Source organism: Pseudomonas sp. PDM19, assembly GCF_014852215.1.
Lineage (GTDB): Bacteria > Pseudomonadota > Gammaproteobacteria > Pseudomonadales > Pseudomonadaceae > Pseudomonas.
In genome coordinates this window covers 782,287-839,426 of record NZ_JACVBG010000002.1, presented here as the reverse complement: position 1 = coordinate 839,426, position 57,140 = coordinate 782,287, and the positions used below count along the sequence as shown (strand labels likewise).

Here is a 57,140-nt window from a genome sequence, read left to right as displayed (position 1 = left end):
TTCGGTCAGGTCATGGCGCACGGTCACGCGGTTGTCGAACACGAAGCAGTCACCACGCCAGAGGGTCTCGGCCTCGGGTACTTCCTCCAGGTACTTGAGGATGCCGCCCTTGAGATGGAACACCTCTTCGAAACCTTCGCTGAGCATGTAGCTCGACGCCTTCTCGCAACGGATGCCTCCGGTGCAGAACATCGCGACCTTCTTGTGTTTCGCCGGGTCGTAATGCTCGCGGATGTAGTCGGGGAATTCGCGGAACGACTTGGTCTTCGGGTCGATGGCGCCCTCGAAGGTGCCGATGGCCACTTCGTAGTCGTTGCGGGTGTCGATCAGCAGCACTTCCGGGTCGGAGATCAGCGCGTTCCAGTCCTGGGGTTCGACGTAGGTGCCGACCTTGGTGTTCGGGTCCACGCCGGGCACGCCGAGGGTGACGATTTCCTTCTTCAGCTTGACCTTGGTGCGGTAGAACGGCTGCTCGTCGCAGTAGGACTCCTTGTGGTCGACATCGGCCAGGCGCGCATCGGTGCGCAGCCAGTCGAGCAGGCCGTCGATGCCGGCGCGGGTGCCGGAGACGGTTCCATTGATGCCTTCCTCGGCGAGCAGCAGGGTGCCCTTCACGCCGTTGTCCAGCAGGGTCTGCAGCAGCGGTTCGCGCAGGGCGACGTAGTCGGGCAGGGAGACGAACTTGTACAACGCCGCGACGACGATTCTTTCGGTGGTCATGCATCACTCCAGTGGTCGCCCGCGTAAAGGGCGGACCGGGCTTCTTTGGAATCTAAAGCTGATCGACAGCTGAAAATGACAGCGCCGGCCAAAGGCCGGCGCTGGGTGTCGCATTCTACACGGAGCGGGGCCAGGCCCGCACGCGCTTGGTCAGCTCGCCAATCAGTGATGATCGTGCTTGCTGCCGCCACGGCAGGTCGGCGAATCCGGTGCCGCGCCCTGCTGCGCCCACTCCTCGGGGGTGTAGGTGTGCATCGCCAGGGCGTGGAACTGGCTCATCAGCTCGCCGAGCGTGGCATAGACCTTCTGATGCCGCTTCACCGCGTTCAGCCCGGCGAACGCCGGGCTGACGATCACGGCCTTGTAGTGCGTTTCCTGTCCGCGGCTGTGCATGTGGCTCTCGTCGAGCACCTCGAGGTGCTGGGGTTCGAGGGCGCTCAGGGCAGTCTGGATACGGTCACGCATGCTCATGTCGGGTCTCGCTGGCAATCAGGCAGTCAATACGGTTGGGGCAATGATACAGGCTTTGGATCAGGGCTTCTTGGCCGGAGCGACCGGGGCCTTCACGCCCAGTTCCTTGTCCATGTCGGCCATCAGCTTGTTCACCGGCTCTACGGCGGTCTGCAGTTTGGCCTGGGTCAGCTGGGCGGATTCGGCGGTCAGGCGCGGCATCTTCTCCAGCACCTTGCGGCCCAGGGGCGAGGCGTAGAAGTCGTTCAGCTGCTTGAGCTCGGATTCGCTGAAGTTGCTGGTGTAGAGCTTGACCAGTTCGGGCTTGAGCTTGTCCCAACCCACCGCGCGGTCCAGTTCGGCGTTGGCCTTGGCCTGGTAGCGGTCGAGCACCGCCTTCTTGCTGTCCGGCGCCTTGGCCTGGGCGAAGCGCTGGGCGAGCATCTGCTGGACTTGCGCGTAGACCGGCACGGTCAGCTTGTCGGCATGGACCTGCTTGAGAAACTTCTCCGCCTCGGCGTTGGCGTCAGCCAGTGCCACGGAACTGAAGCCAACCAGAAGTGCTGCGGTGCAGAGGGAACGAAGAACGGTCATGGGGCAGTCCTGTGAGTCTGAAGGGTGTCCGGGTGGGACCCGCCATTCTGCGCCTAAGTTCGGAATGTGCTCAAGAGAGTGCCAAATGCCCTGGAAGTGACCGGCTTCTCTTGTCGTACAGTTCCCGAAACGGCATGCTGCGGCGCGTTGCCACATGGATGTGACCGATGAACACCCTCACCCACCCGCCGACGCTCGTCGCCGCGCCGCCCCTGTGCGATGCGCGCGGCCGCCTGAACAGCGCGGCCGTGGGCTGGTCGTCGCGGCCACAGACGCTCTGCCAGCTGTCCGGCAACGCCGGCCGGCGCAAGCGCTGGAACCACTGGTGCATCAACGCGCCGGGCTGGATGCTCTCGATCACCATCGCCGACCTCGACTACCTGGGCTACGGCGCCGTGTACTTCCTCGACCTGGAAACCGGACAGTCGGTGCACCGCACCCAGTTCAGCCCCTTCGGCCTGGGCTGCCACCTGCCGGACACGCCCAACCAGAGCCATCGCTTCGAGCACGGCCAACTGTGCCTGGGCTTCGACGAACAGCCCGGCCAGCTGCGCATCACCGCCTGCGCGCCGAACCTGGGCGGCCAGCCCCTGAACCTCTCGCTGGAAGTGCAGCGCCCGGCGCACCTGGAGTCGGTCAACCTGGTGGTGCCCATGGGCGGCAAGTGCTTCCATGCCTGCAGCCGGCAGATGGGCCTGCCGATCAGCGGCAGCCTCACCCTCGGCCACAAGACCTATCGCTGCACTGACGGCCAGAGCTTCGCTGCGCTGGATTTCGGCCGGGGCGTCTGGCCGTTCAATACCCAATGGACCCGCGCCGCCTTCGCCGCGCCCGGCGGCATCGCCGGCAACTTCGGCGCCGGCTGGACAGAAAACAGCCACCTGAGCGAGAACGCCCTGTGGTTCGGCGGCGAGCTACAGGCGCTGGACGGCCCTGTGGATATCCGCCAGGTGCCGCACGACCCGTTGTCGCCCTGGCAGCTGCGCGGCAGCGATGAACGTGTCGACCTCACCTTCACCCCGCGCAAGCTGCACCGCGCCTGCCCGCGCCTGGGCCCGCTGTTCGCCGAGACCTGCCAGTGGTTCGGCCGCTTCGACGGCTCGCTGCGCAGCGACGAGGGCGACCTGGTGCCGGTCAATGGCGCGCTGGGCTGGGTCGGCTCCACGCACGCCCGTTGGTGACTGCCCGCTGGCGCCTGCCTGTCGCCGAGTCTCGCACGCCAGCCAAACCGCTCTATCACGGCCATTGAGCCGGAGTGGAACCCGGAAGCCCCACAGCGGCCTAAACTGGCCGAGACCCTTTTCCGGAGAAGCACCATGAGCCGCACCGAAACCGACAGCCTCGGTCCCATCGAGGTCCCCGACGATGCCTACTGGGGTGCGCAGACCCAGCGCTCGCTGCAGAACTTCGCCATCGGCGGGCAGCGCATGCCGCTGGCCGTGGTGCACGCCCTGGCGCTGATCAAGAAGGCCGCCGCCCGCGTGAATGCGCAACTGGGCGAATTGCCGGAGAACATCACCAGCCTGATCGAGGAAGCCGCCGACGAAGTGCTGGCGGGCGAGCACGATGACCAGTTCCCCCTCGTCGTCTGGCAGACCGGTAGCGGCACCCAGAGCAACATGAACGTCAACGAGGTCATCGCCGGGCGTGCCAACGAGATCGCCGGCAACGGCCGCGGCGGCAAGAAGCCGGTGCACCCCAACGACCACGTGAACCGCGCACAGAGCTCCAACGACAGCTTCCCCACCGCCATGCACATCGCCGCCGCGCAAGCGGTGCAGAACGACCTGCTGCCGGCCATCGCCGAACTCAGTGGCGGCCTCGCCCAACAGGCCGCGCGCCACGCCAACCTGGTGAAGACCGGGCGCACCCACCTGATGGACGCAACACCAGTCACCTTCGGCCAGGAGCTTTCCGCCTTCGTCGCCCAGCTGGACTACGCCGAACGCGCCCTGCGCGCGGCACTGCCGGCGGTCTACGAACTGGCCCAGGGCGGCACCGCCGTCGGCACCGGGCTGAATGCCCCCAAGGAATTCGCCGACGCCATTGCCGCCGAGCTGGCCGACCTCTCCGGCCTGCCCTTCGTCTCCGCGCCGAACAAGTTCGCCGCCCTCGCCGGCCACGAACCGCTGGTGACCCTGGCCGGCGCCATGAAGACCCTCGCCGTGGCGCTGATGAAGATCGCCAACGACCTGCGTCTGCTCGGCTCCGGCCCCCGCGCGGGCTTTGCCGAAGTGAAGCTGCCGGCCAACGAACCGGGCTCCTCGATCATGCCCGGCAAGGTCAACCCGACCCAGTGCGAGGCGCTGTCGATGCTCGCCTGCCAGGTGTTCGGCAACGACGCGGCGATCACCTTCGCCGCCAGCCAGGGCCACCTGCAGCTCAACGTCTACAAGCCGGTGATCATCCACAACCTGCTCGAATCCGCGCGCCTGCTGGCCGACGGCTGCCGCAACTTCAACACCCACTGCGTCGCCGGCATGGAGCCGGACGCGGCGAAGATGCGCGAGCACCTGGACCGCGGCCTGATGCTGGTGACCGCGCTGAACCCGCACATCGGCTACGACAAGGCCGCCGAGATCGCCAAGAAGGCCTACGCCGAAGGCAAGACCCTGCGCGAAGCCGCACTGGAACTGGGCTACCTGACCGACGCCGAGTTCGACCAGTGGGTGCGCCCGGAGACCATGCTGGAGGCCGGGCAGAATGGTTGAACCGACCCGCTCCGGCGCCACCCCGATCGAGGGCGACGGCAAGCGCGTGCTGCTGGTGCTGGGTTCGCCCAAGCCCGGCGGCTTCTGCCACGCGGTGGCCGACGCCTACGCCCACGGCGCCCGCGCCAAGGGCCACGTGGTGCACACGCTCAGGCTCGGCGAGCTGAACTTCGACCCGGTGCTGCGCGGCGGCTACGAACAGAGCCAGAACCTGGAGCCGGACGTGCTCGAAGCCCAGCGGCAGATTCACTGGGCGCAGCACATCGCCTTCGTCTACCCGATCTGGTGGGGCGGCCTGCCGGCGCTCCTGCAGGGCTTCTTCGACCGCGTGCTGCAGCCGGGCTTCGCCTTCCGCTACCGCTCGCTGGAATCCCGCGAGTTCGAGCCGCTGCTGGGCGGGCGCAGCGCCGACCTGCTGGTCAGCCACGACCAGACCCATTGGCACTACCGCCTGCGCCAGGGCGCCCCGGCCCACCGGCAGATGACCCGCTGCATCCTCGCACCCTGTGGCATCGCCCTGCACCACCTGGAGGAGTTCAGCCCGGTGCGCGGCTCCGGCGAGGAGCAGCGGCAAGGCTGGCTGCGCCGGGCGGAACAGCTGGGCACGCAGGTCTGAACGGCCGGCGGAGGGCGGATGGCGCGCTATCCGCCCTCCGCTGCCCCCTTCAGAAGGTATTCCCTACACCTTGGGAAATCCCCTACACCGCGCCAACCTCCCATTTCCCTAGCATGCGCAAGCCCGAATTCCGGGCTTCTCTTTGCCTCTGGAGGCAGCATGCTTCGCAAACTTTCCGCCGAAATGATCGGCACTTTCTGGCTGGTGTTCGGTGGTTGCGGCAGCGCCATCTTCGCGGCCCACGCCATTGGCGTGCTGGGTGTTGCCCTGGCCTTCGGCCTGACGGTCGTGACCATGGCCTATGCCATCGGCCCGATCTCCGGCTGCCACCTCAACCCTGCCGTCACCCTCGGCCTGTGGGCCGGCGGCCGCGTCCGTACCCTGGACGTCGTGCCGTACATCGTCGCCCAGGTCATTGGCGGCGTGCTCGCCGGTGCCGTGCTGTTCTACATCGCTTCCGGCAAGCCGGGCTTCGACGCACTGGCGGGCTTTGCCGCCAACGGCTTCGGTGAAGGCTCGCCCACCGGCTACAGCATGCAGTCCGCGCTGGCCATCGAAGTGCTGCTGACCGCGTTCTTCCTGTTCGTGATCATGGGCGCCACCGACAGCAAGCTGGCCCCGGCCGGTTTCGCGCCGATCGCCATCGGCCTGACGCTGACCCTGATCCACCTGATCAGCATCCCGATCGACAACACTTCGGTGAACCCGGCGCGCAGCCTGGGCGTGGCGCTGTTCGCCGACCCGCTGTTCATGAAGCAACTGTGGTTGTTCTGGGTCGGCCCGCTGGTGGGCGGTGTGATCGGTGCACTGGTCTATCGCGTGGTGCGTCCGACCTCCGCCTGATTCACCCTGCATTGCCGTTACGAAACGGGCGCCTTCGGGCGCCCGTTTTCGTTGGTATGCAGGTAGGGCGCATAACGCCCCCCAGCGTTATCCGCCATCGTCGCAGCCGGTGTAGAAAGCGTTCCGTTTTATGCGCCCTACAGGTGTCCCGCGAGGGAGACTTCAGAAGTACTGGGTGAGGCTGAACTTGGCGTTGCGGCCCTGGCTGTACACGCTATCGCCGGCCAGCGCGGGGTGGTAATCGCGGTTGAACAGGTTGTCCACGGTGAAGTTCAGCTCGGTGTTCTCCAGGCCCAGACTGCGCGGCTTCCAACTGGCGAACACGCGGTGGGTGTCGTAACTGTCATTCACTGTCTGGTCCCAGAAGATGTCGCCGACGCTGGTGCCCATTCCGCCGGAATACTTGTCGCTGGGCAGACGGTCGGTCTTGCGGACGAACTCGCCCTGCCAGCCGACCTGCGCATCCCACGCCGGGATCTTGGTGCCCAGGGTGGCGACCCACTTGGCCGGCGGCACGTCGCGCGCCCACACATTGGGGCCCCAGGGGTTGCTGTAGGCGCCGTCGTGCTTGCCGGTCACCCACGAATACGACAGCCCGCCGAACAGCCAGGGGCTGTCGTAGAAGCTCTCGACCTCGAAGCCCTTGTAGGTCACGCCCGGCAGGTTGCGGTAGTTGGACAGCGGCAGGTAGTCGCCGCAGCTGCCGGAGATGGTGCCGTTGTCGATGGCCTGCTGCTCGCAGCCGACGCTGCGGGTGCGGAAGATCTCGTCCTTGATCTTGTTCTGGAACAGCGTGGTGCGCACCTGCAGGTTGTCGCCGTTGATGAACAGGTCCGGCAGGTTGACCAGCGAACCGAAGCGCAGCGCGTGGATGCGCTCGGGGTCCAGGTCACGGCTGGTGGCGCTGACCGTGCTGCTGTTCTGCACCTCGTACATTTCGTCGATCACCGGCGCGCGCCAGGTGCGGCTGTAGTCGGCGAAGAAGCCCAGGCGCTCGGTGGCGGTCCAGAACAGCGACAGGCGCGGCGACCAGCCGCTGTAGGTCTGCGAGCTGTAGTCATGGCCCTGCGCGGCGTTGTTGTAGAGCGGCGCGTCGTTGTCCTTGCCCTGGTTGCGCACGTGGTCGAAGCGCAGCGACGGGGTGATGGTCACGCTGCCCAGGGTCAGCGCGTCCTGGATGTAGGCGCTGTTGGTGTTCTGCTTGCCGCTGGGCATGAAGGTCGGCTGGAAGTGGCCGTAGTTGTAGCGCGCGGTATCGTAGGTGGAGCCGGGGATGTACATGTCGGTGGTGCGGGTGTGGCGGTGGAACTGCGTGCCGATGGTGAACGCGTGCTGCACCGGGCCGGTGGCGAACAGGCTGCTGTTGCGCAGCTCCAGCACCTTGTCCTTGTAGTCGGTGTCCATCTTGCGGCCACCGGTGGAGACCTGGAAGAAGGCGTCCGGATTACGCTCGTCGGTCTGGTCGATGTGCGACTCGGAGTACTGCACCATCAGGTCGATCAGCGGGTTGTCGATGGGGTGGTATTCGTACTTGCCGGACCAGGTGGTGTCGGTGGTGTCGCGGTGCGCCAGCAGACGCTTGAGCGCATCTTCGTAGCCGTAGCGGTCGATGCTCGACTGGGTCGGCGGTGTCGGATAGGACGCCGAGGAGAACGGCGTCCAGCGGGTGCTGTGCGAGCGGCTGTAGGCGAGGCTGATGTCGTTGTCGAGGTTGGGGTGCAGGTTCAGCTTGAACAACCCAGCATCGAGGTCCTGGGCGCTGTTGGGCAGGCGGCTGGGGTTGATCGGGTAGTTGTTGTTCGGGTCGGGGATGTGCCCGGCGAGCTTGATGTCGCGGCCGTCACGGGCGGTCAGGTAGGCCAGGGCATCGACCTTGCGGTCCTCGGTTCGGCCGTAGACGGCGCCGCTGTAGATCTTCTGCTGGTCGTTGGAGTGGTAGCCGTACTTGAGCATGGCGCCGACGTTCTGGTCGTCACGCAGCATGTCCGGCGCGTCCTTGGTCTCCATGTGTACGGTGCCGCCGAAGCCGCCGTTGCCGTTGTAGACCGAGTGCGGGCCCTTCTCCACCTCGATGCGCTTGATCAGTTCCGGTTCGATGAACACGGTGCCTTGCTGGTAGCGCTCGAAGCCGCTCTTGGTCGCGCCGTCGAGGGTGAAGGGCACGTCCTCGGCATCGCCCAGGCCCCAGATATTGACGGTCTGCCCGCCCGGCTTGGGCGAGCCGCCCATGGTCACGCCGGGCAGGGTCTGCAGCAGGGTGGGAATGTTGTCGGCCTGGATGCGCTCGATGTCCTTGCGGGTCAGGGTCGAGCGACCGACGCTGCTGGAGTCCACCGACAGGCCGCTGCCGACGATGGTCTGCGAGTCCAGTTCGATGGCGTTGTCGCTGAACTTGTCGACCTTACCCGCGCGGCGCACGACGAAGCCGTCGCCGGCCTCCACCAGTTCCAGCGACGAGCCCTTGAGCAACTGCTCGAGCGCCTCGCGCATGCTGTAGCGACCACTTACCGCCGGCGCCTTGAGGCCGTCCAGCTGGGAGGCGTCGTAGAGCACCTGGACGCCGGCCTGCTGCGACAGGCTGCCGATGGATTCGCTCAGCGCCTGTGCCGGCAGGTCGACCTGCCAGTCGGCGGCGCGGCTGTACTCGGCCATCATCAGGCTGCCGAGCAGCACGGCGCAGCCCAGCGGGCGCGCGAACGGGAAGTTGAAACGAGACTGCATGCAAGGCCCTCCCCAGGGTCGAAAAGCGCTGCGCGTTTCGCAGCGAATGACGGGGAAGACCCTCATTCGAGAAAAACCCACACCTGCAAATAAAAATATTTCTCAAAAAAGAATCGAATCTGGGTCGTTGCTGTTTTTGCAGGAGCGGACTCCGTCCGCGATGTGCAACCGGCCAGCTCGGAGCCGCCGGAAATCGATCGCGGACGCAGTCCGCTCCTACGTAATGGGCCAGCGCTGTAGGGCGATTAACCTGGAACAGGTTATCCGCCGGCTCCGTTGCGGCGGATAACGCTGGCGCGTTATGCGCCCTACCTTCAGGCCGGGCGCGGGAGCGGGGCAATCAGCGCGGCAGGATGACCGCGCTGCCGTCGGCCTTGCGCTGTACGCGCACATCCAGCAGCGCCGGCAAGGCCGCGAGGAAATCGTCCGGACGGGCCAGGCGCACGTTGCCGGAAATGGGCTTGTCCGCCAGGCGCTGGTCACCCAGACGGATTGGCGCGGCACGGTATTGCGACAGCTCATCCACCAGCACACCCAGCGGCTGGTTGCGGAAGGCGAGCATGCCGTCGCGCCACGCAGCGATGGCGGCAATCGGCACGCGGTCGACCTGCGCCTCCCCTGCTCCACTCGACAACCGGGCACGATCACCCGCGGTCAGCGTCTGCTCGCCCGGCGCAGCGAGCTGCGCCTGCAACGCCACTTTGCCGTGACGCACGGCGACGGTCAGGCCATCGCCCTCGCGGTGGACATCGAAGCCGGTGCCGAGCACCCGCACCCGGCTTTCGCCGGCGGTCACGCGGAAGGGCCGGTCGGCGTCATGGGTCACTTCGAAATAGGCTTCGCCGCGCAGCAATCGCACATCGCGCCAGCCCTCGGAGTAGTCCACCCGCAGTGTGGAATCCGCCGCCAGGAACACCCGCGTGCCATCGACCAGCGTGACCTCGCGCTGCTCGCCCGGCGCGGTGGACTGCACCCGCTGCGGATCGGCCAGGCGGCCGCCACTGAAGTCGTTGGCCAGCAGCAACGCCGCGCAGAACACGCTGGCAGCGGCCAGCCAGCGCCAGGGCAGGCTGGAGCCGCGACGCGGCGCGATGGCGGGCCGGCGAAGCTGGTCGAGATCACTCCACAGCTGCTCGATCTCGCGGTAGGCCGATGCATGGGCCGGGTCTTCCGCCAGCCAGTCGGCGAAGGCCTGGCGCTCGCAGGCATCACAGGCGCCCGAGCGCTGGTGGCTGAACCACTTGGCGGCCAGTTCGTCGATCACCTGCTGGCGCTCCTCTTGCGGCGTCATGCTTCGCCCTCTCCCTGAACGTGCCGCTTGCAGTGCAACAGCGCACTGGCGACGTGCTTCTCCACCATGCTCAGCGAGATCCCCATGCGCCGCGCCACCTCGGGCTGCGACAGGCCGTCGAACTTGTGCAGGATGAAGGCCTCGCGGCGGCGTGGCGGCAAGCTGTCCAGCGCCTGGGAAAGCTGCCGCAGGTATCGTTGTCGCTCGAACTGCACCACGGGTTCGCCCCCTTCGGCGGCCGGTTGCTGGTCAGTATCCGTGGCCTCTTCCGGCTCGCTGGCGAAGCGCCGGGAGCGCTGCCAGTGATCGCGCAGCAGATTGCGCGCGACCTGGAACAGGAAGGCGCGCGGCTGCTCCACCTGATGCCGCGAGGAAGACTTGAGCCATTGGGCAAAGGCGTCCTGGGCAAGGTCGGCGGCGTCCGCCGAGCTGCCCAGCTGCTTGCGCAGGAAGCGCAGCAACTCGCCGTGGAAGGAGCGATAGGCCTGGGACACCGAACGGGAGAAACGCTCATCCATCGACGCACGCCTCCCGGCGTCGCCGTCCTGCCCCACAATTGCCCGCTACCACGTCGCCCCCAGAACCGGGGCGCTTGGCCACCGGCAACTATCGAATTACACAAATGATAATACATATCATTTGCAGAATTGAAGCCAGACGAGAACGATCGGGCGAAAACGATGGAAAGCAAAAGGCCGCCTCACGGCGGCCCTTCGGGAACTCAGACGTTGGCGATGCGCGCCTTTCGCGCCCGGTAGCTGCGCAGCAGCGAAGGCGCCAGCGCGGTGAGCGCCGAGCCACTGACCACCAGCAGCGCACCGACATAGGCCAGGCCGTTGAGGTCCTCGGGCCGCACGAACTCCGGCCACAGCGAAGCAGCCAGCGCCACCGAGGCGAAGGTCACCAGCGGCGTGATCGCCAGGGTCGCGCTGACCCGCGAGGCTTCCCAGTGCGCCAGCGCCTCGGCGAAGGCGCCGTAGGCCACCAGGGTGTTCAGGCAGCAGGCCAGCAGCAGCCAGCCCTGCAGCGGGGACAGGTCCAGGGCCTCCAGCGGATGCGCCCAGGGCGTGAGCAGCGCGCCGCAGCCCAGGTAGATCACCATCATCACCTGAACCGAGGTCCACTGGGTCAGCAGCTGTTTCTGCGCGAGGCCATAGAAGGTCCAGATGAAGGCGGCGAAGACCACGATCAGCACGCCGGTGGTGTACTCGCCGAGCGAACCGAACAGCTCGGCCAGGCGCTGGTTGAAGAACAGCCCGAAGCCGAAGATCAGCACTGCCAGACCGAGCGCCTGGCCGACGCTGAAGCTCTCCTTGAAGACGAACAGGCTGCCCAGCAGCAGGAGGATCGGCGCGATCTGGATCACCAGCTGCGTGGTCCCCGGCGTGAGCAGGCGCAGGCCGATCAGGTAACAGACGTAGTTGCCGGTCAGGCCGAGGATGGCGATCAGCACCAGCCCCTTGCCGCGCTTGCCCAGCGGCGAGAAGCGCGGCAACTGGCGGGTGAAGCCCAGGTAGATGAGCAGCAGGCCACCGGACACCACCAGGCGAAACCAGGTGACGGTGATCGGGTCCATGACCTTCAGGACTTCCTTGAGCTTGATCGGCAGGATGCCCCAGAGGACGGCGGTGACCAGGGCCAGGAACAGGCCGAACTGCCAGCGGCCGGATGAAACGTGCATGAGTGCCTCGACGCGTATGCGGTCCGCCATGCTAAGTCATGGCGGTATCGCCCCATAGGAACAGTTGCGTGGTGCAACTGTTCCGGTCGCCGGTCAGATCAGGGTCGAGAGGCGCAGCAGCCACCAGATGAGGATGATCAGCTGGACGAGGAAAGCGGCAAAGCGCACCCATACCGCCAGCGCCGAGGTGCTGAGCAGATGCACCACCGACTGGACGATGCGCGCCACCAGCAGGGCCGGCGCCAGCGGATCGGTGACCACTGTCTGCTGGGTGACCATGGCGTAGAGCAGCACGGCGCAGAACAGCGGCACGTTTTCCACGCAGTTGGCGTGTGCGCGCACCAGGCGCTGGCCGAAGGTGCCGGGGGTGTTGCTGCCGTCGGCGGCGAAGACGTTGACCTTCATGCGGCCGGACATCACCAGCAGGCCGCGCTGGTTGACCAGCAGCAGGACCAGCAGCACGGTCCAGGCAACCAGGCCGAGCAACGCGAAGGCAGAGGGACTCAGGGACATGCGGGACTCCTTTCTCTTGTTGGTTTGAGCGGAGTCTAAGGGAAGTAGAGTAATTGCTCTAGCCTGCACATAGGTGGGGTATTGGAAGAAGCAACTGTCTTCCTCTGAAAGTTCGTGCTTGGGATTTCCCTAACCCTCTCCCTCGGGAGAGGGCTGGGGTGAGGGCAAACCACCGCACAGGGTTTTCCATTGGGGGCACCACGCGCCAGCGCAAAAGAAAACGGGCAGCCCGTCGCCGGACTGCCCGCCTCTTCCAGCGCCGCACTCACAGCTTGGCGATGGAGACCTCGGTGGATTTCACGAAGGCGATCACTTCGCTGCCGATGGCCAGTTCCAGCTCCTTCACGGAACGCGTGGTGATCACCGAAGTGACGATGCCGGCAGCGGTCTGCACGTCGATTTCCGACAGCACATCGCCTTCGACGATTTCCTTGATGGTGCCCTTGAACTGGTTGCGGACGTTGATGGCTTTGATGGTCATGGCGTAGCTCCTTGGGAGAATAGGGATTTCACTGTGGGTTCAAAGCGCCCAGCGCAGTTGCGTGGGCAGTGGGGAAACGGGTTCCGGTTCGGGCGGCTGGGCCGGCAGCGACAGCACGCGTTCGAGCACTTCGGCTTCCAGCGCGGCGAGCCTCGCCGAGCCACGGGCACGCGGCCGGTGCAGCTCGACGTTGAGGTCCAGGCCAATCTCGCCGTCCTCGATGAGGATCACCCGGTCGGCGATGGCCACGGCCTCGCTGACGTCGTGGGTGACCAGCAGCACGGTGAAGCCATGCTGCTGCCAGAGGTTCTCGATCAGCTGCTGCATCTCGATGCGGGTCAGGGCATCCAGCGCACCCAGCGGCTCATCGAGCAGCAGCAGGCGCGGCTGGTGAATCAGCGCGCGGGCCAGGGCCACGCGCTGCTTCTGGCCGCCGGACAAGCCCGCCGGCCACTCGTTGGCGCGGTCGGACAGTCCCACCGCCGCCAGCGCATCCAGCGCCTTCGGACGCCAGTCGCCCTTCAGGCCCAGGCCGACGTTGTCGATCACCCGCTTCCAGGGCAGCAGGCGCGAGTCCTGGAACATCAGGCGAGTCTCTTCGCGGGCGCTTTCCAGCGGCGCGGAGCCGGCCAGCAACTGGCCGTCACTGGCCTCATCGAGCCCGGCCAGCAGGCGCAGCAGGGTACTCTTGCCGCAGCCGCTGCGGCCGACGATGGCGACGAACTGGCCAGCCGGAATCCGCAGGTCGATGCCCTTGAGCACCTCGCGGTCGCCGAAGCGCTTGCGCACGTTCTCCAGCGCCAGCGGGATGCCTTTCTTGAGTTGCTGCGGCAGCTGCTTTTGAGGCAGCTGCTTTTGAGACAAAGGGTTGACTGCGTTCATGCCGCACCTCCCTTGACCTGATAGGCCGGGTGCCAGCGCAGCCAGACGCGTTCCAGGCCGCGGGCGGCGAGGTCGGCGAGCTTGCCGAGCACGGCATAGAGCAGGATCGCCAACACCACCACGTCGGTCTGCAGGAACTCCCGGGCGTTCATCGCCAGGTAGCCGATACCGGAGTTGGCGGAGATGGTCTCGGCGACGATCAGGGTCAGCCACATGAAACCCAGGGCGAAGCGCACGCCCACCAGGATCGAGGGCAGCGCTCCCGGCAGGATCACCTGGCGGAACAGCGCGAAGCCGGACAGCCCGTAGCTGCGCGACATTTCCAGCAGCCCCGGATCGATGTTGCGGATGCCGTGGTAGGTGTTGAGGTAGATCGGGAACAGCGTGCCCAGGGCGACCAGGAAGATCTTCGCCGACTCGTCGATGCCGAACCACAGGATCACCAGCGGGATCAGAGCCAGGTGCGGCACGTTGCGGATCATCTGCACCGAGCTGTCGAGGAAGCGCTCGCCCCATTGCGACAGGCCGGTGATCAGCCCCAGCACCAGACCGATGCTGCCGCCGATGACGAAGCCGACGGCGGCGCGCCAGGTGCTGATCGCCAGGTGCTGCCAGAGCTCGCCGCTGACCACCAGGTGGTAGCCGGCCTCGGCCACGGCGCTGGGCGCGGGGAGGATGCGGCTGGACAGCCAGCCGAATTCCACCGCCAGCTGCCAGATGACCACCAGGCCCACCGGCAGGGCCCAGGGCGCGAGGCGCTGGGCAAGGTTGTTGGTAACGCTCATCTCATCTCTCCGGATTCTTCGATCGTAGGGCGCATGAAGCGGAACGCTTCATCCGCCGTTCGGGATCGACGGCGGATAACGCTGTGCGTTATTCGCCCTACGTTTGCTCAGCTCGCTGCAGCCGCCTTGGGCAGCTTTCTAGGAGGTAGAGAATCGTTTGCCACCATCTCGCCGAACGGGCTGACGTAGCCACGCGCCTGCGGTGCCTGTGCCTGAGCCAGTTCCAGATGCGGGAAGAGCAGTTCGGCGACCCGGTAGGACTCTTCCAGGTGCGGGTAGCCGGAGAAGATGAAGGTGTCGATGCCCAGCTCCGCGTATTCCTTCACGCGCGCCGCGACCGTCGGGCCGTCGCCGACCAGCGCGGTGCCGGCGCCGCCACGCACCAGGCCGACACCGGCCCAGAGGTTGGGGCTGACTTCCAGGTTGTCCCTGTTGCCGCCGTGCAGGGCAGCCATGCGCTGCTGGCCGACGGAATCGAAGCGCGCCAGCGAGGCCTGAGCGCGGGCGATGGTCTCGTCGTCCAGGTGGGAGATCAGGCGATCGGCGGCCTGCCAGGCTTCCTCGTTGGTCTCGCGGACGATCACGTGCAGGCGGATGCCGAAGCGCACGCTGCGGCCCTGCCTGGCGGCCTTCTCGCGCACCTGGGCGATCTTCTCGGCGACGGCGGCGGGCGGCTCACCCCAGGTCAGGTACAGCTCGACCTGCTCAGCGGCGAGGTCCTGGGCGGCATCGGAAGAGCCACCGAAATACAGCGGCGGACGCGGCTGCTGGATCGGCGGATAGAGCAGCTTGGCGCCCTTCACCTGCAGGTGCTTGCCGTCGTAGTCGACGGTCTCGCCTTCCAGCACGCGGCGCCAGATGCGGGTGAATTCGACCGAGGCTTCGTAGCGTTCGGCGTGGCTCAGGTGCAGGCCGTCACCGGCCAGTTCGTCCGGGTCGCCACCGGTCACCAGGTTGAACAGCGCGCGCCCACCGGAGAGCCGGTCGAGGGTTGCGGCCTGGCGGGCGGCCACGGTCGGGGAAATGATGCCCGGGCGCAGGGCGACCAGGAATTTCAGGCGCTGGGTCACCGGGATCAGCGAGGCGGCAACCAGCCAGGAGTCCTCGCAAGAGCGACCGGTGGGGATCAGCACGCCGCCGAAACCGAGGCGGTCGGCGGCCTGGGCGACCTGTTGCAGATAACCATGGTCCACGGCGCGGGCCCCTTCGGCGGTGCCCAGGTAGTGGCCGTCGCCGTGGGTCGGCAGGAACCAGAAGATGTTGAGACTCATCGCAGTAACTCCAGATAAGCGCGCCGGCGTGGCGTAGCCGCGCGATGATGGGATTGGGGTATTTCGTGTTGCTTTGTGCAGGAGCGGGCCATGCCCGCAAACCGCGTCGCGCCTGGCGTCAGGCCGGTCGCGGGCATGGCCCGCTCCTACAGGTGTGTCACTGGGCGGCGGCCACCTTGGCCGGCGCCGTCCAGACCACGCCCTTGATGCTCAGCGCCTTCGGGATCAGCTTCAGCTGGGTGAAGGTGTCGGCGATCTTCTGTTGCGCGGCGGTGACTTCCGGGGTGATCGGCTGGGCGCCGTAGCCCTGGCGTTTCACCGCGGTGAAGGTGATGTCCGCCGGCAGGCCGAGCAGCGGCGCGACCTGGTCGGTGACCTGCTGCGGGTTCTGCTGCGACCACTCGCCGACCGAACGCACTTCGTCGATCAGGGTGGTGATGACCTGCGGGTGGTTGTTCGCGTAGGGGCGGGTCGCCAGGTAGAACTGGTGGTTATCCACAAGGCCGGTGCCGTCCACCAGGGTGCGGGCGGAGAGCTGCTTCTCGGCGGCGGCCTGGTACGGGTCCCAGATCACCCAGGCATCCACGCTGCCGCGCTCGAAGGCGGCGCGTGCGTCTGCCGGCGGCAGGTACACGGGCTGGATGTCGCTGTACTTCAGGCCGGCCTTTTCCAGGGCGCGCACCAGCAGGTAGTGCACGTTGGAACCCTTGTTCAGGGCGACCTTCTTGCCCTTGAGTTCGGCGACGGATTTGATCGGCGAATCCTTGGGCAGCAGGATCGCTTCGCTGGTCGGCGCCTGCGGCTCATGGGCGACGTAGACGAGATCGGCGCCAGCGGCCTGGGCGAACACCGGCGGGGTTTCGCCGGTGACGCCGAAGTCGATACTGCCGACGTTCAGCCCTTCCAGCAGCTGCGGGCCGCCGGGGAATTCGGTCCATTGCACCTTGACGCCCTGCTCGGCCAGGCGCTTCTCCAGCGTGCCACGGGCCTTGAGCAGCACCAGGGTGCCGTACTTCTGGTAACCGATACGCACGGTACCGGGTTGTTCGTCTGCCTGGGCGTTGTAGGACAGGGCTGCGATCAGCAGGGCCGCCAGTCCACTACGCAAAGTGAGGGTCCGCATGGGAGTGCTCCTTTATCGAGTGTGCTTGCCGGACCTGCGGTCCCGTTGTCGGGACGGTGAGGGCCTTTTCTTATTTGACGCGGAGACGCTTGCCGGTTTGGGGCTGGGCGTTCGCCTGCGTTGAATGGGTCGGTCAGATGCTCCAGCGGGCGTTGATCAGCCGTTCGTTGAGCAGGTTCGGGTCGATGGGTTTCGGCCGGCGCGCCAGGGCGCCGTGGAACTGTTCCAGGGATTCCAGCAGTCGATGTTCCAGGGTCGATTCCAGGCGCGCCGGGGTATTGCCCTCGGGGTATTGCACCTGGCTCTCCTCGGCGAACACGCCGTGCAGGGTTTCCTGGGCCTTCAATGCGGCGAGGACCGGCTTGAGCGCGTAGTCCACCGCCAGCATGTGGGCATTGCTGCCGCCAGTAGCCAGGGGCAGCACCACCTTGTGTGCCAGCGCCCGCTCCGGCAGCAGGTCGAGAATCACCTTCAGCGCACCGGCGATGGACGCCTTGTACACCGGGGTGGAAATGACCAGGCCGTCGGCGCGCAGCACCTGTTCGATCAGCTCGACCACCCGTGGGCTGTCGAAGCGCGCATGCAGCAGGTCCTCGGCTGGGAAGTCGCGCACGCTGTAGGAGCGCACCTCGGCGCCGTGGGCATGCAGCCAGTTCCGCGCGATGTCCAGGAGGACACCGGATCGGGAACGCTGGCTGGGGCTGCCGGCAAGGGTGACTACATACATCTGCACACTTCCTTATAACGATCAGAGCGGTACAAATGCCGCCCTGCTAACCAATGTGCATAGACCTTAACAGTCCTTCTCATATTCCAATAAATGGTATTTATTCATTTAGTTATGCGATTTCGATTTATACGCAGGAGCAATTGTCTTCTCCTGGATAATTCCGCGCCTGCATTTCCCCCTCACCCCAACCCTCTCCCTTAGGGAGAGGGGGCAGGCCGTGCCGGCTGATGCTGTGGTTTCATCCTGCACCGAACGGTCCCCTCTCCCTCCGGGAGAGGGCTAGGGTGAGGGCCGATCCGAGCACAGCAGCATCCCGTAGGGGCGGAACGTCAGATGACGTGGGACAGGTGCAGCTCGGTCAGCGCTTCGCCGCGCAGGAAGGCCAGTTCCACGGCGCGACGATCGCGCGGACGCGGCAACGGCACGGGGAATTCGCGGCGCAGGCGACTGGGCGTACCGCCCAGCAGCAGGACGCGGTCACTGAGGTAGAAGGCCTCATCGAGGTCGTGGGTGACCAGCAGGATGCTGATGTCGTACTCCAGCGCCAACTGCTGGATCAGGTCCTGCAGACGGATGCGGGTGAAGGCGTCCACCGCGCTGAAAGGCTCGTCCAGCAGCAGCACTTGCGGCCGCCCATAGAGACCACGGGCGATGGCCGCGCGCTGCGCCATGCCGCCGGAGAGCTGCTTGGGCAACAGCTCGCCCTTGCCTTCCAGCCCCACATCGCGCAGCAGATGCCCGATGCGCTGATCGTCGGCCAGCCAGCCGTCGGCGAAGCCGATGTTCTGCGCCACCGTGAGCCAGGGCAGTAGACGCGGCTCCTGGAACACCACACCGACGCCGCCACCGCCACGGCCGCTACCGCCATCCGGGCCGAAGCCCAGCAGCGGGTTGCGCACCAGCGAGCCGGCGAACTCGTCATCCAGCCCGGCGGCGATGCGCAGCAGCGTACTTTTTCCACAACCGCTGGGGCCGAGCAGGCTGACCACTTCGCCCGGAGCCAGGCTCAGGCTGACATCGTCCAGCACCCGCACGCCGGAGAAGCTCTTGCGGATGTCCCGCAGTTCCAGCAGCGCGCTCATCCGCTCACTCCATTGCCAAGGAAGGTATCGCGCCAGGCCAGCGCACGCTGTTCCAGCGCCTTGAGCAGGCTGTCGCTGAGCTTGCCGAGCACCGCCAGCACCAGAATGGCGGCGATGACGATGTCCGGCCGCGAGGTTTCCCGGCCGTCGCTGAGCAGGTAGCCCAGGCCGCGGGTGGCGGCAATCAGTTCGGCGGCGACGAGGAACATCCAGCTCAGGCTCAGCGCGCCACGCAGTCCGGTGAACAGGCTCGGCAGCGCCGCCGGCAGGAGAATGCGCCGCACCAGGGCGAAGGGCGACAGGTGATAAAGCCGGCCCAGCTCCACCCACTTGCGGTCGACGTTGCGCACGCCGGCCACCAGCGAGAGATAGACGGGGAAGAAGGCGCCGAGGGCGATCAGCACGATCTTCGGGGTTTCATCGATACCCAGCCAGAGCAGCAGCAAGGGCACCCAGGCCAAGCTGGGGATGGCCCGCAACGCCTGGAAGGTCGGCTCCAGGTAGGCCTCGGCGCGCTGGCTGAGCCCTACCCAGGTACCGATCAGCACGGCCGCCGCCGCGCCGATGAAGAAACCGGCCGCGACCCGCGCCAGGCTGGCCGCGACATGCTTCCAGAGTTCGCCCTGGGCCAGTTGCCAGAGCGTCAGCGCAACGCTGCTGGGCGCCGGCATCTGGTGCTCGGCCAACCAGCCGACGCGCACCGACAGCTCCAGCGCCGCACACAGCAGCAGTGGCACCAGCCAGGCGCGCCAGCTCAGCCGCGGCCAACGCAGTTTCAGTGCGCGACGCTGGCGGGCCAGGCGCAGGCTCTGGGACGGCATGGCTTACTGCTCCGCCCTGGCGACGGCGGGCTTGCCGATCACCTCACCGGCCAGTTGCGGCGCGATCAGCTGATCGACCACGGCAGTGACGTCGGTCCCCGGACGCACCAGTTGCTCGTCCAGCAGGATCGGTGCGGCGGCCTTCAGCGCGGCCACCTGTTCGGCACCCGGCAGCGGCTTGCTGAAATCGGTGCGAGAGAGTTGCAGCTTCGCCACTTCCAGCGGCAGCTTGGCTTCCTCGGCGAGCAGCTTCGCGGTCTCTTCCGGGTGCGCCACGGCCCACTGACGCGCTTCTTCATAGGCGGCGATGACCTGCTTGATCAGCTCCGGCTGCTCCTTCTCGAATTTCTCGGTGACGTTGAGCACGCCGTAGCTGTTGAAGTCGACGTTGCGGTACAGCAGTCGTGACCCGGCCTGCAGCTCGCTGGCGGCCATGTGCGGATCGAGGCCGGCCCAGGCGTCCACCCTGCCCTGCTCCAGCGCGGCGCGGCCGTCCGGGTGCTGCAGGTGGACGATCTCCACGTCGCTCTTGTCCAGCCCTGCCTGCTGCAGGCTGCGCAACAGGAACAGGTAGGGGTCGGTGCCCTTGGTGGCGGCGATCTTCTTGCCCCGGAGATCGGCCACCGACTTGAGCGGCGAATTCTTGGGCACCACCAGTGCGGTCCACTCCGGACGGCTGGCAATGTAGACGGTCTTCAGCGGGCTGCCGTTGGCGCGGCTGAGGACGGCAGCCAACCCCGCCGTGGAGGCGAAGTCGGTGCTGCCGGCGTTGAGGTACTCCAGCGAACGGTTGCTGCCCTGGCTGAACACCCAGCGCACCTCGGTGCCTTGCGGCTTGAGGGATTTCTCCAGCCAGCCGAAGTGCTTGAGCACCAGGCTGGTGGGCGCGTAGTAGGCGTAGTCCAGGCGCACCTCTTTCGGGGCGTCGGCGGCTTGGGCGGGGCTGTTGTAGGCGCCGATCGGCAGGCTCGCGAGAAGAGCGACGGCCAGGCTGCGGCGCCAGGTGGAATGACCCATGGTCTTCTCCTTGGCGTGGCTTGCGTCTTCTTCCCGTTTGGCGGGCAAGTCAGATCGAATAGATCGAACAGAAAGCAGAGCTTGAATAAAAAAGCGCGGCGTGGTCCGCGCATGAAGGACAAAAAATGGGCCGGCGAACCGGCCCGATTTCCGCTCGAGGTTGAGACTTCGGCCTCCGGAGCGCGCGAGCCAGAGCCAGGCAAGGCACCAGCGGCAGTGAGAGCGGAGTGTGCCAGAGCACATGAGCATCTCGCTGTCGCTGGCGACGCAGGCTGGCCGACGCGCAGCCGCTTGGGATCACTTGTTCGGTTGCGGCGTCAGGCGCAGGTACGGCTTGATGGCGCGGTAGCCCTTGGGGAAGCGCTGCTTGATCTCTTCCTCGTCCTTGAGCGAGGGCACGATCACCACGTCGTCGCCGTCCTGCCAGTTGCCGGGCGTTGCAACCTTGTGGTTGTCGGTGAGCTGCAGCGAGTCGATGACGCGCAGGATCTCGTTGAAGTTGCGCCCGGTGCTCGCCGGGTAGGTGATGGTCAGGCGCACCTTCTTGTTCGGGTCGATGACGAACAGCGAACGCACGGTGAGGGTGTCGTTGGCGTTCGGGTGGATCAGGTCGTACAGCTCGGAGACCTTGCGGTCGGCGTCGGCGATGATCGGGAAGTTGACCACGGTGTTCTGGGTCTCGTTGATGTCTTCGATCCACTTCACGTGGGAGTCCACCGGGTCGACGGACAGGGCGATCACCTTAACGCCCTTGGCGGCAAACTGGTCCTTGAGCTTGGCGGTCAGACCCAGCTCGGTGGTGCATACCGGGGTGAAGTCGGCCGGGTGGGAGAACAGCACGCCCCAGCTGTTGCCGAGCCATTCATGGAAACGGATGCGGCCTTCGCTGGATTCCTGTTCGAAGTCGGGGGCGATGTCGCCGAGTCGCAAGCTCATGGGTCTCTCCTTGTTCGTGTTGGTCACCACTATGCACAAGGTCTTTACGCATTAAAAAGAATATATTTTGATTTTCTTATAACCAAAACAATCTACTTTTCTCGACCCTGCCCGACGACGACCGTCGCCGGACACTGAGCATAGTCAAGGGAACGTGAAGCCCATGCCGATGGGTGTTTCATCGCTGAAACGATTGCCTGCCGTTCGTCGCCATTCCTGCGTAGCCCAGGCACGGCGGGGCTTTGCGACATACACTCGATTCAATTAATCCTTTAGTTCGGGAGGTCAGCTCATGTTGGGACAACGCGTCGGCGACGGCCAGGCGGCCACCCATTACCGCAGCGACCGCATCAGCGCGGTCAACGGTCAGTACTTTTTCTCCACCCGCGAGGGAACGCTGGAAGGCCCTTACTTCACGCGCTTCGATGCTGAGCGCGAGGTGATGCTGTACATCACCCGCATGCAGCAGGCCTCCGACCTGTTCGCCCGCGTCGGACGCTGATCTCCTTCAGCTCCTGGCCACACGAACCCCGGCATGCCAGCCGGGGTTTTCTTTTGCCTGCAGATACCCCCGGCTCCAACACTGGGCAAAGAAAAAGCCCCGGCATCGCTGCCGGGGCTTTTTGCGTTCGGCTCTCCTGCGTGGAAAGAGCCGGGTGCCTCAGCGAACGGCCTCGAACAGGCCGGTGGCGCCCATGCCGCCGCCTACGCACATGGTGACGATGCCGTAGCGCAGGTTGCGGCGCTGCAGTTCGCGCACCAGGTGGCCGACCTGGCGCGAGCCGGTCATGCCGAAGGGGTGACCGATGGAGATGGAGCCGCCGTTGACGTTGTACTTCTCGTTGTCGATGCCCAGGTGATCGCGGGCATACAGGCATTGCGAGGCGAAGGCTTCGTTGAGCTCCCAGAGGTCGATGTCGGCGATCTGCAGGCCCTTGGCCTTGAGCAGCTTGGGCACCGAGAACACCGGGCCGATGCCCATCTCGTCCGGCTCGCAGCCGGCGACGGTGAAGCCGCGGAAGAAGGCCTTGGGCTTGAGACCCAGTTCCAGGGCTTTCTCCAGGCTCATGATCAGGGTCATCGAGGCGCCGTCGGAGAGCTGCGAGGCGTTGCCGGCGGTGACCGAGCCGTCCTCGGCGAACACCGGCTTGAGGGAGTTCAGGCCTTCGAGGGTGGTTTCCGGGCGGTTGCAGTCGTCACGGTCGACCACGCCGTCGAGCACTTTCTTCTCGCCGGTGGCCTTGTCTTCCACCAGGTACTTCACACTCATCGGTACGATTTCATCGTCGAACAGGCCTTCGGCCTGCGCGCGGGCGGTGCGCTGCTGGCTCTGCAGGGAGTAAAGGTCCTGCTGCTCGCGGGTGACGTTGTAGCGGCGGGCGACGATCTCGGCGGTCTGCCCCATGGGGTAGTAAATGCCGGGGAACTCGTCCTTCAGGCGCGGGTTCACGAAGTTGTCGAGGTTCTGCTTGCCCATGGTCAGGGTGATGGACTCGACGCCGCCGGCCACGAGGATGTCGCTGCAGCCCGAGGCTACCTGGTTGGCAGCAATGGCGATGGCCTGCAGACCCGAGGAGCAGTAGCGGTTCAGGGTCATGCCGGCGACATGGGTGCCCAGGCGCGACAGTACGGCGGCGTTGCGGCCGATATTGTGGCCCTGGGCGCCTTCGTTGGAGCCCGCGCCGACCACGCAGTCGTCCACCAGCAGCGGGTCGAGGTTGTTGCGCGCCAGCAGCGCGTCGATGCAATGGGCGACCATGTCGTCCGGACGGGTCATGTTGAATTTGCCACGGAAGGACTTGGCCAGGCCGGTACGGACGCTGTCGACGATCACCACTTCGCGCATGGGAAACCTCGTTGCTTGTTGTTCGTTGGGGAGGATGGTGTGGCCCCGAGCATAGGCGCCAGTGAGGACACAGGGCGACGATCATTCACCAGGCGTATAAGCCTGCCCCCACCCTCGTTGAGCGGGGTGGAAAACAAACCGCCGCCCGGAGGCGGCGGTTTCGAGGGGTTTCACACAGGGTCAGACGGTGTCGGTCTTGATCGCGTGATCGCCCAGCAGGCCGTTGAGCACGGTCTGGGTATCCCCCGCCGAGAGCACGCCGTTGCCGGCATGGCCCGCGTACTTGGCGGCGAGGTCGACGTTGGCCAGGTCGACGGTCTGGGTGACGGTGCCATTGCTGATCGGGCTGACGCCAATGGTGGTGGTGCCGGCGTTGACCGAGAAGGTCAGGTAATGCGCCAGCGACGAAGCCGTGGCGGCCTCCCCTTGCAGCAGGTCGGCGAAGTTCAGCACGTCGTGCTCGGCGATGTTGAAGTCCTTGATCACATCGTGGCCGGTATCGCCGGACTTCCAGATGAACTCATCCGCGCCGGTGCCGCCGTACATGATGTCGTCGCCGGGCCCGCCGATCAGCTTGTCGTTGCCGCCCTGGCCGAACATCAGGTCATTGCCGGCGCCGCCTTCGAGGGTGTCGTCGCCACCGCGCATGTCACCGGCGACGTTGAGCTGATCCGCGTGCTGGATGATGTAGTTGCTGATCGTGGCCGCCGTCGGCGCGGTGCCATTGGTGGCGGTCAGGTAGTCCACCAGTCCCTGGAAGCCCTGGCCGTTGTGCGTGCCGGCGGCATGCCCGGCCCAGGCCAGCTGGTCGGTGTTGATGACATCGCCGAACAGGATGTCATTACCCGCGCCGCCGACCAGGTGGTCGTTGCCCACGCTCACCGGTGTGCTGGTGCTGAAGCCTTCCTGCAGCGCCGCCTGCAACTGCTCGGCGGTGTTGATGATCTGCGGCTGGCCGACCGTGTTGGAGAGGTTGGTGCCGTCGACATTGGTCACCACGGTGCCGGTGGTGTTGGTGTTGTCGAAGTAGCGCAGGTAGTCGCTGTTGATGCCGTTGCCGATACCGATGGCATTGACCGCCACCGAGTTGTCGCCGACGAGGGTGCCGGCATGGTGCAGCATGTCGTTGCCCGAGGTGATCGCGACGTTCATGTCGTTGTAGCTGGTGCTGTTCCCACTGCCGGAGTTGCCGTTGTAGACGGTCGGGTTGCCGTCGGTGAGGAAGAACGCCAGGTTGACGTAGCCGTGGGCCGCATCGGCGTGGTTGGTGCCGACCTGGGTGTTGAACCATGCCGAAGCCTTCTGCATGGCATCGTCATAGTTGGTCGCACCATTGGCGCTGAGCGCGTTGATCGCGGAGATCAGCAAGGCCACGTTGGCCGCCGTCAGGCCGTTGTAGCTGACGCGGGTGGCGCTGTCGCCGAACGACACCAGGCTGACGTTGATGACCCCGTCGTGGCCCTTGATGGCGTTGACCAGGTTCACCAGCGCGTTCTTCGCCAGGTCCATGCGCGACAGGCTGCCGGTACCGGAGGGGTCCTTCATGCTGCCGGAGGTGTCGACGATCAGCGAGATGTTGTAGTTCTTGCCCGGCTGGGTATAGACCGACACCCCACCCGGATCGCCCACCAGCACATCGTTGCCAGCACCGCCACTGATGGTCCCGGACTTGTCCACATCCTGCGGGTTGGGCAGGGTGTGCTGGGTGCTGGACCCGTCGAGGTCGCTGCTGTTGCTGCCCACCACCAGGACCGACTGCGGGGAGCTCAGGTCCAGGCACAGGTTCAACCCGGTGCTGTCGCCGTCGCCATCGGTAAGGCCGACGTGGAAGTTGAGGTCCAGGTTCTCCGGCAGGACCGACTGCCCGGCAGACACGGTGACCAGACGATAGTCGCCGCTGCTGCTGCTCAGCACCACCGAGTTGAAGCCGCCTTCGGACAGCTGGAAGGCCGAACCGCTGGTGAAGTGGCCATCGGTCAGCAGGTTGAAGGAGACCGAGCTGTTCTCACCATTGCCGGCCGGCGGCGAGTAGGTGCCGGTCGCCAGCACCACACCACCTTCGCCAAGCACCTTCCAGCTGAGCACATCGCTGGTGGAGAGTTTCTGCACGTCGAAGCTGACGTCGTAGATCTTCTCGCTGAAGGCGATGTTGAGGTTCTCGCCGGGGGTGATGAGGTTGTTGCCGCCCACACCCATGCCGTTGTCGGAGGGGTTCACGTTGCCGTTGGGGCTGGTGAAGACCACCGAAAGGCCATCGGCGGACAGGGTGACGGAAGGCCGCGGGCCACCAGCGGAGACCTGGGTCAGGTCATATTCCACGGTCGAGATCGGCCGCGAGTTGAGCACTTCGAAGCTGTAGGTGCCGTCGGCATTGACCTTGAGAACGAAGAACGCCTCGTTGGAGCCGTCATAGGCCGTCAGTTGCGAGCCGCCACCCGGCAGTTGGGTGACCACGTAAGTCAGCCCATCCGGCGCGGTATTGCCGCTGAGGTCGAAGGCACCCCGGCCGTCGCCGCCGAAGCTCACATCGAGCGTGCCGTTGAGCACGAAGCCGGGGGTTTCGGAAACGTCCTGGCACGGCGGTTCGCTGTGCACCACCGGCAGGTCGTCCTGCACGTTGATCACCAGCGAACCGCTGCCCAGGCTGACCGGATCGCCGTCACCGTCGGTGGCCTTGATCAGGCCGCCGAGGTTGAGCGCCAGCTGCTCCGCATCACTGCCATTGTGCAGCGGATGATCCAGCGGACCGACGAGCTTGAACTCGTAGTTGCCCGCCGTATCCACCGACAGGGTGAAGATTGTCTTGGCGCCGGCCATGGCGGTCAGCAGGTTGCCGACCACGCTGTAGACCAGTGCCACGCCGCCGGAGGTCAGGTGCTGCGAGGTCAGCGAGGAGTAGTCGCCGGTCAGCGAGAAGGCGCCGGGGCCGTCCGCACCGAAGTTCACCAGGCTGGTGAGCGAGCCCTTGGCAGTCGTGGTGTCGCTGGCGCCATCGGGGTTGCCGCCGGGCAGCGCATCTTCCATGACCTGGCCGGTCACGTTGCCACCGGCGATGAGCGCGGGGCCGTCGTCCTTGAACACCAGCTTGCCGCCCAGGTCGATGCTGGCGGACTTATGGTCGCCGTCGCCATCGGTGATGGTCGCCACCAGGGATATCTTGTTGCCCGACAGGCTCACCGGGTCATCGGGGTTGGTGGTGTCGGCATGCTTGAGCGCCATTTGCTGGTCGAGCTTGAGTTCGCCGGTAGCGCTGTCGAGAGTCAGGCTGAAGGCGACCGCGCCGCCACTGTTGCCCACGCGCCCCTCGACCACGGTGTCGCTGACTTTGACCAGCACGATGCTCTGCCCGCCGGTGGTCTGCAGCCCACTGACAGTGCCGGTGGTGGCGGAGAGCTTGTAGCTGACGCTGCCGCCGTCGGCGCCTGTACTGGAGGTGAAGGCACCGCTGAAGTTGCCGGTGACGTCGGTGGCCAGCGCCGTTTCATCCACCGTCAGCGTCGGCGCTTTGCCGACATTGGCGCTGATGCTCGGGGCATCGTCGTGGAATACCAGTTTGCTGCCCAGGTCGATGGAGGCGCTCTGGCTGTCACCGTCCTTGTCGGTGATGGTGCCGGTCAGGCTGATCTTGCCGCTGGCGATGCTCAGCGTTTCATCGTCGTTGCTGCTGTCAGGATGGACGAACGCCATGCGCTGATCGAGGGTCAGCGCCCCCCCATCGGGACGAACCACGAAGGCGATGGCGCCGCTGCCTTCGACCTTGCCGACCACGCCATTGCCGTCGTTGAACAGCAGGATGCGCGCGCCGCTGGCGGTTTCGCGCAGGCCGCTGTCGGTACCGTCCACGGTGGTTACCTTATAGGTGATCGAGCCGGCCCCGTCAGCGCCGAAGTCCGCGGTGAACAGGTTGGCCACCAGGGGCGCTTCGACGCGCGCGTCGCTGGTGAGGTTGGACTCGTCCACTTCCAGGCGGATATCGGCGTCGGTGCACGGCTCGATGTGCGGGCCGTCGTCGAGGAAGGTCAGCTTGCTGCCCAGGTCCACACTGGCCGACTCGTGGTCGCCGTCGCCATCGGTGATGGTCGCGGTGAGGGCGATCTTGCCGGTACCGATACCCAGCGGATCATTGGCATCGCTGGTCACCGGATGCACCAGCGCGCGTTGCTGATCGAGGGTGATTGCGCCGTTGTTGACGGTCACGCTGAACGCCACCTGACCGCTGCCGTCCACGCGGCCTTCGACGCCGTTGGCGGTGTTGAAGAGGAAGATCTTGTTACCGGTAGCAGTGTCCTTCAGGCCGCTGTCGGTGCCGTCGGTGGTGGTGATCTTGTAGGTGATCGCGCCGGCACCGTCATTGCCGAAGTGGCTGGTGAACAGCGCCGCGACGTCGTTCGCCGAAGCCTTGTCGTCGACCGCCAGTTTCGTCTCATCCACCGTCAGGCGGATATCCGCGTCGGTGCACGGTTCGATGTGCGGGCCATCGTCGTAGAACACCATCTTGCTACCCAGGTCGACCTGAGCCGAGGCCTTGTCGCCGTCGCCATCGACGATCGTGGCGGTGAGGGTGATCTTGCCGCTGTCCAGGCGCAACGGATCATCGGAGTCGCTGGTGTCGGGGTGCTTGAGCGCCAGGCGCTGATCGAGCATGAGCGCGCCGTTGTCCTCGCTGACCACGAAGGCGACCGCACCACTGCCCTGTACGCGGCCTTCCACGGTGCCGTTGACGTTGTAAAGCAGAATGGCATCGCCCTGAGTGGTCTTCAGGCCACTGTCAGTTCCATCCACAGTGCTGACCTTGTAGGTGATGCCACCAGCGCCGTCGGCGCCGAAGTGCGACTCGAACAGCAGCGAAACCAGGCTGGACTCGACGCGTGCGTCGTTGTCGAGGTTGGACTCGTCCACTTCCAGGCTGATGTCGTAGATGCTCGACGGAGCGATGCTGGGGCCGTCGTCGAGGAAGGTCAGGCTGCTGCCCAGATCGATATGGGCGCTGGCGCTATCGCCATCCTTGTCGGTAATGGTGGCGGTGAGGGTGACCTGGCCGCTCAGGCTCAGTGCATCATCGGCATCGCTGGTATCCGGATGCACCATCGCGCGCAGCTGTTCCAGGGTGACCTTGCCGTCGCCATCCACGGATACGCGGAAGGCCACGGTATCGGTGCCCTGCAGGCGGCCTTCGATGCCGTTGGCGGTGTTGTACAGATAGACCTTCTGCCCGGTCTCGGTGTCCTTGAACCCGCTGTCGCTATTGTCGGCCCCGGCCAGCTTGTAGGTAATGGTACCGGCGCCATCGGCACCGAAGTGGGTGGTGAACAGGTCGGCCACCGAAGCGCTGCTGGTGTCGGGCACGCCGAGGTGGGTCTCGTCCACGGTCAGCTTGATGTCCGCATCGTTGCAGGGCTCGATGCTCGGGCCATCGTCGAGGAAGGTCAGCTTGCCACTCAGGTCGATGTGGGCCTGGGCGCTGTCGCCGTCCTTGTCGGTGATGGTCGCGGTGAGGGTCACGCTGCCCGTGGCGAGGCTGACGCCTTCGTTATTGTCGCCAGGAGTCGGGTGCACGACAGCGCGCACCTGGTCGAGGGTGATCTTGCCGTCCTGCCCCAGGGTCACGCGGAAGGCGACGCTGCCGTCTTCCCCACCCACGCGACCTTCCACACCGTTGGCGGTGTTGAACAGGAATATCTTGCTGCCGGTCGCCGTGTCCTTCAGGCCGCTGTCGGTGTTGTCGTTGGTCGCGACCTTGTAGCTGATCGCGCCCGCGCCGTCGTTGCCGAAGTGCGCGGTGAACAGGTCGGACACCGTGGCGGAACTGGTGGCATCGACGTTCAGGTGGGTCTCATCCACCGTCAGCTTGATGTCCACGTCCTCGCACGGCGCGATGCTCGGACCGTCGTCGAGGAAGGTCAGCTTGCTGCCCAGGTCGATTTTCGCCGAGGAGCTGTCGCCGTCCTTGTCGGTGATGGTGGCGGTCAGGGTCAGGGTGTTCGCATCGAGGCTGACCCCTTCGTTGTTGTCACCCGGAGTCGGATGCACGACGGCGCGCACCTGGTCGAGGGTGATCTTGCCGTCCGAGCCCAGGGTCACGCGGAAGGCGACCGTGCCGTTCTCGCCACCGACCCGGCCTTCTACACCGCTGGCGGTGTTGAACAGGAAGATCTGGTCACCGCTGGCCGTGTCCTTCAGGCCGCTATCGGTGTTGTCCTCGGTCTCGATCTTGTAGGTGATCTGCCCCGGACCATCGGCACCGAAGTGCGCGGTGAACAGGTCGGAAACACTGGCGGTGCTGGTGGCATCCAGGTTCAGGGTGGATTCATCCACGCTCAGCTGGAGGTCATGAGCAGTGTTCGGCGTGATGCTCGGACCATCGTCGAGGAAGGTCAGCTTACCGCCCAGGTCGATCGAGGTGGTCGCGCTGTCGCCGTCCTTGTCGGTGATGATCGCGCTGAGGGCTATCTTGCCGGCCAGGTTCAGCGAATCATTGGGATCACTGGTGTCGGAATGCACCAGCGCGCGCAGTTGCTCCAGGGTGATCTTGCCGTCCGGGCCGAGGGTCACGCGGAAGGCGGTTTCGCCGCTGGTTTCCAGGCGCCCTTCCACTCCATTGGCGGTGTTGAAGAGGATTACCCGCTGGCCACTGGCGGTATCGGTCAGGCCGCTGTCAGTGTTGTTGGCGGCTTCGATCTTGTAGGTGATCGACCCTTCGCCATCGGCGCCGAACTGGCCGTTGAACAGCTCGGCCACCGAACCGGTGCTGGTCGCCGGTTGGCCCAGGGTGGTTTCGTCCACGCTCAGGTGCAGGTCACCGCCTTCGATGGGCGCGATGCGCGGGCCGTCGTCGAGGAAGGTCAGCTTGCTGCCCAGGTCGAGCCCGGCGCTCTGATGGTCGCCATCGGCGTCGGTCACGGTGGCGGTCAGGCTGATCTTGCCGGCACCGATGCTGAGCGGGTCGTTGGAGTCGGTGTTGTCCGGGTGCACCAGCGCACGGACCTGGTCGAGGGTGATCTTGCCGTCCTGCCCGAGGGTCACGCGGAAGGCGACTTCGCCATTCACGCCACCCACGCGGCCTTCGACACCGGTGGCGGTGTTGAACAGGAAGATCTGGCTGCCAGTGGCGGTGTCTTTCAGGCCGCTGTCGGTGTTGTCCTGGGTCTCGACCTTGTAGGTGACCGAGCCGGCGCCGTCCGCGCCGAACTGGGCGTTGAACAGATCGGCCACCGAACCGGTGCTGGTGGCGTTCTGACCGAGGTCGGACTCGTCCACCGTCAGGTGCAGGCCTTCGGTGCTACCCACGGAAATGCTCGGGCCGTCGTCGAGGAAGGTCAGCTTGCTGCCCAGGTCGAGCCCGGCGCTCTGATGGTCGCCATCGGCGTCGGTCACGGTGGCGGTCAGGCTGATCTTGCCGGCACCGATGCTGAGCGGGTCGTTGGAGTCGGTGTTGTCCGGATGCACCAGCGCACGGACCTGGTCGAGGGTGATCTTGCCGTCCTGCCCGAGGGTCACACGGAACGCAACTTCACCGTTCACGCCGCCCACGCGGCCTTCCACGCCGCTGGCGGTGTTGAACAGGAAGATCTGGCTGCCGGTGGCGGTGTCTTTCAGGCCGCTGTCGGTGTTGTCCTGGGTCTCGACCTTGTAGGTGATCGAGCCGGCGCCGTCCGCGCCGAACTGCGCATTGAACAGGTCGCCTGCCGCCACGCTGCTGGTGGCGTCGGTCCCCAGGGCGGACTCGTCCACCGTCAGGTGCAGGCCTTCGGTGTTGCCCACGGCAATGCTCGGGCCGTCGTCGGTGAAGCTGACACGACCGCCGAGGTCCAGCGAGCTACTGGAGGAAACGCTGTCGCCATCACGGTCGGTTACCGTCAGGTTGCCCTGCAGTTGCACCAGGCCGGAATCGAGCACGGAATTCTGGCTGGCGTAGTTGCCGTCGCTGCCCGGCAGCCCGTGGTCCACGGCGCTGAACTGGGTCAGGGTGACCACACCGGTATCGCCGTTCACCGACAGGCTGAAGATGGTGTTCTCGCCGGTGATGCCAGCGGCGCTGGCGGAGGTGGAAGCGACGATGGCGCCGCCCACGCTGTACAGGTAGATGGTCGCGCCGCCGCTGGTCAGGCCCGAGTCGCTGCCGTTGCCGCTCACCAGGTTCAGGTTGTAGCTGAGCTGGGTGGTGCCGGCGCCGTCGCCGCCGTAGTTGGCGGTCACCTGGAAGGCCGAGCTGTAATCAGCGGTGGAGGTGTCGAAGGCAGCGCCAGCGGTGTTGGCGTCATGGGTCTGCAGCAGGACGTCCACGCCAATGTCGGCGGACAGGCTGGCCTGCGGCGCATCGTCGACGATGCCCACGGTCAGCGTGCCGTTGGCCGGGGTGCCGTTGCCGTCGGTGATGGTGTAGGGGATATCGAAGTTCAGGGTGTCTTCGGAACCCTTGACCGGGTGATCCACCGGCTGCAGCAGGGTGACCTCGAAGGCACCGGTGTTGATATCGGTGAGGGTCACGGTGAAGACCGGCGTGCCATTGGCGCTGCCGGTAAGCACATGACCATCGGGGCTGACGCTATAGGTGATGGCGACGCCACCGGAGGTCAGGCTGGGCAGCCCTGCGGTGCCCCAGGAGAAGCTGCCAACGCCATCTGGCCCGAAGCTGTAGCCCAGGGTGCCGGAGTGGGTCGCCCCCTCCCCCACACCATCGGGAATACCGCCGGGCAGGCCGGCCTCGAACACATTGGCGCCACCAGGGCCACTGGGGCCGGCGCTCGGCACGCCATCCGGCGGGATTACGGGCGGTTCGGCCTCGAGGCGTACATCCGGGGTGCCGTCGAACTCACGCAGGGGCAGGGGCCCGGAGCCGATGGGCCCGGTCGGGAAGCCGATGGTCGGGTCGATATGCCCGCCCACTTCGGTCAGCAGCACGAAGGAGTGCCCGCCGCCGGGTTTGCCGTTGGCGGCGCCCGCGGCGCTCGGGCCGGCGGCGGTGGCTTCGGCAGCCTGGGTCGGGTCCACGCCCGCGGCGATTGCGGCCTGCAGGGCCTTGACGTCGGTGACGTCCTGCTGGGTCGGCGTCGCCGGCTGCTGCTGGGCAACCGCCTGGTCACCCTGCTCTGACTGGTGCGCGGCGGAGAGCATCTGCGAGGTCAGCGGCAGGGCGCTGTCGCGGCCCAACGTGATCTCGCCGCCGCCGGCGACCTTCAGCGCAACTGCGCCATTGGCGCCGGTGACCAGCTGCTCACCGACAAAAACCTTGTCTCCCTGTTCCAAAGGACGACGCGATCCATCGGCGGCTACCGCAAACACTTCGCCGATTACCTTGCTGACGACACCCATCAAAGTAGCCATGAGTCCTTCCTCCGCTGCACATCCCGTGGCCGGTTCCACCGACGCACGATTGACCGAAACAGGCCATGGCACGCTTGTATCCGGATGCTGCGAAGAAAGTTGCGAAGGGTGCGAAAAGGACTGCTAGCGCTTTTGCATCAAAAAGCCAGCGACAATTTTTTGTCATGCTGGCCACGCGTTTTCTTGTCCTTCTGCGGTGGTCCCCGCCCTAACTGCTACAAACCGTACCTGGCTTCTTTTGCAAGCGCCTGCTCCAGCCCATACCCAGGAAACACGAGGGCTTGCACGTTCAAACAATGTGCGGTTTTTCACATGACTCATAAGATTTTTTCCGAATAACCCTTGTGAAAAATTCTTCTGAGGTTTTCGAAAAGTTGTTCTTAGCTCTGATGTTACAGGCGTGAAACGCTTGATAAGAGAAAAAAGCCAATAAATTGGCGACCAAAGAGCATCGAAGTACAAGAACACCAGGAGCAAAGCCATGCGCAGTCGTAACGCGGCACTATGGAGCGGTGTATTTTTGGCGGTGTCGGGGACTCATGGGCAAGCCATGACGCTGACCGAAGCTATACAAAGCACGCTGCAATACCACCCGGAAATCAGCCAGAGCGTAAACAGCCGCCTCACCGCGGATGAAGAGCTCAAATTCGCCAGGGGCGGCTACCTGCCAACCGTCGATCTTGTCGCGGGCTATGGCCGCGAGAACACCGACAGCCCCAGCACCCGCGCAGCGGGTAACCACAACGACGAGACCCTGACCCGCGGCGATGCGGAAATCCGTCTGCGGCAGATGTTGTTCGACGGCTTCGGCACCCCCAACGAGGTCAAGCGCAACGAGTCCAACGTCAACGCCAAGGCCTTCCGTATCCTCGGCACCTCGGAAACCGCCGCCCTGCGCACCGTCGAGGTCTACCTCGATGTGCTCAAGCGCCGCGAGATGGTGACGCTGGCCAAGAACAACCTGCAGGCCCACGAACGCATCGGCGACCAGATCCGCCTGCGCAGCGAGCGTGGTGTCGGCAGTACCGCCGACAACGACCAGGCCATCGCCCGTCTGGCCCTGGCGCAGAACAACCTCTACACCGAAGAGGTGAACCTGGCCGATGCCGAGGCCAGCTTCTATAGCGCCACCGGCCGCATGCCGGACCAGCTCGAAGCCCCCTCCACCGTGAAGGCGGAAGTCCCGGCGGACCTGCTCGCCGCGCGCCAGGGCATGCTCAATGAAAACCCGCTGCTGAAATCGGCCCAGGCCGACGTCAACGCCGCCGAAGCCCAGTACGAGGCCGCCAAGGCGCCCTTCTACCCGCGCTTCGACGCCGAGCTGGCCAAGGCCGCCAACAACAACGTCGACGGCGACGAAGGCCACTACAACAGCTGGGAAGCCCAGGTGGTGATGCGCTACAACCTGTTCAACGGGATGCGCGACAAGGCCCACCTGAACGCCACCTCGCACCAGATCAACGAGGCCCAGGACATCCGCAACAACGCGCTGCGGCTGCTCAACGAAAACCTCTCGCTGGCCTGGGACGCGATGGAGAACTCCAAGAAGCAGACCCAGCCCGCCCGCGAATACGCCGACTACACCCGCAAGGTGCGCGAGGCGTACCAGCAGCAGTTCACCCTTGGCCAGCGCACCCTGCTCGACCTGCTGGACAGCGAGAACGAACTGTTCACCGCCAACCGCCGCTACACCGAGGTCCGCTACACCGAGGAATACTCGATGTATCGCGTGCTCGGCAGCATGGGCGCCCTGCTGCGCTCGCAGCATGTCGTCGCGCCGCACGAGGCCGTGGCCCTGTCGGATGTGAAGAACGAGGCACGCCTGCCTGATCTGAAATAAGAAAATCGCACGCGCTCGTCACTCTGCCCCGCGCCGCCCGGCGTCGGGGCGACGGCCGTGAAGCGATACGAAGGGGCACGGAAAACCCGGCGACCGGCCACACCCGGCGAACACCTGCAAGTGTTCGCCGGGTGCCGCTGGCGCGGGTCGTCCCGGCCCGGGAGGAAGTAGCGTGACCATGATCATCCAGGAGCGCGGCACACCCGCACCGGGCGATCCGCGCCTGAGCCATGACGATCCCCTGCTCGACGGACTGCTGATCCTCTGCCGCCTGCATGGCTGCGCAGTGAGCCGCAACAGCCTGTCCGCCGGCCTGCCGCTGCGCGACCAGCGGCTCTCCGCCGCCCTGCTGCCGCGGGCCGCAGCCCGTGCCGGCCTGCAGGGCCGCTTGCTGCGCCGCGAACTGCGCAGCATCTCCAACCTGAACCTGCCGGTCCTGCTGCTGCTCAACGACGGCCGCAGCGCCGTGCTGCGTCAGTGGCGCGAAGACGGCCAGGCGCTGATCCTGCCCTGTGAGACCGAAGGCGGCGAACAGGCCGTCGGCGCCGACGAGCTGGCCGCCCAGTACAGCGGCCAGGCCCTCTTCGCCCGCCCGCGTCACGAACTGGAAGCGGCGCGCAAACCGCTGGTACCGCGCGTCGAAGCCTGGTTCCGCGACACCCTGCGGCTGTCGCGCTGGCTCTATACGGACGCCCTGGTCGCCAGCCTGCTGATCAACCTGCTGGGCATGCTGGTGCCGCTGTTCGTCATGCAGACCTACGACCGCGTGGTGCCCAATCAGGCACTGTCGACCCTCTGGGTGCTCGCCGCCGGCCTGCTGATCGGCACGCTGTTCGAACTGTTGCTGCGGGTGCTGCGCTCCAACCTGCTGGACATGGCCGGCAAGAAGACCGACGTGGTCCTCTCCGCCACCCTGTTCGAACGCATCACCGGCATGTCGCTCAAGGCCAAGCCCGAGACCGTCGGCGGCTTCGCGCAGAGCATCCATGACTTCCAGGGCCTGCGCGAATTCCTCACCGCGCTGACCCTGACCAGCCTGATCGACCTGCCCTTCTCACTCCTGATGATCCTGGTCATCGGCCTGCTCGGCGGCTGGCTGGTGGCCGTGCCGCTGCTGGCCTTCCCGATCACCATCGTGTTCGCCCTGATCATCCAGAGCCGCCTGCGCGATACCGTGCAGAAGAGCCTGACCCTGGGCGCCGAACGCCAGGCCCTGCTGATCGAGACCCTCGGCGGCCTGGAAACCCTCAAGGCCTGCGGCGCCGAAAGCGAGCGGCAGTACCGCTGGGAGTCCACCCACGGCGCCCTGGCGCGGCTGGACAATCACGCGCGCTTCCTCAGCGCGCTGGCCACCAACGGCACCCTGTTCCTCCAGCAGTTCGCCGGCCTTGCGATGATCTGCGCCGGGGTCTACAGCATCCTCGATGGCAACCTCAGCGTCGGCGCACTGGTCGCCAGCTACATGCTCAACAGCCGCGTACTCGCCCCGCTGGGACAGATCGCCGGGCTGATCACCCGCTACCAGCAGGCGCGCCTGACCATGAAGAGCACCGACGCGCTGATGGAGCTGCCGCAGGAGCGTCAGGCCCGCCAGCGTCCGCTGGAGCGCACCCAGCTGCACGGCGCGCTGGAAGTCCGCCAGCTGAGCTTCAGCTACCCGGAGCAGACCACCCCGGCGCTGAACCACGTCAGCCTGCGCATGGCCCCCGGCGAGAAGATCGGCATCATCGGCAAGAGCGGTTCGGGCAAGAGCACCTTCGGCCGTCTGCTGATGGGCTTCTATCACCCGGACGAAGGGCAGATCCTGCTCGACGGCCTGGACCTGCGCCAGCTCGATGTCTCCGACCTGCGCCAGCAGATCGGCTACGTGGCCCATGACCTGCCGCTGCTGGCCGGCAGCCTGCGCGACAACCTGACCCTCGGCGCGCGCTACGTCAGCGATGCGCGGATGCTCGAAGTGGCCGAACTGACCGGCGTCAGCGAACTGGCCCGGCAACACCCGGCCGGCTTCGACCGCCCGGTGGGCGAGCGCGGCCAGCTGCTCTCCGGCGGCCAGCGCCAGGCCGTGCTGATGGCCCGCGCGATGCTGCTCGACCCGCCGATCCTGCTGCTCGACGAACCCACCAGCGCCATGGACAACAGCAGCGAGGAAATCCTGCGCAAGCGCCTGCACGAGGCCTGCCGCGACAAGACCCTGCTGCTGGTCACCCACCGCACCTCGATGCTCAGCCTGGTCGACCGCCTGCTGGTGCTCGACAGCGGCCGCATCGTCGCCGACGGCCCGAAAGACGCGGTCATCGAAGCATTGCGCAAGGGCCACGTCGGCCCGGCAGCGGGGTAATGGCCATGCACTTTTCGCAATCGATCCGCGGTTACCTGGGCGGCAACGGCGCCCGCGACACCGAATTCATGCCCGAGGTCCAGGGCACCCTGCTGGAAGACTCGCCCAACGCCACCCGCATCACCCTCTGGGCGGCGCTCGGGCTGCTGGTGGCAGCCATCACCTGGGCCTACTTCGCCGATATCGAGGAAGTGACCAAGGGCGAAGGCAAGGCCATCCCCTCCTCCAAGGTGCAGACCATCCAGAACCTGGAGGGCGGCATCGTCTCGGAAATCTTCGTCCGCGAGGGGCAGGTGGTGAACAAGGGCCAGCCGCTGCTGCGCCTGGACGACACCCGTTTCTCCTCCAACAAGGGCGAGACCGAGGCCGACCGCAACTCCCTCGAAGCCCGCGTCGAACGCCTGAGCGCGGAAGCCGAAGGGCGCGAACCGGCCTTCACCGACGCTCTGAAGAAAGATGCGCCGCAAGTGGTGGAAGACCAGCTGGCGCTTTACCAGACGCGCATGCAGCGGCAGAACAGCGAGCTGAACATCCTCCAGGAACAGCTGCGGCAAAAGGCTCAGGAACTGCAGGAATTCCGCGCCAAGACCCAGCAGTACCGCTCGAGCCTCGGGCTGGTGCAGCAGGAGATCAACATGTCCGAGCCACTGGTGAAGGCCGGCGCGGTGTCCCCGGTGGAACTGCTGCGCCTGCGTCGCAGTGCGGTGGAAATCAGCGGCGACCTGAACGCTACCAACCTCGCCATCCCCCGCGCCGAGGCGGCGGTGAACGAGATCCAGCGCAAGGTGGAAGAGTCGAAACTGGGCTTTCGCAGCGACGCGCTGAAGGAGCTCAACGACGTCCGCACCGACCTCAACAAGCTGACCGCTACCAGCCGCGCCATCGACGACAAGGTCAACCGCACCCTGGTGGTCGCCCCCCTGCGCGGCATCGTCAAGCAGCTCAAGGTCAACACCATCGGCGGTGTGGTGCAGCCGGGCAACGACATGGTGGAGATCGTCCCGCTGGAGGACAACCTGCTGGTGGAAGCGAGGGTGCGCCCGCAGGACATCGCCTTCCTCCATCCCGGCCAACCGGCCACGGTGAAGTTCACCGCCTACGACTACACCATCTACGGCGGACTCAAGGCCAAGCTGGAAGTGATCAGCGCCGACACCATCACCGACGACAAGGGCAACAGCTTCTACATGATCCAGGTGCGCACCGACAAGAACCACCTGGGCACCGATGCCAAGCCCCTGCTGATCATTCCCGGCATGGTGGCGACGGTGGATATCATCACCGGCGAGAAGAGCGTGCTGGACTACATCTTGAAGCCAGTGCTCAAGGCGCGCTGGGAGGCTTTGCGGGAGCGGTGAGTTTTTCGGCGGGCTTCGGAGCTGAGGATTACCACCCTCTCCCCAGCTCTCAGCCCCCCCTCATTCACTCCAGCTCCCCCTGCCAATGCGCCCCCGGCCCCTCCTCCGCCAACCGGTCCCCCGGATTGCGCAGCGGACAGGCCTCCATCGACAGGCAGCCGCAACCGATGCAGCCATCGAGCTGATCGCGCAGCAGCAGCAACTTCTCGATCCGCTCGTTCAGGTCATCCCGCCAGCGTGCCGACAATCGCGCCCAGTCCGCCGCCGTCGGGTTGTGCCCGCTCGGTAGCGAACCCAGCGCCTCGGCGATCTCCCCCAGGGGAATGCCCACCCGTTGCGCGACCTTGATCACCGCCACCCGGCGCAGCGTGTCGCGTGAATAGCGGCGCTGGTTGCCGGCATTGCGCGAACTGCTGATCAGGCCCCTGGCCTCGTAGAAGTGCAGTGCGGAAACGGCCACGCCGGCGCGTTTGGCCAGCTCGCCGACACTCAGCTCGCGGTGCTTGGAGCAGGAAGAAGTATTTTTCATGGGCTATTGACCTCAACTTAAGTTGAGGTTTTACCCTCGCCAGGCATTCGGTTCAAGCCAGGGAGCCCAGGAACATGACGCAACCCGCCCCGATCACCGCCCATGCCTGCGTGGACAATCCGCATTTCATCCTGCAGATCGAGATCGACGTAACACCCCAGCAACGCCCGCACATCGCCGCGCGCCTGTGCGATTACCTGTCGCACCTGCAGGAGCTGTTCTACCTGCGCCCCGGCTATCTCGCCAGCGAACTGCACGCCGAAGGCGAACCGCAGCGCCTGGTCGGCCGCCTGCACTGGCGCCGCCAGGAAGACTGGGAAGCCGCCTGGGATTGCCGCCAGACCGCCAGCGACCTGTTCGCCGACAGCCTGCTCAAGCTCGGCGCGCGGAGCATTCGCTTCGGCAGCGGCGAGACGGCGTAAGCCGCGCAACCGTCTGAGGCTGTACGGCGACATTGCGAGGCTCTTTCCAGGCAGCCAGTAAGCAGGCAGTAGGATGGGTGGAGCTTGCGATACCCATCAGCTTTGCTTGACAGCCTTGTGATGGGTATCGCTTCGCTCCACGCCATCCTACAAAAGCGGGTCGTTTACGCCCCGGCAGGCAAGCTCATGTGCAGCAACGGGAAGGGCCGGCCTTCGCCATCAAGGGGCGAGCGCCCGGTCTGGACGAAGCCATAGTGCAGGTAGAACCCGACTGCCTGAGGATTCTGTTCATTGACATCGACACTCAGCGTGCCGCGCAACTCGCGGGTGAAATCGAGCAGTGCGCGGCCGATGCCCTGGCCACGTCGTTCCGGGTCGATGAAGAGCATTTCCACATGGCTGTCGTTGAGCCCGATGAAACCCAGCGGACGGTCATCGTCGTCCACCGCCACCCAGACCTCGACGGCGGGCAGGTAGAGGTCACGGACCTGGGGCAGCAGTGCGTCGATGTCCGACGCCTGGAGGAAGTGGTGGGTCGCACGCACGGCGCCCAGCCAGATATCGAGCAGCCGCGGATTATCCGCAGCGATGCGTTGGCGAATGAGCATGAATGCATCCTGATTCAGCAGATCACAAAGGGATAGCGCGCCACGCAAGGTGACGGCCGTTGGAGCGTCGGCAGCATGAATGCCCGCTTCGCGAATCAACGCCTGGGCGGAACACGGCAGAGGCAGCCGGAAAGAGAGGGAGGTCGATCCTACCCAGCTCTTCCCGGCCGGTAAAGCCTCAGCCGACCAACCAGCGCCAACCGTCCTCCGCACATTCCAGGCGCGCCTCCAGCTCCAGCCGGGCAAGCAATGCCTCGTCGTGCGACACCACCAGCAGCGCGCCGCGGTATTGCCGCAGCAGGTTTTCCAGCGCTTCGCGCGATGGCAGGTCGAGGTGGTTGTCCGGCTCATCCAGGAGCAGCAGCTGCGCCGGATGCTCGGCATAGAGCTCGCAGGCCAGCGCCGCCTTCAGCCGCTCACCGCCGCTGAGCAGGCCACTGGGCAGCTCGACCCGTGCCGCCGGCAATCCCAGTTGCGCCAGCCGGGTGCGCAACACCGAAGGGTCCGCCACGCGATTGCGCTCCTGCAGCAGGTCCAGTACCGAGCGCTCGGGCGAGAGCGCGGCCAGATGCTGATCCAGATAGGCACTGCGCACCCTCACTTCGCACGAGCCCGCCGCAGGGTCGAGCACGCCCGCGAGCACCTTGAGCAGGGTCGACTTGCCGCTGCCGTTGCGCCCGCTGACCGCTACGCGGCGCGGGCCGCTCAACTGCAAGTCCAGTGGCGCGGCATTGCCGAACGGCAGGCGCAGTGCCTCCAGCAGCAACACGCCACGGGACTCGGGCAGCTCGCAGTCCGGTGCGTTCAGGACCACCATGGCGTCTTCGCGCAACTGCCCGAAAGCCTCGTGAACGTCCCGCGCCAGCCGCTCCCGACGCTCTTCCTGTTGTGTGGCCAGACGCGCAATGCTGGTCTGGCTGCGCTCCTTCTGCCGGTCGACGAGGATCTTCGCCTGGTTGGCTTGCTTCGCCTCCTTGCGCCCCTTCGCCTGCCGGTGTTCCTGGCGCTCGCGCTGTTCCTGCATGGCGTGGTGCTGGCGATCGCGCTCCAGCTTGCGCCGCTGCAACTCGCGCTGGGCGCTGTCCTGCTCCTGCTGGCGTACCTCGCGGTAGAAGGCATGGCCGCCGGAATAACTGCGCAGGCCCGAGGGCGACAACTCGACGATGCGCTGCATGTCGTCCAGCAGCAGAGGATCATGGCTGATCAGGATCAGGCCGCCGCGCCAGCGTTGCAGTTGCTCACGCAGGGCCTCGCGGCCGGCGCGGTCGAGGTGATTGCTCGGCTCGTCGAGGAGCAGCCAGTCCGCCCCGCTGAGCCACGCGCCAAGCAGCGCCACCCGCGTGCATTCGCCGCCGCTGAGACGCGAGGCGGGCGTGTCCGGCAGCAGATGGGCGAGCCCGGCAGCAGCCAGCTCGGCCTCCAGGCGCGCGCGGACATCCCAGTGGCCGTCGAGACGTTCGAAGTCAGCGGGATCGACTCCACCGGCCTCGACTCGCGTCAGCGCATCCAGCAGGGGTTGCACACCGGCCAGCTCGGCAACGCTGCGGAACGCCTGCGGCTCGATACGCTGCGGCAGGTAATGCACCGGCCCGGACGCCTGGCAGCGGCCAGCGCTGGCAGGCAGCTCGCCGGCCATGATCCGCGCCAGCACGGACTTGCCCACGCCATTGCGCCCGACCAGCGCGGTGCGGCGCTCGTCGAAGGTTTCATTGAGGTCGCTCAGCAGCGGCTCGCCGCTGGGCAATTGGAAAGAGACGCCTTGCAGCGCCAGGGTGAACGGGCTCGTCATGCGCAATACCAGATTGATGCCGGAAATCCCCCGGGAACGGGCCAGGGAAGGAAACGGGCCGTGAAACCACGGCGGCATCAATTGCGCATCGGACGAACACCTCGCGAAGGGGAATGAGGGGCGCAGTATAACGGCGGTGCTGGCACGGGGATGCCCGTCGGGCAGAAATCGATGCGCGGACGACCTTTCCAGACTCCCTCGAGAGCGGTGACACTGCACTCCCCGCCCACGCGGCCCCCAGCAACACTCCACAAGGAAGTCCCCCATGTCCCGTCTCACCTCAGTGGCCGACCTCTTCCACGAAGAGCCCATCCAGTGGGGCCTGCGCGGCGACCCGTACCTGTGGCGGGAAATGGCCGAGCACCTCGCCGCCACGCCCTGGCCGGCCAGCGAGACGGAGCTGACGCAGCTGCTCACGCGGCTTTTCGAGCAACTGGCCGGCATCGGCCTGAATCATCCCAGCCACGTGCACCTGCCGCGACATGCGCACGGCGGCATGTCCAGCGGGATGATCAGCAGCGCCTTCTGGCGCGAGCGAGCCATTCCCCTGCTGGTGGAGCGCTACCGCACCTTGTCCCCGCAAGCGTAGATATCCACAGGACAATCACGACGTAGGATGGTGTGGAGCGCAGCGATACCCATCGATTCCGCGCGCGGACCGCAGGGCATCCACCGGCCCGGCCAGCGGATCGCGTGCATGGCGGACAAGGTCCGCCATCCGCTATGAGCTACGCGGCCCGTGGTTGCGCAAGAAGGTTTCCTCCCCCATCGCCGCGATCTGCCCTTCGATCAGTGCATCGAACGGACGCAGCAGGTCCGCGTGGGACTGCGGCGCATCCAGCGCATCGAGTGCATGAACTACCGCCTCGATGGTCGACAGCGCACCCTCGGCCGGCGCCTTGCGCAGGCGGTAACGCGAGGTCAGCCCTTCCGGCAGCACGACTCTCGGCAGCGCCGCGAGATTCGGGTTGAGGTGCAGCAGCTTGCGCGCCTTGCGCCAGGTGCCGTCGGGCACCACCAGCAGGCGTGGTTTATCCACAGGCTGCGCGGCCAACTCGGCCAGCGCCACGGCGGACTCACCGGGGAACAGCAGCCAGGCATCCCAGGCGGACAGGTCGAGGCCACTGAAATCCTCGCCGACCCGCAGCTCTGCATTGGCCAGGCCAAGCGCCGCCAGGCGCGCGGTGTTCAACGCATGCCCAACCTCGCTCGGGTGCTGCAGCAGCAGCACGCGGGTGCGGTTGTCCAGGTGCGGGATCAGCGCGCACAGGCAGTGGTTCAGTGGGCGCTCGCAGCGCGGGCAGCGGGCGCGGCTCATGACTGGCTCGGCTGGGTGCGCAGCAGGTCGCGGAAGTTCTGGATCAGTGGCTCGCGGGAGCGGCCACGGCGCAGGATCAGCGAGAACGGCGCCTGGTAGCCAAAGGTCGCCGGCAGCAGCGCGCGCAGGCGCCCCTGCTCCACCCAAGGGTGTGCGTAGTGCTCGGGCAGGTAGCCGATGTAGCCGCCGGAGAGGATCAGGATCAGCTGCGCCTCCATACTCTCCACAGTGCCGGCACTGTGCTTGAAGCCATGCCGCGCCAGCTCCGCCTGGCTCCAGTAGCCACGGCCGACCATGCGCTGCTGGGTGATCAGCTCGGCGGGGATGCGCCGACCGTCGAACAGCGGGTGGCGGTCGCTGCAATACAACCAGTGCTGCTCTCTATATAAAGGCTGGTAGACCAGGCCGTTCATCCGGCTGAAGAACGAGCCGATGGCCAGGTCGAGACGGTTGTCCAGTACCGCCAGTTGCAGCTCGTACGGGCTCTGTACCTGCAGATGCAGGTGCACCGCCGGGTGCAGGCTGCTGAAGGAGCCGATCACATCGGCCAGCGGCAGCGCCGGGTCGCTCACGGTGGAATCCAGCACGCCGAGGTTCAGGGTGCCGCGCAGCTCGCCCTTGAGCGTCGCCGCGTAGCGCTCGAAGCCTTCCAGCTCGCCGAGGATGCGCAGGGTTTCCTGGTGGAACAGCTCGCCCTTGCTGGTCAGCCCGAAGCCGCCCCGGCCACGGTGGCAGAGCACGATGCCCAGCTGGTTCTCCAGCTGGCTCATGTAGGTGCTGATTGCCGAGGTCGACAGGTTCAGCTCCTGCTGGGCGGCGGCGAAGCCCTGGCTGCGCACCACGCAGGCGAAAATCCGCAGCAGTTTGACGTCGGGCAGTGCGCTCGCGCTCATGAAGACTCCGCAAAACCGCGGCCGGGCCGCTCTAGTTCAGTACTTTCTGTACCTGAAAAACAGATGATAGCAAGCCAGCTATCTATTCAGGAACCGCAGGCCACAAGCCCGGCGGGCCGTCTACTGCGGCAAGGTGGCGCAGTCTAGCGACCGCCATTAGTTTAGAAAACTCTGAAGTGATTATTTGTAGCCAGCGATTTTTTTTACTACCGCCCGTGACCAGAATCGGCCCTGACGTATTCAACAAGCCTGTTTCCACGAAGACAGCGATCAGCCTGAGGCCCTCCCCATGGACAAGAAACTTCACCAGCCCCTGGGCGGTAACGAAATGCCGCGTTTCGGCGGCATCGCCACCATGATGCGCCTGCCGCATATCCAGTCCCCCGAAGAGCTCAACGAGCTTGACGCCGCCTTCGTCGGCGTACCCCTGGACATCGGCACCTCCCTGCGCTCCGGCACTCGTTTCGGGCCGCGCGAAATCCGCGCCGAGTCGGTGATGATCCGTCCGTACAACATGGCCACCGGCGCCGCGCCGTTCGACTCGCTGAACATCGCCGACATCGGTGACGTGGCGATCAACACCTTCAACCTGATGGAAGCGGTGCGCATCATCGAGGAGTCCTACGACAAGATCCTCGACCACGGCATCCTGCCCCTGACCCTGGGCGGCGACCACACCATCACCCTGCCGATCCTGCGTGCCATCCACAAGAAGCACGGCAAGGTCGGCCTGGTTCACATCGACGCCCACGCCGATGTGAACGACCACATGTTCGGCGAGAAGATCGCCCACGGCACCACCTTCCGCCGCGCGGTGGAAGAAGGCCTGCTGGACTGCGACCGCGTGGTGCAGATCGGCCTGCGTGCGCAGGGCTACACCGCCGAAGACTTCAACTGGAGCCGCAAGCAGGGCTTCCGCGTGGTGCAGGCCGAAGAGTGCTGGCACAAGTCGCTGGAACCGCTGATGGCCGAAGTCCGCGAGAAAGTCGGCGGCGGCCCGGTCTACCTGTCCTTCGACATCGACGGCATCGACCCGGCCTGGGCGCCCGGTACCGGCACCCCGGAAATCGGCGGCCTGACCACCATCCAGGCGATCGAGATCGTCCGTGGCTGCCAGGGCCTGGACATCATCGGCTGCGACCTGGTCGAGGTCTCCCCGCCCTACGACACCACCGGCAACACCTCGTTGCTCGGCGCCAATCTGCTGTACGAAATGCTCTGCATCCTCCCGGGCGTAGAGCGCCGCTGAGCGCACGAGCACACACATGAATAACGACGCCTGCGTAGCACAGGTGCTGGAGGCTGCCCGCGTTCTCGTGGCAGCCTTCGCGCGCACCGACACCGAAGCCTACTTCGCCGCCTTCAGCGAAGACGCCAGTTTCATCTTCCACACCTGGCCGCAGCCGCTGCTCTCGCGCGCGGCTTACCGCGAGGTGTGGGAAAGCTGGCTGCGTGACGATGGTTTCGAGGTCCTTGACTGCCTTTCGAGCAACACCTTTGTGAGCCTGCAGGGCGAAGACGTGGCCGTGTTCTGCCACGACGTCGCCACGCGGCTGCGCATCCAGGGAGAGGAAAGCCTGAACCACGAACGGGAGACCATCGTCTTCCGCCGTGATCCGAAACAGGGCCGCTGGCTGGCCACACACGAGCACCTGTCACCGTCTCCGACGCCATAAAGACAGGGCTCCCCGGGAGGAAGTCATGGATAACAAGAACAAAGCACACGCAATCACAACGATCGAGACATTCGGGGTCGAACAGATCCCGGATAGCGAACGCAACGCCACGCCCACCGACCTGTTCCGCATGATCTTCGGTGGCGCCAACACCTTCGCCACCGCCGTGCTCGGCAGCTTCCCGGTGCTCTTCGGGCTGTCGTTCCAGGCCGGCGTCTGGGCCATCGTCCTCGGCGTGCTGGTCGGTTCGATCATCCTCGCGCCCATGGGCCTGTTCGGCCCGCTCAACGGCACCAACAACGCGGTCTCCTCGGGCGCCCACTTCGGCGTACACGGGCGGATCGTCGGCTCGTTCCTGTCGCTGCTCACCGCCGTGGCCTTCTTCTCCCTCTCCGTATGGAGCTCGGGCGATGCGCTGATCGGCGGCGCCAAGCGCCTGTTCGACCTGCCGGAAACCGACCTGACCCTGGGCCTGGCCTACGGCCTGTTCGCCGTGCTGGTGCTGATCGTCTGCATCTACGGCTTCCGCTTCATGCTGATGGTCAACAAGATCGCCGTGTGGGCCGCGAGCCTGCTGTTCCTGCTCGGCCTGTTCGCCTTCGCAGGTCCCTTCGACGCTGGCTACGCCGGCACCGTGCAGATGGGCAGCGAAGGTTTCTGGGCCGCCTTCATCGGCGCCGCCCTGCTGGCCATGAGCAACCCGGTATCCTTCGGCGCGTTCCTCGGTGACTGGGCCCGTTACATCCCGCGCCAGACCTCGCAGAAGCGCATCATGCTGGCGGTGATCTGCGCCCAGCTGGCGACCCTGATCCCGTTCCTGTTCGGCCTGGCCACCGCCACCATCGTTGCGGTCAACGCGCCGGACTACATCGCGCAGAACAACTACGTCGGCGGCCTGCTGGCCGTTTCGCCGAGCTGGTTCTTCCTGCCGGTGTGCCTGATCGCGGTGATCGGCGGCATGTCCACCGGCACCACCTCGCTGTATGGCACCGGCCTGGACATGTCCAGCGTGTTCCCGCGCCTGCTCAACCGCGTGCAGGCCACTCTGCTGATCGGCCTGCTGTCCATCGCCTTCATCTTCATCGGTCGCTTCGCCGCGAACCTGGTGCAGAGCGTGTCCACCTTCGCCGTGCTGATCATCACCTGCACCAGCCCCTGGATGGTGATCATGATCCTCGGCCTGGTGATCCGCCGTGGCTTCTACCACGCCGATGACCTGCAGGTGTTCACCCGTGGCCAGGAAGGCGGCGCCTACTGGTTCCACAACGGCTGGAACTGGCGTGGCATGGGTGCGTGGATCCCGAGCGCGGTCATGGGCCTGTGCTTCGTCAACCTGCCGGGCCAGTTCGTCGGCCCGCTGGGCAACCTGGCCGGCGGTATCGACATCAGCCTGCCGGTGACCCTCGGCATGGCCGCCCTGCTCTACGTCGCCCTGCTGCGCACCTTCCCCGAACCCGCTGGCGTCTATGGCCCAAAGGGCCCGCGCTGGGTCGGCAGCCATGACCGCCCGGTCCGCAGCATCAGCGAGCCGACGGCCTGATCCAGGCTTCGTGGCCTGACGCGAAACGCTCTACCTGAAAGCCCCCATCGGACCGGTTGCCGCCGGTCCGATGCCCTACCGCACGCCACAAGCGCGCGGCAACAATGACAATGCAAGTGTGAGGAGCCGACCATGGCGTTAGATCTGATCGTCGTACTGATATATGCCGCTGGCATGTTGTGGCTGGGCTGGTACGGCATGCGCCGCGCCAAGACCCACGAAGACTACCTCGTGGCCGGCCGCAACCTCGGCCCGGCGTTCTACATGGGCACCATGGCCGCTACCGTACTGGGCGGCGCCTCCACCGTGGGCACCGTGCGCCTGGGCTACGTCCATGGCATCTCCGGCTTCTGGCTGTGCGCCGCCCTGGGCGCCGGCATCATCGCGCTGAACCTGTTCCTCGCCAAACCGCTGCTCAAGCTGCGCATCTTCACCGTCACCCAGGTCCTGGAGCGTCGCTACAACCCGATGGCTCGCCAGGCGTCGGCGGTGATCATGTTCGCCTACGCACTGATGATCGGCGTGGTCTCCACCCTGGCCATCGGCACCGTGATGCAGGTCCTGTTCGGCCTGCCGTTCTGGGTGTCCGTGCTGCTCGGCGGCGGCGTCGTGGTGATCTACTCCACCATCGGCGGCATGTGGTCGCTGACCCTCACCGACATCGTGCAGTTCATCATCAAGACCGTCGGCCTGATGTTCATCCTGCTGCCGATCTGCCTGTACCGCGTGGGCGGTTGGGACGAGCTGGTGGCCAAGCTGCCGGCGACCGCCTTCAGCTTCCACACCATCGGCTACGACACGATCATCACCTACTTCCTGATCTACTTCTTCGGCATCCTGATCGGCCAGGACATCTGGCAGCGCGTGTTCACCGCCCGCGACGACAAGGTCACCAAGTACGCCGGCACCGCCGCTGGCGTGTACTGCGTGATCTACGGCCTGGTCGGCGCGCTGATCGGCATGTGCGCCAAGGTCCTGCTGCCTGACCTGGACAACGTCAACAACGCCTTCGCCGCCATCGTCAGCGCCGCCCTGCCGGACGGCATCCGCGGCCTGGTGATCGCCGCAGCCCTGGCCGCGATGATGTCCACCGCCAGCGCCGGCCTGCTCGCCGCATCCACCACCATCACCGAAGACCTGCTGCCGATCTTCACCGGCCAGCGTTCCACCCGCCTGAGCCTGAACCGCATCTGCACCCTGCTCACCGGTATCGTGGTACTGGGCATCGCCCTGGTGGTGAACGACGTGCTCAACGCCCTGACCCTGGCGTACAACCTGCTGGTGGGCGGCATGCTGATCCCGCTGATCGGTGCGATCTACTGGAAGCGCGCCACCACCGCCGGCGCCATCACCAGCATGGCCCTGGGCTTCATCACCGCCCTGGTGTTCATGTTCAAGGATGGCCTCGACGCCAACACCCCGATCTACTACAGCCTGGCCATCGGCCTGGTCAGCTTCATCGTCGTCAGCCTGCTGTCGCCGCGCCCGGCGCCGGTAGCCGACGCGGCCTGATAAGCACTTGCGCTAGGCAAGAGGGCGCGGCGAGCTGATCTCCGCGCCCTTTTGCATGATGACCTCACCCACGAATAGTAAGGAACTGCCATGACCACCTGCGGCGAATTCCTCGTCAAGCAACTCGAAGCCTGGGGCGTCGATACCGTCTTCGGTATCCCCGGCGTCCACACCGTCGAGCTGTACCGCGGCCTGCCCCATAGCGGCATCCGCCACATCACCCCGCGCCACGAACAGGGCGCCGGCTTCATGGCCGACGGCTACGCACGCGTCACCGGCAAGCCGGGCACCTGCTTCATCATCACCGGCCCGGGCATGACCAACATCCTCACCGCCATGGGCCAGGCCTACGCCGACTCCATCCCCATGCTGGTGATCTCGAGCGTCAACGAGCGCTCGCGCCTGGCCCACGGCAACGGCTACCTGCACGAGCTGCCGAACCAGCGCGCCATGGTTGCCGGCGTCAGCGCCTTCAGCCACACCCTGATGAGCGTCGACGAGCTGCCCGCCGTGCTGGCCCGCGCCTTCGCCGTATTCGACAGCGAGCGCCCGCGCCCGGTACACATCGAGCTGCCGCTGGACATCATCACCGCCCCGGCCGACCACATGCAGGTGCTGCCGCGTGTGCAACTGGCGCGCCCCGCTCCGGCACGCTCGCCGCTGCACGAAGCTGCCGCCAAACTGGCCAAGGCGCAGAAGCCGCTGCTGCTGCTCGGTGGCGGCTGCGTCGCCGCCCAGGCCGAAGCCCGCGCGCTGGCTATAGCCCTGGACGCGCCGACAGCGCAGACCATCAACGCCAAGGGCCTGCTGCAGCCGGACCACCCGCTGCTGATCGGCAGCAACCAGTCGCTGATTCCGGTCCGTGAACTGGCGCTGGAGGCCGACGTGGTGCTGGCCATCGGCACCGAGCTGGGCGAGACCGACTACGACGTGGTGTTCGACGGCAACTTCAAGATCGGCGGCGAGCTGATCCGCATCGACATCGACCCACAGCAGCTGATGCGCAATTTCGCGCCGCAGATCGCCATCCAGGCCGACGCCCGCACCGCCATGCGCGCCCTGCTGGAACTGCTGCCGGCCCGCGAGGCCGACACCGCCAGCCCCGGCGCCCAGCGCGCGGCCAAGGTGCGCGCGCAACTGGCCGAGGACTTCAGCGGCTGGGCACACTACCGCACCCTGTTCGACAAGATCCTCGAAGTGCTGCCCGACGCGCGCTTCGTCGGCGACTCGACCCAGACCGTCTACAGCGGCAACCACCTGGTGGAACTGGACGGCGGCCGCCGCTGGTTCAACGCCTCCACCGGCTACGGCACCCTGGGCTACGGCCTGCCGGCCGCCATCGGCGCCAAGCTCGGCGAGCCGGGCCGCCCGGTGATCAGCCTGATGGGCGACGGTGGCCTGCAGTTCACCATGACCGAACTGGCCAGCGCCGTGGAAGCGAAGGTGGGCATCGTTGTGCTGCTGTGGAACAACCACGGCTACGGCGAGATCAAGCGCTACATGGAACGCCGCGACATCACCCCGCTGGGCGTGGACATCTACACCCCGGACTTCCTCGCCATCGCCAGGGGCTTCGGCTGCGCCGCCGAGCGCGCCCGCGACCACGACCACCTGCAGGAGCTGCTGCGCACCGCGCCGAGCGATCGCCCGCTGATCGTGGAAGTGATGGAAGCGGCGCCCTTCGCGCCCTGAGCGTAAGTCCACGCAGGCGGGGCGGGTTATCCACAACCCGCCCCGCCGCCCTGCCCTCTCCCAGAGGGAGCGGGAAACGCGCGGAGCCGGGTGTCTGGCGCAGCTACCGGCGCCGGCCACTCCCCCCCCAGGTTCCGAACGGTTCCCTCTCCCTCTGGGAGAGGTTAGGGTGAATGCACAGTCACCCGCGATCCGCGCGCTGGACGCGTCGCGCATCCCACCCGGAATCCGACTCATGAAGATCGTCACCCGTGACCGCTGGTTCGAGGTCCGTCACTGCTACGACGGCGTCAGCCTGATCCACGAGCCTTACGTCCGCCCTTTCTATCGCTGCAACATGTGGCACATCCAGGGACGCGAGCGCGACGTGCTGGTGGACAGTGGCTCCGGCCTGGTCAGCCTGCGCGAACAACTGCCCTGGCTCACCGACCGCCCGCTGCTGGCCGTGGCCAGCCACACCCACTTCGACCACATCGCCGGCCACCACGAGTTCGACGAGCGCCTGGTGCACCCGGCCGAAGCGGACATCCTGGCCAGCCCCGACGGCGAACGCACCCTGGCCACCGCCTTCGTCGACGACGAGATGTTCGACGCGCACCCGGACTGCCCGCTGTGCTACGCCGAATACCGCGTCAAGGCCGCACCGGCGACCCGCACCATCGATGAAGGCGACGTGCTCGACCTTGGTGACCGTACCCTGCAGGTGCTGCACACCCCCGGGCACTCGCCGGGCGGCATCAGCCTATGGGAAGAGAAAACGCAGACGCTGTTCTCCGGCGACATCATCTACGACGGCCCGCTCATCGAGGACGCCTACCACTCCAACCTCGACGACTACGCCGCGAGCCTGGCGCGCCTGCGCGAGCTGCCGGTGCGTACCGTGCATGGCGGGCACTTCGACAGCTTCTCCGGGGAGCGGCTGAAGGTGATGATCGACGACTGGTTCAACGCCCACGAATAACGGGCCATCCGAGAAGAGCCAAAACAAAAAACCCGCCAGCTGGCGGGTTTTCCTTTTGCGATGGGCGGGGCGCGATCAGTAGCGCCGGCGCTGCTCCATCAGGCGACGTTGCTCGTCGCGGCGGACAGGGATGGGTTGCAGACGTGGAGGCTCGATCAGGCCGAGCGCGACACCGAGTTTCCACGCAATGCTTTGCAGCCAGACTTTCATGGAATGCCTCCTTGTACGAATTCAGGTCGGGCGGCCCGTTACCACCATGGGCCGCCCTAGGAAGAATAGCCCGGCGTCCCACTCTCCGCCCGTGCCACTCACTCCTTGCAACAAAGACTATCGTCTTCCCCCGCCGCAGCGCCTGACCTGAATCAAGAGCACGACATTTCCCAACTCAGCGGCGAAGCATCCGGCGAATCCATTGCTCGCTGCTTACCAGCGTGATGCCCGCCAGTACCAGCACAGCGCCCGCGATGAAATTCAGGGTCAGCGGCTCGCCAAGAATCAGCACGCCGAAAGCGATGCCGAACATCGGCGTCATGAAGGAAAACACCGCCAGGTTCGACGCCAGGTAGCGGCGCAGCAGCCAGAACCAGGTGAAGTAGCTGAAGAACGAAACCACCAGCCCCTGGAACAGCACACTACCCACGCCGATGGCGGTGAAGCTGACGTCATGGGTCTTGCCCAGCGCCAGTGCGGCGAAGGGCAGCAGCAGTGCGGCTATCAGCAACTGGTAGAACAGCGTCAGGATCGGTTTGGCCTCGGACAGCCGCGTGGTGCGCACCGCCACCGTGGTCATGCCCCAGGCGAACCCGGCAAGTACGCCGAAGGCATCGCCCAGCAGCATGCGGCTGTCCAGGTTGGCGAAGTCGAAGCCACCGCCGAAGCACATCGCGATGCCGCCGAAGCACACGCCGATCCCCAGCCACTGCAGCGGCCGCAGACGCTCGCTGGGCAGCAGGAAATGCAGCGCCAGCGCCGAGAAGATCGGCGCCGTGTAGATGAACACCGCCATGTGCGAGGCCGACGTATAGACCAGCCCCTGGGCGATGAAGAAGAACTCGGCGGCGAACAGCACCCCGGCCAGCAGCCCACCCTTGAGCGTGCCCTGGCGCAGGAAGCCGTCCCAGCCGCCGCGCCAGCACATGATCAGGCCCACCGCCACGGCAGCCACCAGGTTGCGCCCGAAGGCCTGCATGATCGGCGCGATGTCCGGCGCGGCCAGTTTCACCATCACTGCCTGGATACCCCAGATCACGCACAGGCCAGTCATGACCTGGATGGCGAAGGCGTCGGCGCCCTTGCGTTCGACGATATTGGCTTGGGAGTTCATGGCAAGGCTCGGCAGCAAGAGGCACGGCAATTGAAGAAAAGCGGGAAGCCAAAAGGACGATCGGCGGACTTCCTCGAAGAAAGTCCGCCGATCATGCCAGTTCGCGCCAGCCGGCCGCCAACGGAAATCCGCTGTTCAGGAAGCTGAAGACGACATTATTTCCCGGATTTCACCTGGGTCCAGGTGCGGGTGCGGATGCGCTCCAGTTTCGGCGGCAGCATTTCCACCGAGAACAGCTTGGCCTGCACGTCCGCCGGCGGGTAGACGTTGGGGTTGTCGTGCAGCTCCCTGGAGATCAGTCCGTCCGCCGCCTGGTTGGGGTTGGCGTAGGCCACGTAGTCGGAGATCGGCGCGACCACTTCCGGGCGCAGCAGGTAGTTGAGGAAGGCATGGGCCTGCTCGACGTTCTTCGAATCCTTCGGAATCGCCAGCACGTCGAACCAGGCGGCGGCGCCTTCCTTGGGAATGCGGTACTCGATGTGGATGCCGTTGCCGGCTTCCTTGGCGCGATTGGCCGCCTGCATCGCGCCGCCGGACCAGGCCAGGGCCACGCAGACGTCGCCGTTGGCGAGGTCAGTGACGAACTTCGAGGAACTGAAGTAGGTGATGTTCGGGCGCAGCTTCGCCAGCAGTGCCTCGGCCTTCTTGTAGTCGTCCGGGTTGTGGCTGTTGGGCGACAGGCCCAGGTAATGCAGGACCTGCGGGATCACCTCGGTGGGCGAGTCGAGGAAGGCCACGCCACAGGATTTCAGCTTGGCGAGGTTTTCCGGCTTGAACACCAGGTCCCAGGAGTCCAGCGGTGCGTTGTCGCCGAGCACGGCCTTGACCTTGTCGACGTTGTAGGCGATGCCGTTGGTGCCCCACATGTAGGGCATCACGTACTGGTTGCCCGGGTCCTTGCTCTCCAGCACCTTGAGCAGTGCGGGATTGAGGTTCTTCCAGTTCGGCAGCTTGCTCTTGTCCAGCGGCTGGAACACGCCGGCCTTGAGGTAGTTGGGGAGGAAGCTGTCGCTGGGCACGACCACGTCATAGCCCGAGTGCCCGGAAAGCAGCTTGGCTTCCAGCACTTCGTTGCTGTCGTAGACGTCATATTGCGGCTTGATGCCGGTCTCGCCCTGGAAGCCTTTGAGGGTGTCCGGGCCGATGTAGTCGAACCAGTTGTAGATGCGCACTTCCGGCGCAGCGCTGGCGGCGCTGGCCGTGACGAGGGTGGCGGCGGCGAGCAGGCCGCGCAGCGCGGTATTCTTGTTCATGTCCTTCCCCAGCTGGATGCGCTCGCGCAAAAGGTTGCGAGCAATGAAAAGCAAACGGGCGGATTCTCATCCGCCCGATTCGTCTTATCAGCGTGCAGCGCCTTCGTAGCCCTGCAGCACGTTCACCGCGTTGACGCCGATGGCCTCCACCGCGTAACCGCCTTCCATGATGAACAGGGTCGGAATACCCAGTGCGGCGATTCGCTCGCCCATCTTCAGGTAGTCCGGGCTGTCCAGCTTGAACTCGGAAATCGGGTCGTCCTTATACGTATCCACGCCCAGCGATACAACCACCGCGTCAGGCGCGTAGTCCGCGATCTTCCGGCAAGCGTCTTCCAGCGCGGCGAACCAGCCGTCCCAGCCGGTGCCATGGGGCAGCGGGTAGTTGTGGTTGTAGCCCTCGCCGGCGCCTTCGCCGTGCTCGTTGGCGTGACCGAGGAAGTACGGGTACTCCACCAGCGGGTCGCCGTGGATCGAGGCGAACAGCACGTCGTTGCGGCGGTAGAAGATGTCCTGGGTGCCGTTGCCGTGGTGGTAGTCCACGTCGAGGATGGCCACGCGCTTGGCGCCCTGGTCGAGGAACGCCTGGCTGACGATGGCGGCGTTGTTCAGGAAGCAGTAGCCGCCCATGAAGTCGCTGCCGGCGTGGTGGCCCGGCGGACGGCACAGGGCGAAGGCGGTGCTGGCGCCCTGGCGCATGTGGTCCTGGGCGGTCAGCGCGACCTGGGCCGAGCTGTACACGGCCTGCCAGGTGCCGGCGGTGATCGGTGCCTCGGTGTCGAAGCTGTAGTGGCCCACTTCGCCCATCAGCGCAGTCGGGATCGGACCGTCGCGCAGCAGGCGGCGCCCCGGGAAGGTGGTGGAGACCAGGTCGCCGGTGTGGCCTTCGGCCGCCCAGCGGGCCCAGGCGCCCTTGAGGAATTCGACGTAGCGGGTGTTGTGCGCGCGCAGGATCGGCTCCATGCCGAAGTCCTTGGGCTCGATGATTTCGCCCAGGTTCTGCGACTTCACGCGGGCCAGCACGGTGTCCGCGCGGCTGGGCATCTCGAAGCAGGGCTGGAGTTTGCCGTCGACCAGTTCGGACTGGCCGAAATGCAGGCGGTGATCATCGCTGTACACGGTAAGCATGGGAGTACCCTCTGAAGGATTCTTGTTGTCCGGTGACGGAATTCTGCCCAGCGACCGTCTCGCGCAGAACAGCGGAAGCGGCCAAAAGGGGATCGATGTGGCCAGAATTTATGACCCTTAACCATCTGCATGCGTTGATTATCCGCTTGGGCCCGGCAAAGACCCACCGCAGCGGCGCTATGCTCAGGGAATTGTCCGGGGGCTGAACCGGTCGAACATCATCAAGCGTTTTGACCACAGGATGGGGGAAGATGCGGGAAACCTTCGTACGCGCCTGCAGCCGTGCGCTGCTGATGCTGACCTTGTTGCTGGCGGGCGTTGGCGCCGTGCTGGCAGACGAGCCGACCGATGTCCAGGCCGGCGATTCCATCCAGCTGCCGGAGCTGCCCGAGGATGCTGGCGTCGAGCAGTTGGGCGCTCGCCTCGAACTGATCCGCCAGCGCGTCTCCGCCGACAGCGACGATGGCCTGCTGTCGAACCTGCGGCAGTCCGCTCTGGCCGTTCAGGCCCGCGCGGAGCAGAACGCCACCGATATCGGCACCGCGCTGTCGCGCACCGAAGACCAGCTCAAGGTGCTCGGCCCGGTCACGCCCAACGAGGCCGAAAGCCTGACCCGGCAGCGCAACGACCTGACGGATGCCCAGAAGGACCTGCAGAAACAGCTGGAGCGCGCCAACCAGCTGGACAAGAACGCCCAGGACCTCGCCGCGCAGATCGTCAACCTGCGCCGCAGCCAGTTCAACTCGCAGATCGCCACGCGCTACCCGCCGCCGCTGAGCCCCAGCTTCTGGTCGAACCTGATCCGCCCCACCGACGACGACCTGACGCGCCTGCAATCCATGCGCGCGCAGATCGGCGACGCCTTCGCCACGGTCTGGCGGCCCGAGCACCGCTCGCCCTTCATCGCCAGCCTGCTCGTCGCCCTGCTGTTGTGGATTCCCGGCCGGCGCCTGCTGGAGCAGTTGCTGACCAAGGCGATGATCCGCTGGATTCCGGTGGGCCGCCTGCGCCGCAGCGCCCTGGCGGTGGCGGTCGGCCTGGCCACCATCCTCACCCTCGGTGGCGGCGCCACGGTGATCCACGAAGGCATGAACTGGCACGGCCAGCTCAGCGGCAACATGGACAACCTCGGCAACCAGATGCTCTCGCTGGTGATCTTCTGCACCTTCACCGCCGGCCTGGGCCGCGCCCTGCTGGCCGTGCAGAGGCCGTCCTGGCGACTGCCCGACCTGCCCGACGCAGTGGCCACCGCCCTTTCGCCCTTCCCCTGGCTGATGGCCTGGATGCTGCTGGTGCTGGGCACGCTGGATCGCATCAACAGCTCCAGCGGCGCCAGCCTCGCGTTGACCGTGGCGGTCAACGGCCTCACCGCCCTGGCGACGGCCCTGCTCTACGGCATCGCGCTGTATCGCTATCGCGTTGCGCGCCGCGAAGCCGAAGGCCACGAAACCTCGCCGCTGGCCGGCATCCTGGTGTTCGCAATGCTGGTCACGGTGCTGCTGATCGTGCTGGCACTGGCCACCGGCTATCTGTCACTGGCGTACTTTTTTGCAGGCAAGCTGCTCTGGGCCAGCGTGGTGTGCGCCACCGGCTACCTGCTGACGAGCCTGTTCGTCGACCTTTGCGAAGTGCTGCTGTCGCCGCGCCAGCCGATCGGCGAGCGGCTGGCGGAAAACCTCGGCGTCGATCCGCGCCACCAGGCGCAATTCGCCACCCTGCTGACCGGCGCGGGGCGCACGTTGCTGGTGCTGTCCACTCTGCTGATCGCCTTCTCCACCTCCGGCACCAGCCCCGGCGAACTGCTCCAGGGCCTGGTGCAACTGGTGGAAAGCGGCCAGTCGCTGGGGCGCCTGAACATCGTCCCGCAGGACATCCTGCTGGCCCTCGGCACTCTGGCCGCCGGCCTGTTCGGCCTGCGCCTGCTCAAGCGCTGGCTGGCCGACGAGCTGCTGCCGGAAACGCGCATGGACGCAGGCATGCGCGCCTCGCTGGTGACACTGGTGGGCTACATCGGCATGGTCATCCTGGTGTTGCTGGTGCTCTCGGCGCTGCGCATCAACCTCACCAGCCTGACCTGGGTGGTCAGCGCCCTGTCGGTGGGTATCGGTTTCGGCCTGCAGGCCATCGTGCAGAACTTCATCTCCGGCCTGATCCTGCTCACCGAGCGCCCGGTGAAGGTCGGCGACTGGGTCAGCCTGACCGGTGGCGTGGAGGGCGACATCCGGCGAATCAACGTGCGCGCCACGGAAATCCAGATGTCCGACCAGTCCACGGTGATCGTGCCGAATTCCCAGTTCATCTCGCAGAACGTGCGCAACGTGACCATGGGCAGCGCGCTGGGCGTGGTCGGCATCAACCTCACCCTGCCGCTGGATACCGACGTGCAGAAGGTCCGCGAACTGATGCTCAAGGCCTACAGCGAACACGAGAACATCGTCGAGACGCCGGCCCCTTCGGTGACTTTCAAGGACCTGAGCGCCACCGGCCTGACCCTGGCTGCTTCGGGCAACGTCAGCAG

The 57,140-nt window shown here is 65.9% G+C and carries 46 protein-coding genes and 1 pseudogene (2 of these 47 only partly in view); 17 read left to right on the top strand and 30 right to left on the bottom strand.

Annotated elements, in window-relative coordinates:
• The 3 genes and pseudogenes from IB273_RS12260 to IB273_RS12250 all read right to left on the bottom strand — a co-directional run.
• Positions 1–720 carry the 5' portion of a rhodanese-related sulfurtransferase gene (locus tag IB273_RS12260; RefSeq protein WP_192224170.1) on the bottom strand. Its footprint begins 216 nt before the window's first position, so the window shows 720 of its 936 coding nt (coding positions 1–720); its start codon is at positions 718–720; its stop codon lies beyond the left edge, outside the window.
• 162 nt (positions 721–882) lie between these two features.
• The gene (locus IB273_RS12255) at positions 883–1,191 is read right to left on the bottom strand and encodes a BolA family protein (RefSeq protein WP_081519214.1); all 309 of its coding nucleotides are present in this window, start codon (positions 1,189–1,191) and stop codon (positions 883–885) included.
• A gap of 60 nt (positions 1,192–1,251) precedes the next feature.
• A pseudogene (locus IB273_RS12250) lies at positions 1,252–1,810 on the bottom strand (DUF2059 domain-containing protein).
• Between the two features lie 121 nt (positions 1,811–1,931).
• Here IB273_RS12250 and IB273_RS12245 point away from each other — a divergent pair.
• The 4 genes from IB273_RS12245 to aqpZ all read left to right on the top strand — a co-directional run bounded on the left by IB273_RS12245 (position 1,932) and on the right by aqpZ (position 5,934).
• Positions 1,932–2,945, top strand: coding sequence for a DUF2804 domain-containing protein (locus IB273_RS12245; RefSeq protein ID WP_081519213.1), 1,014 nt, complete (start codon positions 1,932–1,934; stop codon positions 2,943–2,945).
• Between the two features lie 135 nt (positions 2,946–3,080).
• Positions 3,081–4,475 (top strand): class II fumarate hydratase, encoded by a 1,395-nt coding sequence (locus IB273_RS12240; RefSeq protein WP_081519212.1) that lies wholly within the window; start codon positions 3,081–3,083, stop codon positions 4,473–4,475.
• Positions 4,468–5,091, top strand: a complete 624-nt coding sequence (locus IB273_RS12235) for an NAD(P)H-dependent oxidoreductase (RefSeq protein ID WP_192224168.1) — start codon at positions 4,468–4,470, stop codon at positions 5,089–5,091. Before IB273_RS12240 ends, IB273_RS12235 begins: the two co-directional genes overlap by 8 nt.
• A gap of 159 nt (positions 5,092–5,250) precedes the next feature.
• Positions 5,251–5,934 carry an aquaporin Z gene (gene aqpZ / locus IB273_RS12230; RefSeq protein ID WP_081519210.1) on the top strand — a complete coding sequence of 228 codons (684 nt, stop codon included), beginning with the start codon at positions 5,251–5,253 and terminating at the stop codon, positions 5,932–5,934.
• A 162-nt stretch (positions 5,935–6,096) separates the two neighbouring features.
• Here aqpZ and IB273_RS12225 read toward each other — a convergent pair whose 3' ends face one another.
• From IB273_RS12225 to IB273_RS12155, 15 genes are all read right to left on the bottom strand, one after another.
• Positions 6,097–8,655: a TonB-dependent receptor gene (locus IB273_RS12225; RefSeq protein ID WP_192224167.1), complete on the bottom strand. Its 2,559-nt coding sequence runs from the start codon at positions 8,653–8,655 to the stop codon at positions 6,097–6,099.
• Between the two features lie 340 nt (positions 8,656–8,995).
• The gene (locus IB273_RS12220) at positions 8,996–9,946 is read right to left on the bottom strand and encodes a FecR family protein (protein WP_192224166.1); all 951 of its coding nucleotides are present in this window, start codon (positions 9,944–9,946) and stop codon (positions 8,996–8,998) included.
• Positions 9,943–10,464: a sigma-70 family RNA polymerase sigma factor gene (locus IB273_RS12215; protein ID WP_192224165.1), complete on the bottom strand. Its 522-nt coding sequence runs from the start codon at positions 10,462–10,464 to the stop codon at positions 9,943–9,945. Before IB273_RS12215 ends, IB273_RS12220 begins: the two co-directional genes overlap by 4 nt.
• 203 nt (positions 10,465–10,667) lie before the next feature.
• The gene (locus IB273_RS12210) at positions 10,668–11,627 is read right to left on the bottom strand and encodes a DMT family transporter (protein WP_081519206.1); all 960 of its coding nucleotides are present in this window, start codon (positions 11,625–11,627) and stop codon (positions 10,668–10,670) included.
• A 93-nt stretch (positions 11,628–11,720) separates the two neighbouring features.
• The gene (locus IB273_RS12205) at positions 11,721–12,140 is read right to left on the bottom strand and encodes an MAPEG family protein (protein ID WP_192224164.1); all 420 of its coding nucleotides are present in this window, start codon (positions 12,138–12,140) and stop codon (positions 11,721–11,723) included.
• 265 nt (positions 12,141–12,405) lie between these two features.
• Positions 12,406–12,621, bottom strand: a complete 216-nt coding sequence (locus IB273_RS12200; RefSeq protein ID WP_017517652.1) for a TOBE domain-containing protein — start codon at positions 12,619–12,621, stop codon at positions 12,406–12,408.
• Positions 12,622–12,660: 39 nt separating this feature from the next.
• Entirely contained in the window at positions 12,661–13,503 is an 843-nt protein-coding gene (gene ssuB / locus IB273_RS12195) for an aliphatic sulfonates ABC transporter ATP-binding protein (protein ID WP_192224163.1), read from the bottom strand.
• Positions 13,500–14,288: an aliphatic sulfonate ABC transporter permease SsuC gene (gene ssuC, locus IB273_RS12190; protein ID WP_081519203.1), complete on the bottom strand. Its 789-nt coding sequence runs from the start codon at positions 14,286–14,288 to the stop codon at positions 13,500–13,502. Before ssuC ends, ssuB begins: the two co-directional genes overlap by 4 nt.
• Before the next feature lie 107 nt (positions 14,289–14,395).
• The gene (gene ssuD / locus IB273_RS12185) at positions 14,396–15,559 is read right to left on the bottom strand and encodes an FMNH2-dependent alkanesulfonate monooxygenase (RefSeq protein ID WP_081519202.1); all 1,164 of its coding nucleotides are present in this window, start codon (positions 15,557–15,559) and stop codon (positions 14,396–14,398) included.
• 157 nt (positions 15,560–15,716) lie between these two features.
• A complete protein-coding gene (locus IB273_RS12180) occupies positions 15,717–16,682 on the bottom strand; it encodes a sulfonate ABC transporter substrate-binding protein (RefSeq protein ID WP_192224162.1) in 966 nt (321 codons plus the stop codon).
• 133 nt (positions 16,683–16,815) lie between these two features.
• A complete protein-coding gene (gene ssuE, locus IB273_RS12175) occupies positions 16,816–17,409 on the bottom strand; it encodes an NADPH-dependent FMN reductase (protein WP_081519200.1) in 594 nt (197 codons plus the stop codon).
• A gap of 332 nt (positions 17,410–17,741) precedes the next feature.
• Positions 17,742–18,494 carry an ABC transporter ATP-binding protein gene (locus IB273_RS12170; protein ID WP_192224161.1) on the bottom strand — a complete coding sequence of 251 codons (753 nt, stop codon included), beginning with the start codon at positions 18,492–18,494 and terminating at the stop codon, positions 17,742–17,744.
• Positions 18,491–19,315, bottom strand: a complete 825-nt coding sequence (locus IB273_RS12165) for an ABC transporter permease (RefSeq protein ID WP_192224160.1) — start codon at positions 19,313–19,315, stop codon at positions 18,491–18,493. Before IB273_RS12165 ends, IB273_RS12170 begins: the two co-directional genes overlap by 4 nt.
• A gap of 3 nt (positions 19,316–19,318) precedes the next feature.
• Positions 19,319–20,332 carry an aliphatic sulfonate ABC transporter substrate-binding protein gene (locus tag IB273_RS12160; RefSeq protein ID WP_192224159.1) on the bottom strand — a complete coding sequence of 338 codons (1,014 nt, stop codon included), beginning with the start codon at positions 20,330–20,332 and terminating at the stop codon, positions 19,319–19,321.
• A gap of 297 nt (positions 20,333–20,629) precedes the next feature.
• Positions 20,630–21,268, bottom strand: coding sequence for a peroxiredoxin (locus IB273_RS12155; RefSeq protein ID WP_045212297.1), 639 nt, complete (start codon positions 21,266–21,268; stop codon positions 20,630–20,632).
• Between the two features lie 292 nt (positions 21,269–21,560).
• Between IB273_RS12155 and IB273_RS12150 the strand changes: the two genes are divergently transcribed.
• Complete coding sequence (locus IB273_RS12150) at positions 21,561–21,770, top strand: DUF6316 family protein (protein WP_081519197.1); 210 nt, start codon at positions 21,561–21,563, stop codon at positions 21,768–21,770.
• A 159-nt stretch (positions 21,771–21,929) separates the two neighbouring features.
• On the opposite strand, the gene IB273_RS12145 is transcribed toward IB273_RS12150, so the two are convergent.
• The 3 genes from IB273_RS12145 to IB273_RS12135 form a co-directional block, all read right to left on the bottom strand.
• Positions 21,930–23,114 carry a thiolase family protein gene (locus tag IB273_RS12145; RefSeq protein WP_081519196.1) on the bottom strand — a complete coding sequence of 395 codons (1,185 nt, stop codon included), beginning with the start codon at positions 23,112–23,114 and terminating at the stop codon, positions 21,930–21,932.
• A 180-nt stretch (positions 23,115–23,294) separates the two neighbouring features.
• A complete protein-coding gene (locus tag IB273_RS12140; protein WP_192224158.1) occupies positions 23,295–32,438 on the bottom strand; it encodes a retention module-containing protein in 9,144 nt (3,047 codons plus the stop codon).
• Between the two features lie 162 nt (positions 32,439–32,600).
• Positions 32,601–32,921, bottom strand: coding sequence for a hypothetical protein (locus IB273_RS12135; protein WP_139791612.1), 321 nt, complete (start codon positions 32,919–32,921; stop codon positions 32,601–32,603).
• Between the two features lie 67 nt (positions 32,922–32,988).
• Here IB273_RS12135 and IB273_RS12130 point away from each other — a divergent pair, with 67 nt between their 5' ends.
• The 3 genes from IB273_RS12130 (at position 32,989) to IB273_RS12120 (ending at position 37,977) form a co-directional block, all read left to right on the top strand.
• Complete coding sequence (locus IB273_RS12130; RefSeq protein ID WP_405307457.1) at positions 32,989–34,278, top strand: TolC family outer membrane protein; 1,290 nt, start codon at positions 32,989–32,991, stop codon at positions 34,276–34,278.
• A gap of 178 nt (positions 34,279–34,456) precedes the next feature.
• On the top strand, positions 34,457–36,619 hold the full coding sequence (locus IB273_RS12125) for a type I secretion system permease/ATPase (RefSeq protein ID WP_081519193.1): 2,163 nt from the start codon (positions 34,457–34,459) through the stop codon (positions 36,617–36,619).
• A 5-nt stretch (positions 36,620–36,624) separates the two neighbouring features.
• Positions 36,625–37,977 carry an HlyD family type I secretion periplasmic adaptor subunit gene (locus IB273_RS12120; RefSeq protein WP_081519489.1) on the top strand — a complete coding sequence of 451 codons (1,353 nt, stop codon included), beginning with the start codon at positions 36,625–36,627 and terminating at the stop codon, positions 37,975–37,977.
• A 64-nt stretch (positions 37,978–38,041) separates the two neighbouring features.
• Here IB273_RS12120 and soxR read toward each other — a convergent pair whose 3' ends face one another.
• Positions 38,042–38,506: a redox-sensitive transcriptional activator SoxR gene (soxR, locus tag IB273_RS12115; protein ID WP_081520343.1), complete on the bottom strand. Its 465-nt coding sequence runs from the start codon at positions 38,504–38,506 to the stop codon at positions 38,042–38,044.
• A gap of 74 nt (positions 38,507–38,580) precedes the next feature.
• Between soxR and IB273_RS12110 the strand changes: the two genes are divergently transcribed.
• Entirely contained in the window at positions 38,581–38,928 is a 348-nt protein-coding gene (locus tag IB273_RS12110) for an antibiotic biosynthesis monooxygenase (RefSeq protein WP_081520342.1), read from the top strand.
• 164 nt (positions 38,929–39,092) lie between these two features.
• Here the strand turns inward: IB273_RS12110 and IB273_RS12105 are convergent, their stop codons facing one another.
• Positions 39,093–39,536 carry an acetyltransferase gene (locus tag IB273_RS12105; protein WP_081520341.1) on the bottom strand — a complete coding sequence of 148 codons (444 nt, stop codon included), beginning with the start codon at positions 39,534–39,536 and terminating at the stop codon, positions 39,093–39,095.
• Between the two features lie 178 nt (positions 39,537–39,714).
• Positions 39,715–41,325, bottom strand: coding sequence for an ATP-binding cassette domain-containing protein (locus tag IB273_RS12100; RefSeq protein WP_192209738.1), 1,611 nt, complete (start codon positions 41,323–41,325; stop codon positions 39,715–39,717).
• A gap of 265 nt (positions 41,326–41,590) precedes the next feature.
• Here IB273_RS12100 and IB273_RS12095 point away from each other — a divergent pair, with 265 nt between their 5' ends.
• Positions 41,591–41,914 (top strand): hypothetical protein, encoded by a 324-nt coding sequence (locus IB273_RS12095; protein ID WP_192224156.1) that lies wholly within the window; start codon positions 41,591–41,593, stop codon positions 41,912–41,914.
• A gap of 132 nt (positions 41,915–42,046) precedes the next feature.
• Here the strand turns inward: IB273_RS12095 and IB273_RS12090 are convergent, their stop codons facing one another.
• Together IB273_RS12090 and IB273_RS12085 are read right to left on the bottom strand one after the other, a co-directional pair.
• Entirely contained in the window at positions 42,047–42,643 is a 597-nt protein-coding gene (locus IB273_RS12090) for a tRNA-uridine aminocarboxypropyltransferase (RefSeq protein WP_081520338.1), read from the bottom strand.
• Positions 42,640–43,536 (bottom strand): LysR family transcriptional regulator, encoded by an 897-nt coding sequence (locus IB273_RS12085; protein ID WP_024765259.1) that lies wholly within the window; start codon positions 43,534–43,536, stop codon positions 42,640–42,642. The genes IB273_RS12090 and IB273_RS12085 overlap by 4 nt, the downstream gene beginning before the upstream one ends.
• 289 nt (positions 43,537–43,825) lie before the next feature.
• On the opposite strand from IB273_RS12085, the gene speB reads away from it, so the two are divergent.
• The 6 genes from speB (at position 43,826) to IB273_RS12055 (ending at position 50,917) form a co-directional block, all read left to right on the top strand.
• A complete protein-coding gene (gene speB / locus IB273_RS12080; RefSeq protein ID WP_081520337.1) occupies positions 43,826–44,785 on the top strand; it encodes an agmatinase in 960 nt (319 codons plus the stop codon).
• 16 nt (positions 44,786–44,801) lie between these two features.
• The gene (locus tag IB273_RS12075; protein WP_192224155.1) at positions 44,802–45,212 is read left to right on the top strand and encodes a YybH family protein; all 411 of its coding nucleotides are present in this window, start codon (positions 44,802–44,804) and stop codon (positions 45,210–45,212) included.
• 25 nt (positions 45,213–45,237) lie between these two features.
• Entirely contained in the window at positions 45,238–46,752 is a 1,515-nt protein-coding gene (locus IB273_RS12070; RefSeq protein ID WP_081520335.1) for a purine-cytosine permease family protein, read from the top strand.
• A gap of 132 nt (positions 46,753–46,884) precedes the next feature.
• Positions 46,885–48,264, top strand: a complete 1,380-nt coding sequence (locus tag IB273_RS12065) for a sodium:solute symporter (protein WP_081520334.1) — start codon at positions 46,885–46,887, stop codon at positions 48,262–48,264.
• Positions 48,265–48,354: 90 nt separating this feature from the next.
• A complete protein-coding gene (locus tag IB273_RS12060; protein WP_192224154.1) occupies positions 48,355–49,956 on the top strand; it encodes a 5-guanidino-2-oxopentanoate decarboxylase in 1,602 nt (533 codons plus the stop codon).
• A 235-nt stretch (positions 49,957–50,191) separates the two neighbouring features.
• Complete coding sequence (locus tag IB273_RS12055; RefSeq protein ID WP_151187897.1) at positions 50,192–50,917, top strand: MBL fold metallo-hydrolase; 726 nt, start codon at positions 50,192–50,194, stop codon at positions 50,915–50,917.
• 75 nt (positions 50,918–50,992) lie between these two features.
• On the opposite strand, the gene IB273_RS31615 is transcribed toward IB273_RS12055, so the two are convergent.
• The 4 genes from IB273_RS31615 to IB273_RS12040 all read right to left on the bottom strand — a co-directional run bounded on the left by IB273_RS31615 (position 50,993) and on the right by IB273_RS12040 (position 54,622).
• Positions 50,993–51,127 carry a PA1414 family protein gene (locus tag IB273_RS31615; protein ID WP_263866012.1) on the bottom strand — a complete coding sequence of 45 codons (135 nt, stop codon included), beginning with the start codon at positions 51,125–51,127 and terminating at the stop codon, positions 50,993–50,995.
• A gap of 175 nt (positions 51,128–51,302) precedes the next feature.
• On the bottom strand, positions 51,303–52,241 hold the full coding sequence (locus IB273_RS12050; RefSeq protein ID WP_081520331.1) for a DMT family transporter: 939 nt from the start codon (positions 52,239–52,241) through the stop codon (positions 51,303–51,305).
• A gap of 155 nt (positions 52,242–52,396) precedes the next feature.
• The gene (locus IB273_RS12045; RefSeq protein ID WP_081520354.1) at positions 52,397–53,494 is read right to left on the bottom strand and encodes an extracellular solute-binding protein; all 1,098 of its coding nucleotides are present in this window, start codon (positions 53,492–53,494) and stop codon (positions 52,397–52,399) included.
• Between the two features lie 87 nt (positions 53,495–53,581).
• Entirely contained in the window at positions 53,582–54,622 is a 1,041-nt protein-coding gene (locus IB273_RS12040) for a histone deacetylase family protein (protein ID WP_081520330.1), read from the bottom strand.
• A 251-nt stretch (positions 54,623–54,873) separates the two neighbouring features.
• Here IB273_RS12040 and IB273_RS12035 point away from each other — a divergent pair, with 251 nt between their 5' ends.
• Positions 54,874–57,140: the 5' portion of a DUF3772 domain-containing protein gene (locus IB273_RS12035; RefSeq protein WP_192224153.1), read on the top strand. 193 nt of this gene lie beyond the right edge of the window; only the first 2,267 of its 2,460 coding nucleotides appear in the window; its start codon is at positions 54,874–54,876; its stop codon lies off the right edge, out of view.

What these genes read in the sequence shown, in the direction of transcription:
- ssuD (WP_081519202.1), bottom strand. Translation starts at nt 15,559, where the DNA reads ATGAGTCTCAACATCTTCTGGTTCCTGCCGACCCACGGCGACGGCCAC.
- IB273_RS12130 (WP_405307457.1), top strand. Translation starts at nt 32,989, where the DNA reads ATGACGCTGACCGAAGCTATACAAAGCACGCTGCAATACCACCCGGAA.
- IB273_RS12165 (WP_192224160.1), bottom strand. Translation starts at nt 19,315, where the DNA reads ATGCCGTCCCAGAGCCTGCGCCTGGCCCGCCAGCGTCGCGCACTGAAA.
- IB273_RS12180 (WP_192224162.1), bottom strand. Translation starts at nt 16,682, where the DNA reads ATGCGGACCCTCACTTTGCGTAGTGGACTGGCGGCCCTGCTGATCGCA.
- IB273_RS12160 (WP_192224159.1), bottom strand. Translation starts at nt 20,332, where the DNA reads ATGGGTCATTCCACCTGGCGCCGCAGCCTGGCCGTCGCTCTTCTCGCG.
- IB273_RS12170 (WP_192224161.1), bottom strand. Translation starts at nt 18,494, where the DNA reads ATGAGCGCGCTGCTGGAACTGCGGGACATCCGCAAGAGCTTCTCCGGC.
- IB273_RS12120 (WP_081519489.1), top strand. Translation starts at nt 36,625, where the DNA reads ATGCACTTTTCGCAATCGATCCGCGGTTACCTGGGCGGCAACGGCGCC.
- ssuC (WP_081519203.1), bottom strand. Translation starts at nt 14,288, where the DNA reads ATGAGCGTTACCAACAACCTTGCCCAGCGCCTCGCGCCCTGGGCCCTG.
- speB (WP_081520337.1), top strand. Translation starts at nt 43,826, where the DNA reads ATGGACAAGAAACTTCACCAGCCCCTGGGCGGTAACGAAATGCCGCGT.
- IB273_RS12215 (WP_192224165.1), bottom strand. Translation starts at nt 10,464, where the DNA reads ATGGATGAGCGTTTCTCCCGTTCGGTGTCCCAGGCCTATCGCTCCTTC.
- IB273_RS12235 (WP_192224168.1), top strand. Translation starts at nt 4,468, where the DNA reads ATGGTTGAACCGACCCGCTCCGGCGCCACCCCGATCGAGGGCGACGGC.
- IB273_RS12095 (WP_192224156.1), top strand. Translation starts at nt 41,591, where the DNA reads ATGTCCCGTCTCACCTCAGTGGCCGACCTCTTCCACGAAGAGCCCATC.
- IB273_RS12075 (WP_192224155.1), top strand. Translation starts at nt 44,802, where the DNA reads ATGAATAACGACGCCTGCGTAGCACAGGTGCTGGAGGCTGCCCGCGTT.
- ssuB (WP_192224163.1), bottom strand. Translation starts at nt 13,503, where the DNA reads ATGAACGCAGTCAACCCTTTGTCTCAAAAGCAGCTGCCTCAAAAGCAG.
- IB273_RS12070 (WP_081520335.1), top strand. Translation starts at nt 45,238, where the DNA reads ATGGATAACAAGAACAAAGCACACGCAATCACAACGATCGAGACATTC.
- IB273_RS12125 (WP_081519193.1), top strand. Translation starts at nt 34,457, where the DNA reads ATGATCATCCAGGAGCGCGGCACACCCGCACCGGGCGATCCGCGCCTG.
- IB273_RS12205 (WP_192224164.1), bottom strand. Translation starts at nt 12,140, where the DNA reads ATGTCCCTGAGTCCCTCTGCCTTCGCGTTGCTCGGCCTGGTTGCCTGG.
- IB273_RS12240 (WP_081519212.1), top strand. Translation starts at nt 3,081, where the DNA reads ATGAGCCGCACCGAAACCGACAGCCTCGGTCCCATCGAGGTCCCCGAC.
- IB273_RS12090 (WP_081520338.1), bottom strand. Translation starts at nt 42,643, where the DNA reads ATGAGCCGCGCCCGCTGCCCGCGCTGCGAGCGCCCACTGAACCACTGC.
- IB273_RS31615 (WP_263866012.1), bottom strand. Translation starts at nt 51,127, where the DNA reads ATGAAAGTCTGGCTGCAAAGCATTGCGTGGAAACTCGGTGTCGCGCTC.
- IB273_RS12245 (WP_081519213.1), top strand. Translation starts at nt 1,932, where the DNA reads ATGAACACCCTCACCCACCCGCCGACGCTCGTCGCCGCGCCGCCCCTG.
- IB273_RS12040 (WP_081520330.1), bottom strand. Translation starts at nt 54,622, where the DNA reads ATGCTTACCGTGTACAGCGATGATCACCGCCTGCATTTCGGCCAGTCC.
- IB273_RS12220 (WP_192224166.1), bottom strand. Translation starts at nt 9,946, where the DNA reads ATGACGCCGCAAGAGGAGCGCCAGCAGGTGATCGACGAACTGGCCGCC.
- IB273_RS12155 (WP_045212297.1), bottom strand. Translation starts at nt 21,268, where the DNA reads ATGAGCTTGCGACTCGGCGACATCGCCCCCGACTTCGAACAGGAATCC.
- IB273_RS12045 (WP_081520354.1), bottom strand. Translation starts at nt 53,494, where the DNA reads ATGAACAAGAATACCGCGCTGCGCGGCCTGCTCGCCGCCGCCACCCTC.
- IB273_RS12140 (WP_192224158.1), bottom strand. Translation starts at nt 32,438, where the DNA reads ATGGCTACTTTGATGGGTGTCGTCAGCAAGGTAATCGGCGAAGTGTTT.
- IB273_RS12085 (WP_024765259.1), bottom strand. Translation starts at nt 43,536, where the DNA reads ATGAGCGCGAGCGCACTGCCCGACGTCAAACTGCTGCGGATTTTCGCC.
- IB273_RS12105 (WP_081520341.1), bottom strand. Translation starts at nt 39,536, where the DNA reads ATGCTCATTCGCCAACGCATCGCTGCGGATAATCCGCGGCTGCTCGAT.
- IB273_RS12060 (WP_192224154.1), top strand. Translation starts at nt 48,355, where the DNA reads ATGACCACCTGCGGCGAATTCCTCGTCAAGCAACTCGAAGCCTGGGGC.
- IB273_RS12055 (WP_151187897.1), top strand. Translation starts at nt 50,192, where the DNA reads ATGAAGATCGTCACCCGTGACCGCTGGTTCGAGGTCCGTCACTGCTAC.
- ssuE (WP_081519200.1), bottom strand. Translation starts at nt 17,409, where the DNA reads ATGTATGTAGTCACCCTTGCCGGCAGCCCCAGCCAGCGTTCCCGATCC.
- IB273_RS12145 (WP_081519196.1), bottom strand. Translation starts at nt 23,114, where the DNA reads ATGCGCGAAGTGGTGATCGTCGACAGCGTCCGTACCGGCCTGGCCAAG.
- IB273_RS12225 (WP_192224167.1), bottom strand. Translation starts at nt 8,655, where the DNA reads ATGCAGTCTCGTTTCAACTTCCCGTTCGCGCGCCCGCTGGGCTGCGCC.
- IB273_RS12210 (WP_081519206.1), bottom strand. Translation starts at nt 11,627, where the DNA reads ATGCACGTTTCATCCGGCCGCTGGCAGTTCGGCCTGTTCCTGGCCCTG.
- IB273_RS12065 (WP_081520334.1), top strand. Translation starts at nt 46,885, where the DNA reads ATGGCGTTAGATCTGATCGTCGTACTGATATATGCCGCTGGCATGTTG.
- IB273_RS12135 (WP_139791612.1), bottom strand. Translation starts at nt 32,921, where the DNA reads ATGGCTTTGCTCCTGGTGTTCTTGTACTTCGATGCTCTTTGGTCGCCA.
- IB273_RS12050 (WP_081520331.1), bottom strand. Translation starts at nt 52,241, where the DNA reads ATGAACTCCCAAGCCAATATCGTCGAACGCAAGGGCGCCGACGCCTTC.
- IB273_RS12150 (WP_081519197.1), top strand. Translation starts at nt 21,561, where the DNA reads ATGTTGGGACAACGCGTCGGCGACGGCCAGGCGGCCACCCATTACCGC.
- IB273_RS12200 (WP_017517652.1), bottom strand. Translation starts at nt 12,621, where the DNA reads ATGACCATCAAAGCCATCAACGTCCGCAACCAGTTCAAGGGCACCATC.
- aqpZ (WP_081519210.1), top strand. Translation starts at nt 5,251, where the DNA reads ATGCTTCGCAAACTTTCCGCCGAAATGATCGGCACTTTCTGGCTGGTG.
- IB273_RS12110 (WP_081520342.1), top strand. Translation starts at nt 38,581, where the DNA reads ATGACGCAACCCGCCCCGATCACCGCCCATGCCTGCGTGGACAATCCG.
- soxR (WP_081520343.1), bottom strand. Translation starts at nt 38,506, where the DNA reads ATGAAAAATACTTCTTCCTGCTCCAAGCACCGCGAGCTGAGTGTCGGC.
- IB273_RS12255 (WP_081519214.1), bottom strand. Translation starts at nt 1,191, where the DNA reads ATGAGCATGCGTGACCGTATCCAGACTGCCCTGAGCGCCCTCGAACCC.
- IB273_RS12100 (WP_192209738.1), bottom strand. Translation starts at nt 41,325, where the DNA reads ATGACGAGCCCGTTCACCCTGGCGCTGCAAGGCGTCTCTTTCCAATTG.